60 protein-coding genes and 6 pseudogenes (1 of these 66 running past the window's edge) are annotated in these 57,671 nt (G+C 44.5%); 20 read left to right on the forward strand and 46 right to left on the reverse strand.

The window, feature by feature from the left end; translation table 11 throughout:
* Positions 1–626 precede the first annotated feature (626 nt).
* A complete protein-coding gene (locus tag JCM19037_RS05405; protein WP_042398688.1) occupies positions 627–878 on the forward strand; it encodes a hypothetical protein in 252 nt (83 codons plus the stop codon).
* 2,361 nt (positions 879–3,239) lie between these two features.
* Here JCM19037_RS05405 and JCM19037_RS05420 read toward each other — a convergent pair.
* Positions 3,240–5,321 carry a hypothetical protein gene (locus JCM19037_RS05420; protein ID WP_042398698.1) on the reverse strand — a complete coding sequence of 694 codons (2,082 nt, stop codon included), beginning with the start codon at positions 5,319–5,321 and terminating at the stop codon, positions 3,240–3,242.
* A 228-nt stretch (positions 5,322–5,549) separates the two neighbouring features.
* Here JCM19037_RS05420 and JCM19037_RS05425 point away from each other — a divergent pair, with 228 nt between their 5' ends.
* On the forward strand, positions 5,550–6,425 hold the full coding sequence (locus JCM19037_RS05425; RefSeq protein ID WP_042398700.1) for a tyrosine-type recombinase/integrase: 876 nt from the start codon (positions 5,550–5,552) through the stop codon (positions 6,423–6,425).
* 247 nt (positions 6,426–6,672) lie between these two features.
* Here the strand turns inward: JCM19037_RS05425 and JCM19037_RS05430 are convergent, their stop codons facing one another.
* From JCM19037_RS05430 to JCM19037_RS05435, 3 genes are read right to left on the reverse strand one after another with little or no spacing between them, the layout of a single operon-like run.
* Positions 6,673–7,956, reverse strand: a complete 1,284-nt coding sequence (locus JCM19037_RS05430) for an ABC transporter substrate-binding protein (RefSeq protein ID WP_052363577.1) — start codon at positions 7,954–7,956, stop codon at positions 6,673–6,675.
* A complete protein-coding gene (locus tag JCM19037_RS22150; RefSeq protein WP_052363578.1) occupies positions 7,902–8,288 on the reverse strand; it encodes a hypothetical protein in 387 nt (128 codons plus the stop codon). The genes JCM19037_RS05430 and JCM19037_RS22150 overlap by 55 nt, the downstream gene beginning before the upstream one ends.
* 16 nt (positions 8,289–8,304) lie before the next feature.
* Positions 8,305–9,282, reverse strand: a complete 978-nt coding sequence (locus JCM19037_RS05435) for a Xaa-Pro peptidase family protein (RefSeq protein WP_238544556.1) — start codon at positions 9,280–9,282, stop codon at positions 8,305–8,307.
* 345 nt (positions 9,283–9,627) lie between these two features.
* Between JCM19037_RS05435 and JCM19037_RS05440 the strand changes: the two genes are divergently transcribed.
* The 7 genes and pseudogenes from JCM19037_RS05440 to JCM19037_RS05475 all read left to right on the forward strand — a co-directional run bounded on the left by JCM19037_RS05440 (position 9,628) and on the right by JCM19037_RS05475 (position 16,894).
* Complete coding sequence (locus tag JCM19037_RS05440) at positions 9,628–10,500, forward strand: LysR family transcriptional regulator (protein WP_052363579.1); 873 nt, start codon at positions 9,628–9,630, stop codon at positions 10,498–10,500.
* Between the two features lie 911 nt (positions 10,501–11,411).
* Positions 11,412–12,190 (forward strand): annotated as a pseudogene (locus JCM19037_RS05445) (ABC transporter ATP-binding protein).
* Positions 12,187–14,106 (forward strand): ABC transporter permease, encoded by a 1,920-nt coding sequence (locus JCM19037_RS05450; RefSeq protein WP_042398702.1) that lies wholly within the window; start codon positions 12,187–12,189, stop codon positions 14,104–14,106. Before JCM19037_RS05445 ends, JCM19037_RS05450 begins: the two are co-directional and overlap by 4 nt.
* A gap of 14 nt (positions 14,107–14,120) precedes the next feature.
* Complete coding sequence (locus JCM19037_RS05455) at positions 14,121–14,456, forward strand: YxeA family protein (protein WP_042398704.1); 336 nt, start codon at positions 14,121–14,123, stop codon at positions 14,454–14,456.
* 628 nt (positions 14,457–15,084) lie between these two features.
* The gene (locus JCM19037_RS05465) at positions 15,085–15,378 is read left to right on the forward strand and encodes a hypothetical protein (protein WP_052363596.1); all 294 of its coding nucleotides are present in this window, start codon (positions 15,085–15,087) and stop codon (positions 15,376–15,378) included.
* 239 nt (positions 15,379–15,617) lie between these two features.
* Positions 15,618–16,328, forward strand: coding sequence for an MBL fold metallo-hydrolase (locus JCM19037_RS05470; RefSeq protein WP_042398710.1), 711 nt, complete (start codon positions 15,618–15,620; stop codon positions 16,326–16,328).
* A complete protein-coding gene (locus tag JCM19037_RS05475; protein ID WP_042398712.1) occupies positions 16,325–16,894 on the forward strand; it encodes a TetR/AcrR family transcriptional regulator in 570 nt (189 codons plus the stop codon). Before JCM19037_RS05470 ends, JCM19037_RS05475 begins: the two co-directional genes overlap by 4 nt.
* Positions 16,895–17,306: 412 nt before the next feature.
* Here the strand turns inward: JCM19037_RS05475 and JCM19037_RS26750 are convergent, their stop codons facing one another.
* From JCM19037_RS26750 to JCM19037_RS05500, 5 genes are all read right to left on the reverse strand, one after another.
* Positions 17,307–17,639, reverse strand: coding sequence for a hypothetical protein (locus tag JCM19037_RS26750; protein ID WP_238544557.1), 333 nt, complete (start codon positions 17,637–17,639; stop codon positions 17,307–17,309).
* Positions 17,640–17,966: 327 nt separating this feature from the next.
* Positions 17,967–19,454, reverse strand: coding sequence for a metallophosphoesterase family protein (locus JCM19037_RS05485; RefSeq protein WP_042398715.1), 1,488 nt, complete (start codon positions 19,452–19,454; stop codon positions 17,967–17,969).
* On the reverse strand, positions 19,451–19,699 hold the full coding sequence (locus tag JCM19037_RS05490; protein WP_042398716.1) for a hypothetical protein: 249 nt from the start codon (positions 19,697–19,699) through the stop codon (positions 19,451–19,453). Before JCM19037_RS05490 ends, JCM19037_RS05485 begins: the two co-directional genes overlap by 4 nt.
* Complete coding sequence (locus JCM19037_RS05495; protein ID WP_193744666.1) at positions 19,672–20,484, reverse strand: Ig-like domain-containing protein; 813 nt, start codon at positions 20,482–20,484, stop codon at positions 19,672–19,674. The genes JCM19037_RS05490 and JCM19037_RS05495 overlap by 28 nt, the downstream gene beginning before the upstream one ends.
* A gap of 128 nt (positions 20,485–20,612) precedes the next feature.
* On the reverse strand, positions 20,613–20,879 hold the full coding sequence (locus JCM19037_RS05500; RefSeq protein WP_152548956.1) for a hypothetical protein: 267 nt from the start codon (positions 20,877–20,879) through the stop codon (positions 20,613–20,615).
* Between the two features lie 487 nt (positions 20,880–21,366).
* Here JCM19037_RS05500 and JCM19037_RS05505 point away from each other — a divergent pair, with 487 nt between their 5' ends.
* The 3 genes from JCM19037_RS05505 to JCM19037_RS05515 all read left to right on the forward strand — a co-directional run bounded on the left by JCM19037_RS05505 (position 21,367) and on the right by JCM19037_RS05515 (position 24,329).
* Positions 21,367–22,182, forward strand: coding sequence for a hypothetical protein (locus tag JCM19037_RS05505; protein WP_042398725.1), 816 nt, complete (start codon positions 21,367–21,369; stop codon positions 22,180–22,182).
* 485 nt (positions 22,183–22,667) lie between these two features.
* Positions 22,668–23,012, forward strand: coding sequence for a cytochrome b5 domain-containing protein (locus tag JCM19037_RS05510; RefSeq protein WP_081829084.1), 345 nt, complete (start codon positions 22,668–22,670; stop codon positions 23,010–23,012).
* 174 nt (positions 23,013–23,186) lie between these two features.
* Entirely contained in the window at positions 23,187–24,329 is a 1,143-nt protein-coding gene (locus JCM19037_RS05515) for a S8 family peptidase (protein WP_042398727.1), read from the forward strand.
* Between the two features lie 970 nt (positions 24,330–25,299).
* On the opposite strand, the pseudogene JCM19037_RS05520 reads toward JCM19037_RS05515, so the two are convergent.
* From JCM19037_RS05520 to JCM19037_RS05570, 18 genes and pseudogenes are all read right to left on the reverse strand, one after another.
* A pseudogene (locus JCM19037_RS05520) lies at positions 25,300–26,038 on the reverse strand (amino acid ABC transporter ATP-binding protein).
* 25 nt (positions 26,039–26,063) lie between these two features.
* Positions 26,064–26,758 (reverse strand): annotated as a pseudogene (locus JCM19037_RS05525) (amino acid ABC transporter permease).
* An 88-nt stretch (positions 26,759–26,846) separates the two neighbouring features.
* Positions 26,847–27,122 carry a transporter substrate-binding domain-containing protein gene (locus JCM19037_RS28235; RefSeq protein WP_255357850.1) on the reverse strand — a complete coding sequence of 92 codons (276 nt, stop codon included), beginning with the start codon at positions 27,120–27,122 and terminating at the stop codon, positions 26,847–26,849.
* Between the two features lie 8 nt (positions 27,123–27,130).
* Positions 27,131–27,421 carry a transporter substrate-binding domain-containing protein gene (locus JCM19037_RS28240; protein WP_255357851.1) on the reverse strand — a complete coding sequence of 97 codons (291 nt, stop codon included), beginning with the start codon at positions 27,419–27,421 and terminating at the stop codon, positions 27,131–27,133.
* An 81-nt stretch (positions 27,422–27,502) separates the two neighbouring features.
* A complete protein-coding gene (locus JCM19037_RS26755; protein ID WP_238544558.1) occupies positions 27,503–27,691 on the reverse strand; it encodes a hypothetical protein in 189 nt (62 codons plus the stop codon).
* A gap of 182 nt (positions 27,692–27,873) precedes the next feature.
* On the reverse strand, positions 27,874–28,326 hold the full coding sequence (locus tag JCM19037_RS26760; RefSeq protein ID WP_238544570.1) for a hypothetical protein: 453 nt from the start codon (positions 28,324–28,326) through the stop codon (positions 27,874–27,876).
* 14 nt (positions 28,327–28,340) lie between these two features.
* Positions 28,341–28,793 carry a hypothetical protein gene (locus JCM19037_RS26765; protein ID WP_238544559.1) on the reverse strand — a complete coding sequence of 151 codons (453 nt, stop codon included), beginning with the start codon at positions 28,791–28,793 and terminating at the stop codon, positions 28,341–28,343.
* A 63-nt stretch (positions 28,794–28,856) separates the two neighbouring features.
* The gene (locus JCM19037_RS28245) at positions 28,857–29,363 is read right to left on the reverse strand and encodes a CoA transferase (RefSeq protein WP_255357852.1); all 507 of its coding nucleotides are present in this window, start codon (positions 29,361–29,363) and stop codon (positions 28,857–28,859) included.
* Positions 29,305–30,059: pseudogene (locus JCM19037_RS28250) on the reverse strand (CaiB/BaiF CoA transferase family protein). The gene JCM19037_RS28245 and the pseudogene JCM19037_RS28250 overlap by 59 nt, the downstream one beginning before the upstream one ends.
* Positions 30,056–31,411 (reverse strand): tripartite tricarboxylate transporter permease, encoded by a 1,356-nt coding sequence (locus tag JCM19037_RS05545; protein ID WP_052363580.1) that lies wholly within the window; start codon positions 31,409–31,411, stop codon positions 30,056–30,058. The pseudogene JCM19037_RS28250 and the gene JCM19037_RS05545 overlap by 4 nt, the downstream one beginning before the upstream one ends.
* 20 nt (positions 31,412–31,431) lie before the next feature.
* Positions 31,432–31,572 carry a hypothetical protein gene (locus JCM19037_RS25530; RefSeq protein ID WP_193744322.1) on the reverse strand — a complete coding sequence of 47 codons (141 nt, stop codon included), beginning with the start codon at positions 31,570–31,572 and terminating at the stop codon, positions 31,432–31,434.
* A gap of 15 nt (positions 31,573–31,587) precedes the next feature.
* Positions 31,588–32,046 carry a tripartite tricarboxylate transporter TctB family protein gene (locus tag JCM19037_RS05550; RefSeq protein WP_042398731.1) on the reverse strand — a complete coding sequence of 153 codons (459 nt, stop codon included), beginning with the start codon at positions 32,044–32,046 and terminating at the stop codon, positions 31,588–31,590.
* A 284-nt stretch (positions 32,047–32,330) separates the two neighbouring features.
* Positions 32,331–33,557, reverse strand: coding sequence for a tripartite tricarboxylate transporter substrate-binding protein (locus JCM19037_RS28980; RefSeq protein WP_081829085.1), 1,227 nt, complete (start codon positions 33,555–33,557; stop codon positions 32,331–32,333).
* Positions 33,554–33,886, reverse strand: coding sequence for an aconitase family protein (locus JCM19037_RS28255; protein WP_255357855.1), 333 nt, complete (start codon positions 33,884–33,886; stop codon positions 33,554–33,556). The genes JCM19037_RS28980 and JCM19037_RS28255 overlap by 4 nt, the downstream gene beginning before the upstream one ends.
* The gene (locus JCM19037_RS05560; RefSeq protein WP_255357856.1) at positions 33,778–34,575 is read right to left on the reverse strand and encodes an aconitase family protein; all 798 of its coding nucleotides are present in this window, start codon (positions 34,573–34,575) and stop codon (positions 33,778–33,780) included. The genes JCM19037_RS28255 and JCM19037_RS05560 overlap by 109 nt, the downstream gene beginning before the upstream one ends.
* Positions 34,576–34,579: 4 nt before the next feature.
* The gene (locus JCM19037_RS26785) at positions 34,580–34,792 is read right to left on the reverse strand and encodes a hypothetical protein (protein WP_238544560.1); all 213 of its coding nucleotides are present in this window, start codon (positions 34,790–34,792) and stop codon (positions 34,580–34,582) included.
* Entirely contained in the window at positions 34,785–35,561 is a 777-nt protein-coding gene (locus JCM19037_RS05565) for an IclR family transcriptional regulator (RefSeq protein ID WP_042398733.1), read from the reverse strand. The genes JCM19037_RS26785 and JCM19037_RS05565 overlap by 8 nt, the downstream gene beginning before the upstream one ends.
* Before the next feature lie 149 nt (positions 35,562–35,710).
* Entirely contained in the window at positions 35,711–36,142 is a 432-nt protein-coding gene (locus tag JCM19037_RS05570; RefSeq protein ID WP_042398736.1) for an FxLYD domain-containing protein, read from the reverse strand.
* A 424-nt stretch (positions 36,143–36,566) separates the two neighbouring features.
* On the opposite strand from JCM19037_RS05570, the gene JCM19037_RS05575 reads away from it, so the two are divergent.
* Entirely contained in the window at positions 36,567–37,937 is a 1,371-nt protein-coding gene (locus tag JCM19037_RS05575) for a hypothetical protein (RefSeq protein ID WP_042398738.1), read from the forward strand.
* Between the two features lie 162 nt (positions 37,938–38,099).
* Positions 38,100–38,429, forward strand: a complete 330-nt coding sequence (locus tag JCM19037_RS05580; protein WP_042398741.1) for a hypothetical protein — start codon at positions 38,100–38,102, stop codon at positions 38,427–38,429.
* A 998-nt stretch (positions 38,430–39,427) separates the two neighbouring features.
* Here the strand turns inward: JCM19037_RS05580 and JCM19037_RS05590 are convergent.
* From JCM19037_RS05590 to JCM19037_RS05605, 4 genes and pseudogenes are all read right to left on the reverse strand, one after another.
* Positions 39,428–41,167 carry a DUF6020 family protein gene (locus JCM19037_RS05590; protein WP_042398746.1) on the reverse strand — a complete coding sequence of 580 codons (1,740 nt, stop codon included), beginning with the start codon at positions 41,165–41,167 and terminating at the stop codon, positions 39,428–39,430.
* A pseudogene (locus tag JCM19037_RS05595) lies at positions 41,164–42,100 on the reverse strand (glycosyltransferase family 2 protein). The gene JCM19037_RS05590 and the pseudogene JCM19037_RS05595 overlap by 4 nt, the downstream one beginning before the upstream one ends.
* A gap of 84 nt (positions 42,101–42,184) precedes the next feature.
* Positions 42,185–42,520 (reverse strand): EamA family transporter, encoded by a 336-nt coding sequence (locus JCM19037_RS05600; RefSeq protein WP_042398936.1) that lies wholly within the window; start codon positions 42,518–42,520, stop codon positions 42,185–42,187.
* Positions 42,507–42,866, reverse strand: coding sequence for a membrane protein (locus JCM19037_RS05605; RefSeq protein WP_042398748.1), 360 nt, complete (start codon positions 42,864–42,866; stop codon positions 42,507–42,509). Before JCM19037_RS05605 ends, JCM19037_RS05600 begins: the two co-directional genes overlap by 14 nt.
* Positions 42,867–43,034: 168 nt before the next feature.
* Between JCM19037_RS05605 and JCM19037_RS28260 the strand changes: the two genes are divergently transcribed.
* From JCM19037_RS28260 to JCM19037_RS05625, 4 genes and pseudogenes are all read left to right on the forward strand, one after another.
* Positions 43,035–43,862: a CotH kinase family protein gene (locus JCM19037_RS28260; protein WP_042398751.1), complete on the forward strand. Its 828-nt coding sequence runs from the start codon at positions 43,035–43,037 to the stop codon at positions 43,860–43,862.
* Between the two features lie 70 nt (positions 43,863–43,932).
* Positions 43,933–44,805 (forward strand): annotated as a pseudogene (locus JCM19037_RS28265) (CotH kinase family protein); the annotation flags it as partial.
* An 834-nt stretch (positions 44,806–45,639) separates the two neighbouring features.
* Complete coding sequence (locus JCM19037_RS05620) at positions 45,640–46,248, forward strand: YncE family protein (protein WP_042398757.1); 609 nt, start codon at positions 45,640–45,642, stop codon at positions 46,246–46,248.
* A gap of 25 nt (positions 46,249–46,273) precedes the next feature.
* Complete coding sequence (locus JCM19037_RS05625; RefSeq protein ID WP_042398758.1) at positions 46,274–46,495, forward strand: YncE family protein; 222 nt, start codon at positions 46,274–46,276, stop codon at positions 46,493–46,495.
* 37 nt (positions 46,496–46,532) lie between these two features.
* On the opposite strand, the gene JCM19037_RS05630 is transcribed toward JCM19037_RS05625, so the two are convergent.
* The 6 genes from JCM19037_RS05630 to JCM19037_RS05640 form a co-directional block, all read right to left on the reverse strand.
* Complete coding sequence (locus JCM19037_RS05630; RefSeq protein ID WP_193744667.1) at positions 46,533–47,039, reverse strand: sigma-70 family RNA polymerase sigma factor; 507 nt, start codon at positions 47,037–47,039, stop codon at positions 46,533–46,535.
* Between the two features lie 185 nt (positions 47,040–47,224).
* Positions 47,225–47,752, reverse strand: a complete 528-nt coding sequence (locus JCM19037_RS05635) for an SDR family NAD(P)-dependent oxidoreductase (RefSeq protein ID WP_238544561.1) — start codon at positions 47,750–47,752, stop codon at positions 47,225–47,227.
* A gap of 8 nt (positions 47,753–47,760) precedes the next feature.
* The gene (locus JCM19037_RS26795; protein WP_238544562.1) at positions 47,761–47,958 is read right to left on the reverse strand and encodes a hypothetical protein; all 198 of its coding nucleotides are present in this window, start codon (positions 47,956–47,958) and stop codon (positions 47,761–47,763) included.
* A gap of 663 nt (positions 47,959–48,621) precedes the next feature.
* Positions 48,622–48,765, reverse strand: coding sequence for a hypothetical protein (locus tag JCM19037_RS25535; RefSeq protein WP_193744668.1), 144 nt, complete (start codon positions 48,763–48,765; stop codon positions 48,622–48,624).
* Between the two features lie 451 nt (positions 48,766–49,216).
* Positions 49,217–49,366, reverse strand: a complete 150-nt coding sequence (locus tag JCM19037_RS25540) for a hypothetical protein (RefSeq protein WP_193744669.1) — start codon at positions 49,364–49,366, stop codon at positions 49,217–49,219.
* A gap of 2 nt (positions 49,367–49,368) precedes the next feature.
* Positions 49,369–50,460, reverse strand: a complete 1,092-nt coding sequence (locus tag JCM19037_RS05640) for a hypothetical protein (protein WP_042398762.1) — start codon at positions 50,458–50,460, stop codon at positions 49,369–49,371.
* Between the two features lie 319 nt (positions 50,461–50,779).
* On the opposite strand from JCM19037_RS05640, the gene JCM19037_RS05645 reads away from it, so the two are divergent.
* A complete protein-coding gene (locus tag JCM19037_RS05645; protein WP_042398766.1) occupies positions 50,780–51,229 on the forward strand; it encodes a hypothetical protein in 450 nt (149 codons plus the stop codon).
* A 60-nt stretch (positions 51,230–51,289) separates the two neighbouring features.
* On the opposite strand, the gene JCM19037_RS05650 is transcribed toward JCM19037_RS05645, so the two are convergent.
* From JCM19037_RS05650 to JCM19037_RS28275, 4 genes are read right to left on the reverse strand one after another with little or no spacing between them, the layout of a single operon-like run.
* Entirely contained in the window at positions 51,290–52,558 is a 1,269-nt protein-coding gene (locus JCM19037_RS05650; RefSeq protein WP_042398768.1) for an SLC13 family permease, read from the reverse strand.
* A 12-nt stretch (positions 52,559–52,570) separates the two neighbouring features.
* Positions 52,571–52,999, reverse strand: coding sequence for a hypothetical protein (locus tag JCM19037_RS26800; protein ID WP_238544563.1), 429 nt, complete (start codon positions 52,997–52,999; stop codon positions 52,571–52,573).
* The gene (locus JCM19037_RS28270; RefSeq protein ID WP_255357860.1) at positions 52,908–53,252 is read right to left on the reverse strand and encodes a lyase family protein; all 345 of its coding nucleotides are present in this window, start codon (positions 53,250–53,252) and stop codon (positions 52,908–52,910) included. The genes JCM19037_RS26800 and JCM19037_RS28270 overlap by 92 nt, the downstream gene beginning before the upstream one ends.
* Positions 53,253–53,299: 47 nt before the next feature.
* Entirely contained in the window at positions 53,300–53,926 is a 627-nt protein-coding gene (locus JCM19037_RS28275; protein WP_255357857.1) for a lyase family protein, read from the reverse strand.
* Between the two features lie 216 nt (positions 53,927–54,142).
* Here JCM19037_RS28275 and JCM19037_RS05660 point away from each other — a divergent pair, with 216 nt between their 5' ends.
* Complete coding sequence (locus tag JCM19037_RS05660) at positions 54,143–55,138, forward strand: LacI family DNA-binding transcriptional regulator (RefSeq protein WP_081829088.1); 996 nt, start codon at positions 54,143–54,145, stop codon at positions 55,136–55,138.
* 542 nt (positions 55,139–55,680) lie between these two features.
* Here the strand turns inward: JCM19037_RS05660 and JCM19037_RS05665 are convergent.
* From JCM19037_RS05665 to JCM19037_RS05675, 5 genes are all read right to left on the reverse strand, one after another.
* On the reverse strand, positions 55,681–56,379 hold the full coding sequence (locus JCM19037_RS05665) for a hypothetical protein (RefSeq protein ID WP_042398771.1): 699 nt from the start codon (positions 56,377–56,379) through the stop codon (positions 55,681–55,683).
* A gap of 78 nt (positions 56,380–56,457) precedes the next feature.
* Positions 56,458–56,688, reverse strand: coding sequence for a hypothetical protein (locus JCM19037_RS05670; RefSeq protein WP_042398772.1), 231 nt, complete (start codon positions 56,686–56,688; stop codon positions 56,458–56,460).
* Complete coding sequence (locus JCM19037_RS24935; RefSeq protein WP_152548959.1) at positions 56,685–57,059, reverse strand: hypothetical protein; 375 nt, start codon at positions 57,057–57,059, stop codon at positions 56,685–56,687. Before JCM19037_RS24935 ends, JCM19037_RS05670 begins: the two co-directional genes overlap by 4 nt.
* Positions 57,060–57,386: 327 nt before the next feature.
* Positions 57,387–57,515 (reverse strand): hypothetical protein, encoded by a 129-nt coding sequence (locus JCM19037_RS28280; protein WP_255357858.1) that lies wholly within the window; start codon positions 57,513–57,515, stop codon positions 57,387–57,389.
* 3 nt (positions 57,516–57,518) lie between these two features.
* A protein-coding gene (locus tag JCM19037_RS05675; protein WP_238544564.1) for a hypothetical protein crosses the window boundary here: on the reverse strand, positions 57,519–57,671 show its 3' portion. It continues 927 nt past the right edge of the window; the window shows 153 of its 1,080 coding nt (coding positions 928–1,080); its start codon lies beyond the right edge, outside the window; the stop codon is at positions 57,519–57,521.

Genomic DNA, 57,671 nt, shown 5'->3' on the forward strand with positions numbered 1-57,671 from the left:
GACGGTGATAACGGCGACGGTGATAACGGCGACGGTGATAACGGTGACGGTGATAACAGCGAAAACCCTACTTTATAATAATCGAAACGTTCTCTGCTAAGCTCTGAAACTACGAGTGAACCAGCTAGAAAAAACCCCGCCTCCCGAGAGGTGGGGTTCTTTCTAGCTGTTATGTGGAAATTGGTTGGTGAAAGTCCGAAGAGTGGTTCAGCAAGTCCAACATAACCACGTGCTTAATCTCCTGCGTCGAGTTACACGCATTTCCGTGGAAGGGGCGAAGTCAGGTGAAGTCGTAGCGCCAATGGGCGAGCGGAGCTTCTTAAAAGGTTCCTAGGATGACGAATCTGTGTAGATGGGGCTAGAGGGAGCAGGTGCTTTGGAAAATATCGCATGCTAGGGTTTCGGCATCTGCCTCCTTACGATGGGTTGCAGTCGTAATGGCTGTAGTCGACGTCTCTCTTGCTCGATAAATTTACTAGTTATTAGATTAAGACAAGAATAGAGCACAAGAACAACTTCAAAATGAATTCGAGGATGCATTTGCAAGAGCACAACCAGTCGTACTTAATATTGCTGGTGTAGATACCTCAATATTAGATGTAACCTTTGAAAATGGGCATTTTTTTATGTCAGTATTAGAGCCTAACATATCACTTGTGCAAAGTGGTACAGGGTTAATGGCATCATTAGCCGACAGTGGCGCTTCACATGTAGGTGTTTATAGTGTAGAAACTGAGCAAATCCAAGTTACTAACAAGATTAGAGAAATCTATCAAGAGGCGCTCGATTTGACTAATCCAGCTGATTTAGCTGCAAAAACCTTACAAGACATGGTAGGGGGAAACAGTTCAATTAGAACTAACAATAACAGAAGATGATGTTTCTTTCACAAAGTCGTATAGTTTTGTTTTCAGTGTACCAGCACAAAACTAATTAATTTTAGCTTAATTGTAATTGATTAAAAACCATATTAAATTTTAAACTTATACTTCTTGTTAGGAAAGTTAATTCAAACCTAATAAGAAGTATAGAGCAAAACCCCCTTGTAGAATTTTCAACGATCTACAAGGGGGTTTCTACTAATGCAGAGTGCTTTAAACAGTTGATACTAATTTAAGATAAACTTATTAGCGAAATCAGTTTGGTTTTTCTTGAAATTCACTTCATTGATTAAGGCATATCGTTTAGGCTCTAAACATACTTCAGGGATACGTAGTATGTACTCAAAACGATCCTTTAGTTCTTCCGTGTGTTCAACACAGGCGCCCATTAATTGTATTAAATCATCGCCATTATACTCCTCATTGAGAAACTTATTTTTCAATGATGACATTACAGGTAATTGATCTGTGTTATGAGGAAGGTTATTGGCATAATACGATCCCATCCGATCGTTCACAGGGCTTGAAATACGCCATGTTCTTTAAATAAACTTCTAGTAATCTCTAATACATTGGTCAAATCTTCTATTGAAATGTATTTAATGTATCTTCTTGTAATAATTAGCAATGATTGAAAATCTTGAATTTCAGCCTCATTATTATATAGCTGTTTAATTATTATACCAAATTTTGCTTTTGCATCTAGTGTTTTGTTAATGATTTTAAACCTCCTTAGCAATATTACTATTATTATCGACATTTAAATAATAATGTTTATACTGTCGCTTAAACTTGTATGTGACAAGTAGAAATATTTTCAATTGAGTGTTTATTCATGTCTTAATTGCCAATAACAATTTCATATAATTTGAAGTAAAAAAACTACCCCCATATGCCAATTACGCTTTGGGGGTAGTTTTTAAAATCATATTAGAATATACAAGTTTGTACAGTTAATCAATCTTTATTATTGGTTAACAACACCATTTACTTCTTGAAGAATTGTACGAAAGCCTGCTGAATAATCGGCTGTAAGCTCGTAATCTAATTCAGCCTCGTTAGCCAATAAACCATCAATTAGAGCTTGGATGTCTGCTAAGTGAACATCAATTGTACGACCATCATTTGAAATAACAAAGTCGTCACTAATGTCATCTACTTCATTCACAAAGTTACTCAGCACTTCACTGGCAAGTGGAGTAGATTCACCTGAAGTTGCAGCGACTGCATTTTGAGTAGCAGTTCTAAATGCAACTGCATTATCAAATTGCACTTTTAGTTCTTCTACAGTAGTCTCAGATGTAACGTTTCTTTCAATATCGCTGAACACAGAAGCTAATCTATTATCTGCAATTTCTTGATATGCTTCAGTATTAAAGTCAATACCAGTCAAGTTATTTAGCGTAGTCATGTTTTCTGCATTGGGTGTCTCTAAGAATGCAGCTAATTGACTAGCACCAGTGATATAATTAAAGGTTGCATTAACAGGTGCTACATCGGAAGCAGCAGAATCTGCATCAGTTACTGAAACGCTAACTGTGTATTCACCAGCAACTACTTCGTCTGATAACGTTACAGTTGCCTCATAGCTAAGATCTTCAAAATCAAATTCAACTTCTGCTGTGTAGTCTTCTGCTTCTAGCTCAGCAATTGTAACATTCACGTCCGAACTGTTTAGAATTCGCCCGAAGTTTCCTTCGAACTCCAAGGAGGACCCTTCTAAAACAGTACCAAGGTTACCTTCAGTACTAGAGATTGTTAAGTTACTATTTAATCCATCATTTACCCCTTGAACTGCTTGTCGAATTGCAGAAAGATTTACATTACCGCTTAGGGTGTTATATGCAGTTAAATATGCGTTAACATCTTCTGGGTAAACATTTACTGGAGTTGAGCTAAATGCCAGTAGACCTCTTAATGCAGTATCGAAATCAGAAGTGTTGTCTCTTGCCGCAGCATCAGCTACTGCGTTTAGACCTTCTTCAATAGTCTCAAACTCATCCTGAGGTGCATCAGTTTCGTCTTGATCTCCATCATCGGAATCACTATCTTCACCTTCATTGATTACGATCAATTCAACAAAGTTGCTTCCAGCGACTGTTCTAACTACATCTACAACATCACCATCATCAAGGTTATCTAATGTAGAGAATGTTGTTGTTGATGGAGACCCGCTTCCACGATTGTCTAAGATGTACCCATTGGTATCAAGTCTGAATACACGTTCAGTTACACCATCTAAAGTGAATGATCTGTTAGTAATTGATTGCACTTCAATTTCTGCGCCTTCAAAAAGTACATTTGCATCAGTAAGTGGATTGATTGCAGTGACGATGTCATTAACATTTGTTTCTAAACCTACGATTTGGCCTCTGTCAAATCCACCTTCTGGGTTTGCAACATCCTCTGCCTCAAATGTAACAAATTCACCGCCGACGAAAGCACGAACACGAGTAACCTCAGAGCGATCAGGCTTAACCAAACACGATCAATTACTGCGTTATCTAGCTCTTCTCCGTCTTCTACGTCAGTAGCGCTAGTGTGTACAGCTAGATAGTCTGCAACACCTGCATTATTATTACTGTGATAAACATCTGCGGCGCTAATTGTGTCGAAATCTTCAATTTCACTCCAGCTATAAACATCAACTACTCCGTTATCATCATACAAGAACACTGGTGTGTTGTTATATACACGGATGTTGGTAGGATCTTCAAATGTCCCTACATTAAGGAAGTTTTGACCTACATCAGCAAGTGAAATTGATTCTTCACCAGTTCCAGATTGGAAAAGATCGTCGTTAAGGACATTGAAGCCAACAATGTTATCATCTGAGTCGGTATTAATTTCAATAACAGTATCTTCTGAGAGATAATCATCTGTTGAAACTGTGATGTTGTCGAGGTCTCCAGAGCGCTCAATGACAAATGTTGCAGTTCCAGCTGTTGCATCAACGTCAGTAAGACTGAATCCAGTTACACCATTACGATCTTTTCTGTACTCAGTACCATTAATACCAACTGTAGTAAGCTGATCTACTCTTAAAGCAACAGTGTTGTCTTCTTCGTTAGTTCCAGTGTAGCTTAATTCTAGAATTTGACGAGAACCTTGAGTAAATGCATTTGCATCCGCAGTAAGGAATGCACCATCTTCACCAACAATTAGGTCGCCTAAGTCACCAAGTACAAATGTAATTTCACCTTCTCGGTTAAGATAAAGTGAAACGGGCTCTCCTGACTCCTCAAACTGCTCAAACACAGTTGCATCTTCAACAACTTGAACATCACCGTTTTCATCGATGTAACGAGTTGATCCAAAATCAATGTTGTATTCTGTACCATCAACAACAATGGACTCTGCAAAGATTCTATTAATCTCACCAACGACAATATCATTGTATACTTCAGCGTATTCTGCATCAGTATTGTAATAGAGGTTGTCGCCGCGAGAAACCCCACTTAAACCAATTGTTTGTCCACTTTCTACAATTGTGTAGTCCGAAAGGTCTTCTTCTAAACCAAATCCAGTAACTACACCTTCATCAGTTACTTCTTCCACCAAGATTGAAGTACTCCAGTCATAAGCATCGTAGAATGCAACTTCCCCACTACTGTTAAGCACAAACTTTGCATAATCAGCAGTGCGATCTTCATTTTCTTCTCCGCGATTCGTAACTAGTGAAGTACCAAGATCTCCTTGGTAACGGAATGTATATCCAGATTCGAGATCATACCACTCACCATTGAGTTCAATCTCTACAGGTGTATCTCCGTCAAATTCAACATCAGTTACTGCGCCATACAATACGTCCTCTTCTGTCTCAAAGAAGTCAACGATGTCTCTGTCACTGTTGAATGCGACAGTTCCAGCAGTACCAAGAATTGTTTCGAAGTCTGTACCTTCTTGAGCATTCACGGTCCAAGTTTCAAGGTCGCCATCTTCATCTCGGGTACCGAAAATAACTGTGCCATTACTTGCATCAGAATCAACCGCACGTACATTTTCTAGGAACGCAGGTCGCTCATAGATGTACGTTGCTGGCGCGAAACCTGGGATAGTAAGCGTGAACTCATATGGAGTGAGGGCTTCAAGATAAGCACCGTCTTGGCTCTCCACGAATTGTACTGTTGCAACATTGCCGTTAACTTCAATGTCTTCGACTCCTTGGCGTACACGTGTGTTCGCGTTACGTACAACAAGGTTGTTTGGTGCGATTTCGTCTACTTCTGCGTTGAAGACAACTTCAACGACTTGACCTTGGTTATCAAGCGTTTCAACAGATACAATACCGAAGTCAACAACGTATTCAACACCGTTCACTGTCCATGTACCTGCATGTACAAGAGAAAGTGGAGTTTCGAATTCGAATACAGCTTCAGTTGCGCCTGCTTCGATGTCTTGAGCAACAACTGGAACGTTTGTGCCGTTCGGGTTTGTCACAACAACAGTTGCATCAACAAGGTCTTCAGTAACACCGTCAAGTTGTACTGCAATTCCTTCAGTTGTGATTTCTGTGACTTCTGTTACATCAACCGGAGTTATTCGTCTTTATTTCGAGAATATGTTACATTTTTATGGTAAATATTGAACAGTGTTCATGTGAGACTTTTATCATGATTGGCTTTTACTAGAGAGAGATTATTTACACGTTGGAGAGGAGAATGTGAGATGAGTGAATCCAAGGAATTCAGAAAAGCAATGCTTTTATTTGAAAGATATATGGACAGTCGAGATCGAAGTGATCGAACGATTATCGGGTATCGACGAGATCTCACAATGGTTGAAAATTATTTAAAGAATCGGTACGGTTCACGAATCTATGTTCATGACGTGACGACGAACGATATCGAAGATTATTTGTTGATGCTTAAGGTAGAGAAACAATATAAAGCGAGCAGTCGTAATCGTCATATCGGAGCGTTGAAGTCGTTTTATAAATTTTGCCAGCGGGAAGGTTGGGCGAGCGCCAGTCCTCTGGAACAAATCGAAAAGATTCGCGGTCCACAAAAGGAACGGGAAATTTTGGAGTTTAGTGAAGTGAACACGTTCATTACCGCCATTGACCACCCGCTCATTCGCGTCGTTGCCCAATGCCTCTACTACACGGGCCTTCGAATCTCTGAATGTTTAGGGTTACGCTATGAGGATGTGAACCTTGAGAGAAGGCGGATATGGGTGTCGGCAGGGAAGGGGAACAAAAGCCGAAGTGTACCAATTAATGAGCGGTTGCTGTTTATTTTGGCAGACTATCTAGATGTGCAAACGGATAGTGGCTCGTCCGAGTATTTCTTTGCAACAAAGAAGTCAGGGCAGCTCTCAAACGTTTATGTGAACCGGATACTTGATCGAACCCGCGTGAAACTAGGATGGAGAAAGCGGGTAAGTGCCCACACATTTCGGCACTCGTTTGCCTCGCACCTCGTGCGTAAAGGAGTGAACATCGCCGATATTCAGAAAATATTAGGTCATTCGGATTTAAAAACAACGAGCGTATACTTGCACACCGACCAAGATTCCTTACTAGCGTCCGTCGACTTGTTATAAACAGGCGTCGCCTTGAAAGGGACGAACGCTAGTGTTGTAGCAGCAGGTGTTCCTAAGATATTCTACGAAGATGTCACCTATTTGCGGTGAATGTTAATCGTTCAGCGTGTTGAGCTATCGTACAGAAAAGCTATGGGTGCTGTATTTTGAAAATCAAATGATTAGAAGCGTGTACCGCTGACGAATGGCTAAAATGCCTAAAATGCTTGTAGTTGAGTAGCCCACTACAAGGCATTTCTTTTTTGCATCAATAGCCTTCGCCGTTGCTGTTCTCTTCCAAATAGGCTTCACGGAATGAATGGTGTTCGGATGCAAATTGCTGAAACCCTTGAACATCTGCATGGACACCTAATAGATAATTCGGATTGACATAATCAATACGCGGGACGTCTTCTGCTAAGATTGTCTGAACGTCTTGGTACAGTTCTTCGCGACGAGCGTCGTCACTTTCCTGTCGTGCTTCAATAAGCATTTCGTCAACGTCTTCATTCTCGTAAAACATGCGGTTCCCCGGCCCTCCGAAATTCGCAGAATGGAACTGGCGATAAAGGGCGTCATTTGGGTCTCCGAGATTGTTCGACCAGCCGAGCATGTACATATCATGCTGACCTTCAGCGGTTTCACTTAGTAGCGTTCCCCACTCAAGCTGTTGCAAAGACACATCAATGTTTAGTGTCTCCTTGAGCCGATCTTGAATATACTCTCCTGCTTGCAAAGCAAGCGCGTCACTTTCTTCAACCCATAGCGTCGTTGAAAAGCCACCGTCGACGTCTGTTTCAGACAACAATGCCTGTGCTTCATCTACATTATAAGCTGGGTAAGCGGCATTCGGGTTATAGCCGAAGATGAATTCGTTAATGGCGGCTGTCGCTTTGCTTCCGTAGTCGCCGTAAAGTCCTTCGACAAGCGAGTCCGTATCAATCGCCGCTGCAATCGCCTGACGGACGGTCGGATCATCAAACGGTTCAGATTGAACGTTAAACCCAAAATAGTTGGAACGCATGCTCTCAGTTGCCAGTAGGTTTGCGTGTGCCATGGACTCAACCAAGCTACTGTTTACAGGCTCAATATCATCGGCAATATGAACCTCACCCGTATCAAGCATGGCAATGCGCGTCGATTGCTCAGGGACAATCTGATACGTTAAGTGATCAAGGTGGGCCTGTTCCCCCCAATAGTCATCATGTTTAGTAAATTCAATGCGGTTTCCTTGTTCCCAAGAATCAAAGACGAATGGGCCGGTACCGACAGGATGAAGATCGAGATTGTGATTGCCTGCTGCATCATCTTCCATTGCTTTTGGACTAATCATGCCGCCTCCAAAGTGCGATAAATTATTCGGCAACGATAAAAATGGCTCTTCCGTCACGATGTGCACGACGTGGTCGTCGATCACCTCGACCTGTTCAATCATATTGAATTGCGAAGCCATTGGAGAGGCAACTTCTGGGTCTAACACACGGTCAAAGTTGGCTTTTACCGCTTCTGCATTAAACGTTTCACCGTCATGGAAGGTGACGTCTTGTTCCAATATAACTCCCACGTATGATCGTCCAATTGTTCGTAACTTTCAGCTAGAAGGGGTTGCAAATCCATGTTTTCATCAGGAGCAACTAAAGTCTCGTACACATTTAATTTAACCGTTCCGGATGTACGGTCACTTGCACCATGGGCATCAAGATCGGTAATGTCCGCTGGAATGGCCATGGTTAATTCCCCACCCGCAGTGGGCTCGCTAGCAGAATCAGCATTGGCATCGGCTTCTGATTCAGTATCTTGATTCGGTGTTTCTTCTAAATCAGTTGAACAACCAGCAATGATGAACAAAGCGCTGAGTAAAAATACAAATCGTATGTGACGCATTAAACCCATCCCCTTTTTAAGTAATAATGAGCGATTCCAAGTCACGCGGATAATACGTTAACATGTCCATTCCCTCGTCTGTAATTAGAATGGTATCTGAATGCCTAAAGCCACCGAGACCTTGAACGAATAACCCAGGTTCTACGGAGAACACCATTCCTGCCTCAAGAACGGTGGCGTCTCCAGTATCAAAGAACGGGGCCTCGTGAGTGTGAACAAGGCCGAGAGCGTGCCCAGTGTGATGCAGCGACAAGTGGGAAATTCCTTCCTCTTTAAAATAATTTTGGACAGCGATGTCCACAGCTGACGCCTTGACCCCTGGCTTAATGGCATCAAACGCGATTTCTTGTGCGGTTTTCATGTGGTTGAAGTAGCGCTCCTGTTCTTTGCTCACTTCTTCAACGAACATCGTTCGCTCAAGTTCACTAATGTAGCCCCACACATGGGCTGCGGCTTGGGAAATGACATTATAGCCACGTTTTAATACTAAATTTTGATTTTGTGAGTGTGGAAAAGCGGAATGGGGTCCGATCTGACCACGATAGAAAGCATGAGCTGGACTTCCGTTTGGTAAATATCCTTTCCCGAGCGTTTCAATCATCGCCAATGTCGCTTCCGCTGTTGCCTGTGTTTCAATTTCAACTTCTGTTTTGCCCGCGTTTGAATATTTGACGAGAAGTGAATGGGCGAGGTTCGCCCAGCGGCACGATTCTTTGATCAATTCAACTTCATTTTTAGATTTCACACTTCTCAATTCTTCCACAAGACCATAGACCGATGTATAATGATTATCGAGCAATTCACTCAGCTTCGGCCCCCTATATCCTTTAGGGGAGCTGTAGCCGTCGCCATCAATCCCAATGGTTAATTGAGTCATACCTATCGAATGAAGATAATCTTTAAAATGTTCCATCGGGTGTTTAAGCCCGGGGTACTCAGGATAATCGTGAACGTGATCAACAAGGGCATACGTCTCTGCATGATGTTTTTCCATTAAAGGAACGAAGAGGTGAGAGCTGCCTTTTGATCAAAAACTAAGGCAATGGGCCGTTCTGAGGGCCGAAAGTGAAACGCGGTCAAGTAAAAAATATCGATGGATGCGTACAAAATGGCTCCGTCAATGGTACGATCTTGCAATCGCTGTTTAAATATACGTTGCCTCTCTTTAATTTCAGTCTGGGGGATTTTCAGTAGCATGATGAACACCCTCTCATTTTTTCTAAATAGTATTTCATTTAGCATAACAAAGGTGAAGGCGCTTTCATCATACTTATGAGTCGGTGTATAATACGCAATAAGTATTAAACAAATATTTAAATTACGAGGGAGAGATTTATGCGTGGAGCTTAGACATTTACGCTATTTTATTGCGGTCGCCGAAGAACTTCACTTCGGTAATGCCGCCAAAAAATTAAAAATTTCCCAACCTCCACTTAGCGCGCAAATCAAAGAGCTTGAAGAAGAATTAGGTGTTCAGCTATTCGAACGGACAAAGCGGACAGTCGCTCTCACTGAAGCGGGGAAATACTATTACGAAATGTCACGTAAAACATTACAGCGAATTGATAAAGATCGGGATACTGTACAAGTTATCGCCCGTGGTGAACAAGGAAAAGTTGCCATCGGTTTTGGAGGATCGGTCGTCTATGAAATCTTACCGAAAGTATTGAAACAAATTAAGAAGAGTTTCCCGAAACTTGAGCTACACGTCTCGCAGCAGACGACAAATCAGCAAATGGCATCACTAAAAACGGGGGAGATCGACATCGCTCTGCTCGTCCCGCCAGTTGATGATGAAGATATTCATACATTCCCTTTTTACAGGGAGGCCCTGATTGTCTGCTTGCCGAAGACTCACCCTCTCGCTAAGGTTCCGGAACCATTGACGATGGAACAGCTGCATAAAGAACCATTAATCGTCAGCCCCCGTTCAGCAGGGGAAGGCTATTTCGATGCGATAAATGCCCTCTTTATTAAGTCACATACGACAATGAACATTTCTCAATATTCAACAGAACAACAGACCATGGTATCCCTCGTCGCTGCTGAATTCGGCATTTCCTTCGTTCCAGAGTCAACCCGACTCATCAAACATGAAAACGTTGTCTATCGACAAATTGATGTTCTCCATCATAAAGAAACGGTCCTTGCCTGGAGTAAAGCAACGCAAGTGCGGTCGTTCACCGGATTGTGGAGTTGCTGCAAAAGATGAAATCGGAGAGGTAACGGACACGCTCTACACGATCCTCACCCTATTGGCCTCTCTTTTTGACAAATGGATAAAAAAAGCAAAACAAGCTGCCCAAGCAAGAAACTGCTTACGGCTCACGTGTAGTTGGATCGATAGAGAAAATAGAGAACCATCAATTCATTAATTTGTTCAGCCATATCCTTTGTATAAACGCAGCGAAGAGACACCTTCCTTCACATTTTCAATTCTCGGTGGTCAGCAACAGGGATACTCTGCCAGTCTATTTTAAACATAGTAGCGTATGTTGTGAAAAACTGAAATTTTTAAATAGCAATCATCCCAACAAGATTTTCACTATGCGCTGTAGGAAAGATTATTGAACTACTCCACACCACGAAGATGATAATGGCATGTTCAACTAGATCATCTAAATGATTTCACGAGTGAAAACCTATGCTGCGTCATTCAGCAACACCTAAGTACAGGCCAACAAAATGAACGATCTTATTCTTATCCGCCTCCATCAAATAACTTCGTCGACGAAACGATTAGAGATGACAGGTATGGCTACCCCGTTTGTTCAATAAAGGTTTACTGGAGAATGGAGGGGTGTGGCACTCAGCGACAGAATCGGCTTATCTGGAAAAGAAATAAGAAGGTAGCTACATCTTAGACTTTAGGTTACTTTAGCCGTTGGCTAAGGCATCTCTGTTTTAATGATGCTCTCAAGATATAATTCATTTAACGGATTTGACGATCATTCCAATATTCCGTGCAGGAGGAAGTAGTCAGGATATGAAAGCCTGACTGCTTTTTATTTGGCAAAGTGACAAAAATATCACATTGCCTCCCAAATTATCACCTAAAGCGTACGACCCATAGCCATATAACAATTACACTATATATAGAACAACTTGATTGGAGTGTATGGAATGAAAAGTCAAAAGACACCAAAGACCGTTTTAAATGCTGAGGGAGTAAGTAAGTCTTATGGCCAAAAGGGAAATGCACAAGAGGTATTGCAAGGAATTAATCTTCGAGTGATAGAGGGAGAGTTTGTTGGAATTATGGGCCTTCAGGCTCAGGCAAGACTACTCTTCTTAATACATTGGCTACGATTGACCGTGCCACAGACGGACAAATATTTATAAACGAGCACGAGATTTCGAAAATGAAAGATCGCCAACTTTCAAGCATTCGCCGTCAACATCTCGGATTTATTTTTCAGGATTACAATTTGCTTGATACGTTAACGGTAAAAGAAAATATCTTGCTACCTGTTTCTTTAACAAAAAAAAGCAAAAATCAAGCTGAAACGGAGTTTCATGCCATTTCAGGGATTTTAGGTATTACGGAATTAGCGAATAAGTACCCTTCTGAAATTTCAGGTGGACAAAAGCAACGCACCTCTGCAGCAAGAGCGTTAATTCACTCGCCTTCCCTTGTTTTTGCTGATGAGCCCACAGGTGCCCTTGATTCAAAAGCAGCCTCCAATTTATTGGAGAATTTAGATGAAATTAATCAAACACGACAAGTCACGATTGTCATGGTAACTCATGACCCATTGGCCTCTAGCTATTGCAACCGTGTTGTCTTTTTAAAAGACGGAAGAATTTTTTCTGAATTGTACCGAGGAGAGAAAACGAGAGAATCCCTCTTTAAGGACATTCTGGATATGCAAGCTGTTCTTGGAGGAGGCACGCAGAAATGAACACACAGAAACTAGTGATGCGGAGCATGCGAAAAAACATCAAAATGTATTATCTCTATTTTTTCGCGATGATCTTCAGCATAAGTTTGTATTTTATCTTTTCTACCCTACAAAATGACGAAATGATTGTTACTATGGGTGAAGCTAGCGTGAACTTCTCCATGGCCTTTCAAGTTGCTGGATTATTACTTATTCTCATTACCATTGTGTTTACGATGTACGCGACGAGCATCTTTATTCGAAGACGCAGTCAAGAAATCGGATTGTACCAGTTAATTGGCTTGTCAAAGGCTTGGGTCGCTAGGGTACTGATCTTGGAACACACAATTCTTGGTCTAGGCGCTTTACTCATCGGGTTGCTAGTCGGCGCTTTGCTCTCGCGACTCTTTCTTTTACTATTTATGAACCTGATCGGCATTGAAACTACGATTGGCTTAAGCTTCTCCAGTCAGGCGCTTATCCAAACCATTGCTGTTTTTTCCTGCTTAATTGCGGTTACATCCATACAAATCGTATGGACGACTTATCGGAGTACACTACTGCAATTGTTTCAAGCAAATCATCAAAATGATGAATTTGCCAAACGTCCAAGCATTGTTTCAAGCATTTTAGGGGTAGCAGGAATAAGCCTCATCGGGTTTGGCTATTACGTGTCTACCTTGATTGTAGACAATGCAGATCAGTTACTGTTTCTCATGTTACTCGTTCTCACAAGTACCATTCTTGGAACCTATGTCGTCTTCCATACGACAATAAGTTGGATATTATATATTTATCGAAAAAAGCAAAATGGAAACCTCGGTCTGTATAATAGCCTGTCGATCGCACCATTAATGCACAGAATGAAGGGACACGCCAATTCACTAACCTTAATCACGGTATTGTCTGCGATGACCATCACAATGATTTCCCTTTCTTATTCCTTGTATTATTCAACCGAAAATGATACGAGGTTGGCGATGCCTTTTGATTTTGCGGTGGAAAATATGCCGGAGGAAGCTGCTGCGATATCAAGTAGGTTAGAAGAGGAGCAGATTAAGTTTGATCATTATCAACTAGATGCCATACGATTTGATGGCGCATGGGTGGAGCAGGATCCAAATGAAGATAATCGTCAAAGAACGTTTATGCTTTTCTCAGCAGAGCAGGTGGCACAGGCTGGATTAGATGTTGAGTTTCCCCAAGATGGAAACGCCATACATCATAATAATCGAGCCATTATCGAAGGGATGCAGTTTTCATCTCCAAAAGATGTGCAGTACACATCAAACGATGAAACAAATCGCCTAACTGTCTCCGAGTATCGGTTAGATAACGTGATGAATTACAGGTTCTTTGGCAATCAATTGCTTGTTACTGAAGAAACATTTGAAGAGATAAGAGATAGCATTCAAGACGATGAACACAAAGAATTTTTGAGTTTTGATACATTTCAGTTATCAGAAACTGAAAAATCAGAAATCGCCTCCGAGATCTTTCTAATCAGTGTAAATAGTGATTTTATCATTGACTATTATACCTCATATGAACAATCGGTCCAAAACTTCGGACTTCTCGTTTTCATCGCCGGATTTTTAGGCTTGGTGTTTCTCCTTTCAACAGGAAGCATATTGTATTTTAAACAAATGACGGAAGCTGAACAAGAAAAAACCCATTATCGAACACTACGACAACTTGGATTCCATGTAAACGATTTGATGAAAGGCATCGTTCGTAAACAGCTCTTTGTTTTTTTGATTCCTCTAGGAGTTGGGTTATTGCACGCTACTTTTGCTCTTAATGTGGGCTCTGTTCTTATTGCCGCAAGCATGCTCACCCCAATCATCATTAGTATGGTAGTGTATATTGTCATCTATTTGCTGTTTATGATGATTACCATTCGCTATTACAAAAGAATCGTCACAAATGCTTTATAGAAAGGAAGAAAATGATGAAAAAGAAGATCATAATTTCTTGTCTCGCTGTCATCGTCACTATAGTTACGATTGCTAGCTTATACCTGCTATTTCGTGAAACAATTGATCGTTTTAATCCATTGATGGAGCAGGAATATGTATATGTTGAGGTTCAAGAAGAACCTGAAGATGATGACGGAAGATATAGATATAGGGAGCAAGGTGTCACTGAAAACGGAGAGACGAAACGAGTAGTATTCACCACCAGCACTACACTCGATCAAGGTACATTCGTAAGAGTACTCGCCAAAGGGTCTTATACAGAAGAATACGAACTTATAGAGGAAGGAAATATGCCACGGAATGAATAAACTAGCTAATGTTACGGTGTTCAAATACAGCGCCCTGTGATAGGCAAAAGAATACCTTTTCACACGGAGCAGCATCAACAAGTTTGTGTAACTCAGTAATGCTATTACTCAAGTCTAGAGGGGAAGAATTTCCCCTTTTCTTCATTTTCATATCGCGGATTAGGTGGTCTGGGTGGCTGTTCATGGTTCTCGCTTATTGAATGATATTTATTGTATACCCCTTTGATCGATTGAATGAGGGAAACTGAAGGAATGTCAGAGAAGGTTGAAGGACTTTCGGATACTTCTGTAAATGCCTAAAGAATTGATTAGCTTCTGCTCTTGCTTTATGCATCGCTTTTTAATCTTTAGCCGTTTTTTAGAATATCCTCGTATATTTAAGATTAATTTTATAATTATTGGATCGTGTAATTTTTGCTGTGTTTTTCTGACACCTGATAAAAAATGGAACTTTCATGCCGAAGTGTGTAGTTAAGGGTACTAAAACATGTGTCGTTTCAGGAGGCAGGTCCTAAATCTCTGCAACCCATTAGCCCTTTCGGCTTGTATTGCAAAAATTACTCATTTTTGACGCTCTAACACATAGCCTTCTTACATGGCCTTATAGCCGAAAGGAGATGGGTTTGTGATGAGCGAAGAAAATAAGCACGACCATCCAAAAAAGAAGGATAATTTCGTTAAGAATACGTCTCGGGAAGTGACGGACGCATTTGGGAATACGGTCGATTCGGCGGGACGCATCGTCAAATCGGTTTCTGGTGAAGGCGGTCTCGTCGGAAAAGCAACCGACACGTCGGGGCGAATTCTAAAAGGCACGGCAGGCAAAGCGAACCAAATGATTGGCAAATCGTCAGAAGCTCCCGGTAATCTGTACAGAAAAGCAAGAGGGACTCGTAAGAAAAATGAGGATGATAAGGAGTAACCTGGCGGTGATGGCGATAAGGATTCTTTCCTTATCGCCATCAATGCTTTTATCCTCGACGTAACATTCATGTGGGAATTTGATGGACAAGCCGCAGTTGTAAGGTGACAGAATAGGCCGATCCGTCAAAATCCTGTTTTTCCTAGCGAGCAGTGAACAGAATTAAAGCAATACTTGCATAAACTAATGGTATTAGTTTATGCTGTAACTAATACCATTAGTTTAAGGGGGTGCTTTTTATGAAGGTATCTACATGGGGTCATATTTATCAACTTGCGTTTATGCCAAATATCTTTCCTGTGAATTGTTATTTGATTGAGGAAGAAGCATGCTTAACATTAATTGACACGGCACTTCCGACTAGCCATAAAAAAATTAAAGAGGCGGCAAGGAAGATAGGTAAGCCGATTACACACATCGTGTTAACCCATGCCCATAGTGATCATGTCGGTTCGCTCGATGCACTTAAGGAAAGGATAACGAAGGTTGAAGTGAGCATATCCGAAAGAGATGAACAGTTGTTAAGAGGAAATAGAGAGTTACAAGTTGGGGAACCAAATTTTAAAATTCGTGGGGGAGTCCCTAAAAACATCCGAACAAAACCAGATCGAACGTTACGAGAAGGAGATCGAATCGGTTCGCTGGAGGTTTTGGCAACACCGGGGCATACTCCAGGTTCAATTAGTCTGATTGATACACGAACAGATGCTGTGATTGTTGGTGATGCTTTACAAGTGCGTGGGGGTTTTTCTGTATCGGGAACGTTAAGATGGACCTTTCCAGCACCTGCATTGGCAACATGGAACAAAAAAGAAGCCATTCAAAGTGCGAAAAAAATCCAGACGATTCACCCAAGTATGATAGCAGCAGGTCATGGGAAAATGGTCGATTCACCTGCGAAGTTGCTTGATCAGTCGATCGAGGATGCGATAAGAAGGACGTATAAATGACACCAAGAAGAGGATTAACGAGCAAGGATATTGTCAATTCCGCAGCCAAAATTGCAAATCAAAATGGACTAAGTTATGTTTCCATCAGTGTGGTCGCTCAAGATTTGGATATAAAACCGCCGTCTCTTTATAATCATATTCGTGGATTAGACGAATTGCATGAGTTGCTAGCGATTCACAGTTGTCTGCTTCTTTATCAAAAACTTCAATTAGCCACTCACAACCAAAGCAATCGTGAAGCGTTAACATCTTTTAGTTATGCATACATTGATTTCGCAAGAGCTTACCCTGGGCAATATGAAGCCGCTACGCATTCTTATGACGAGCACCATGTGCAACTGAAAGAACTGCAAGATCAAATAATCAATCTTGTGCGCACTCCGCTCTATGAGCTCGGGTTTGAAGAAGAATATACGGTTCACTTGGTCAGAATGTTACGAAGCCTATTACACGGCTTTGTTATGCTAGAATCAGCGCAGGGATTTAAGATGGATTACCAAATAAACGATTCTTTAGATGTAATGATTGAAACGTTTTTAATAGGAATTCAACTGGCCAAACAGTAATTGTCCATAGGAAATACCGGGACGTTTTCGGCGTTCCGGTAGCTTTCACATCGTCATGAGCGTCATCGTTAAGTTTTCGTCTTACGGTTCGTTCACCTGCTCGTCGTCATTAGAGCACTTCGGTATACTTATACGAGACGCCCGGGTAGACTGTCGACTTTTCGAAACACACTCTATTGATTGCTTTATCTCCCAAGACGTTGCGATGGTCATTACACATTCACAAGCAAAACCCTACGCGAAGAAAAACCGAATTAACCCGAATAAAGCGAAACAAAATAGCACGAACCCAGACGAAATCCCAGTAATGGCGCTGTTGCGTACGTTCATTTTCTTGGAAATAGTAGGGGACATTGCGGAAATCACGATGAGCAGTATGGCCAATAGATATAAACTCGAATCGTTAAAGACGTTAACGAGGAAGATAAAATGAATGCCTACGATGAAACAGATCCACGGAGCCGTAATCGCCTTTATTGGCTCGAATGAGCAGAAAAGCGACGATTCCACCAATAATGAATTCGGCATAAAACACGATCAGATAGGTAGTCAACGAACCGACTTCGGACAATGCCGTCGCTTCGTTCCAATTCATAACGCTTAGATAAATACCGAGTAAACTGACGAGCAGCGCAATGCCTGACGCAATGCCGATGTATTTGCGCCAGTGTTCCCCTCGGACCTTTCTGTGCCCACCCAAACCAAGCAAAGCTGAACATACCGAATACCGCTGTGAACATCGCATAATCTCATATATACTCCATTTTTCACCCCGTTTTCGGAATCGTATCCATTCAAAACCCTTTATTAAAAATTATTATGCACCATACCTTCTCATGAGGAGAGTAATTCTTATTTTTGGCTTGTCCGGAAGGCAAACGAGGAAGCGCAGCCAAAGGTGGCCGAGCGAATAGAAATATTCCAACGATGCGTCGGGACACTGCTAGTGTCCCGACGGCATCGTTTTCTTAAGCTTTCTTCTTACTTCTCAATTACATACTCATCGACGTCTCCCCGTGAATGTTCATCGCTTCTAAGCGAATGTGATCGTTAGTAATGGCAAAGGAGACGATTACCTGCTCATTGTCATCATAGAGCACATCGGTATACTCGTACGAGACACCGGGATAGAACTTCGGTCCTGCCGACCCACCGATGACATAGATGGTTCCCCCATCATCGGCAACGTTGCGTCTACCATTGGATAGGTACGCATGTACGAATGGTCATGCCCCATGAGCACGAGGTCAACTCCCCCTTGCTCAAGAACCGGTGCAAAAATGTCAGCGGTTCGCTCTCCGCTCGTGAGCGGATTGCTTGAATAAGCCGGACGGTGGAACATCGCGATAGTCCATGTCGCATCGCTTGCTTGGAGCTGTTCTTCCAACCAATCCGCTTGGGCCCGCATCTCTTCTACCTCTGCCTCGCTATTTAGCAAAAAGAATTCGGCATCCCCATACGTGAAGGAAGAAACCTCGCCTTCTTGCCCCGCTGGTCCGTTGTGCGCGTAAGGAAGCAGCTGTTTGAACGTATTGTAGCCATCTCCATACACATCATGATTGCCTAATACCGCCATGAGCGGTCGCTCCCGAGCTAACCCGCCGACAGCGTCCAAGAAATAGTTCCACTCCGTTAAAGAATCCCCGTTCTCAACCAAATCCCCGGAGTGCATGAGAAAACGATGTTCGTCTGTGGCCACACTGTCGATTAATGATGTGAGCAGTTCAAATTGCTCCGGAGTTTGCGCTTGTGAATCGGCCGCGAATAAAAAGCTAAAGTCGTCGTCACTCGCCGTTTGAAATGTCGATGTCTCGCTCCAATTCTCATCTGTACGCACACGATACGTGTACGATTGTCCTGGCTTGAGATCCTCCACGGTCGCCTGAAACACTTGCACTTCCCCGTCCTCGTGGTAATACAACGCAGAATCTGCCGGGATTGTAATCCCTTCGACTTCCAGTGCACCGCTGTCTACAAGGGGAGACGCTTGCCACGTAACGGTTTGCGACGTGGTCGGATCAGCGCTCCACGTGAGCGTCACATGCTCTGGGTTGTTGCTGCCGAGCGCGCTCACAATGCTGCCATCCCAACGCGCGCTCACGTCCCCATCAGGAGAAACCGCCTGCAAACGCACATCTCCTCCGAGCGCAGTCAGCCGTTCGGTCTGCACCTTTCCGTCCTGATCTGTGACAGGTAGCGACGCCCAGTCCACTTCCCGAATGGCATCAGTACGCACGTATCGTTCAGTTTCCGTATCATCAATCACGCGCGCATAGCGTTCCTCTTCGTCTAGAAGTTGAAACTGCGTGCCTTTTCGAACCGGTAACCAGCGGCGGGTAAACTCGCCGTCTTCTTTCGTGAACGCCCACGTGTTTGTAATCGCCTCCACCCGTGGCGGGTCGGTTCCTACATCGAATCGCACCCCCTCGACCGGTTTGCCGTCCCGGTCAGTCACCGTCAACTCTGTCGGCGTCCCGATTGATTGGCCGTCAATTTCAAGTGTGAGCGGAGGATTCGCCGGAGCTTCGAAGACATCATAAAAGAAAACAGCATCGTTCACCTGGCTTCGGTAAGTTCTATCACAACATCCTCGCTCACATATCGGTCAACGTCAAACGTCAATACGGCGTGATCGTCCATTGTGAGGGTAACGGAATCTTCGTCCGCATCATACGTTCCATCCGCTACGTGCACGCGGTCGAGGGTGACTTGGTCGGAGTCAAACTGCAACACCGCCCGCGCGTCTTGGATGTCTTCGGCATTGACGAGGTCGACGTTTAAATCAAACGTCTGATTGGGGCGCACTTCCTCAGGCCCTTGCAATGCAAATGCAGCTGATCTGCCCGAACCTCAAAGCGCCAGCTCGTGTGCATGAGATTCCCAGCCTGGTCGCGAACCTGTATCTCGACTTCATGAAACCCATTGGCGAGCGGCTTCTCAGGTGTGAACTTTACCGTCTCTTGTTCGTAAACAAAACCGACTTCTTTTCCATCTAACTGTACGTCAATCGTTTCTGGATCAATTCCTGATTCTTCATCACGTAAGGTAATTTCGATTTCCGGTTGGTTCGTTTGCACGGTTTCGCCAGCGGCTGGCGTTTTCTGTTTGATTTCAGGGTTGGTTACGTCCTCGTCGAAGTCCCGATACACCGCACGGATGTCGTCAATGTACAGCGTGCCTGCTCCTTTCGTTTCTTCCCGCGTGGCCATATAGCGGACGGGCATGTCCAAAACATATGGCGCTTCGAAGTCTTCGGATATCGGGGCCTCGACATACTGCCAGCCTTCCCAAGTCACGCCCTCAGGCGCTTCGGGTGTGAAGTCGATATTGAACGTTTGGCCGTTTGCGTCTTTTAGCTGGGATCGGAGCCAATGCCCGGCCGCATCGCCATACACCCACATGCCGATTCGTTCAGGGTCGCCAGGGATGTCAATCCCGCCGTCGACAGCTGCATATACCCCTGACGTGCCGGCAAACCCGGTGAAGTCATAGTCGATTTTCAGTGCGTAGTTTCCAAAGCGCGCCTGCTCGTTGGAACGTTCTAACTGTACGTCGTGATGGTTCACACCCGTGGCGCGCCAGCCGTCCATCTCTGTTTCGAAGTCTTCAATGACGACATAGGCGGGATCCTCCGCGCTGGAAAAACCGGCAAATAAGCAGAGTGTCAGGATCAGGAACAACGGTTTGCAGAAACGTTTCAAATGAACCTCTCCTTTCATTATAGGGCGATTGCATTGAGAACGGTTACTACGAGGAACAGAACAGCGAGTAGGGCATAAATGACCACTCTAATGTAATTTTTTCGTAGGAGATTCTTAAATGATTTTATAGAGAAAATTGCGAATATAAAGATCGGAACTATTATCGCCATTGTGTTCGTGTACGATTCGATATTTGCAGCCTGTGCGAGCACACTTGAACCGAGGAGCAGCGCGAGAACAACCCATAGAAGGGCTTCAATCCTTGCGAGCGTTCGTGTAGACAATGTATCACCTGCCATAATTATATATTTCTATAGGGCTGGGGTTGCTAGGCGCCTTTGAAATCACATGCTTCAACTCAGCTAACCAGCTAAACACACGGCTTTTGCTGACTAGACACCCTCTCTGCCTATTTATGTGACACTTCAATCTAAAGCGTGTCATTTTAAGGTGCAAACTGCCCCATAAATTTTTATTTGTGACACTTCGCGAAGCTTATGTGACAATTTGCGTTAATCATGGTGCGTTTTACGAAGTGAAATGTCTCAAAAACGAACATTTGTGACACTTTGCGTATTTCTATAAAATCTTGCGCCTGCTGTTGGAGTACCGAAAAATCTAAGGTTTACGATTTGCAGGTTGCAATGAGCTATCATCTGCACGCCTAGTCATCTAGGTCTAGCGTAGCAAAGAATTCCCCGTCTGTGTATAGGTAAAAGTGGTGCTGAGTCATTAAAATAGGGTATAAAGGTAGAAAAGGAGGAAGCCTAATTGATTAATCAGCCGGTCAAGCCACACCGCTCGTCACCGATGAAGGAGGCGAGCGCCAGTTTCTCGAAAGTCGATTCCACCATCTTTGTTGCCATCGCCACTGTGTTAGGCTATCTCGTTGCATATGGGTTCCAATTGGGTCAGTTCAATTATTACGGAATTAATACGGTGCTCATGGGCCAAATTTATTTGACCGACATTATTATATCCGCGACAGCCGTACTCGTATGTGTGGCGATCGCGCTATTTGTGCAGGCTGGATTGGAGCGGTTGTACAAGCGCGTTTCCCGCTTCTGGTCTGCCATCTTCCGCATCATCCTTCCCATTACCATCGTGTTTTTATTAACCGCATTCCTGTTTCGCATGATGTTGTTTGTGTACTTGTTAGTTTTCTTTATTCTGCTCTATTTTTTCCTAGCACTCGTCTCTTCAAAAAAAGACTCCTATCGCGAGCGCATCATCGATTTCTTTTCAGCTGAAGGACTCCGTATCAAAAACTACTTGCCTGAAAACGTCCGCAAGTATTGGGTCCAGAAAAAAATGGGCACCGTCATGTTCCTCATATTTATCTTACCGTACCTTGCCTATATGGTCGGAATGTACACCGCGTTCTCCGCAACCAACTACTTAACCTTTGAAGAGGGTGGGTCCGAGTATGTCGTATTGACGAGCACGAGCGATATCCTCATCGTCGCGCCACTAGACGACGAGCACCAACTCGGATCAGACGTCGTCATCATCTCCTTGAACGGCGTCGGGCACGAATCGTATACGTTCGTTCCGCAGAAATTTGAGGGCGGGTTGTTGACCGAGTAGGGGCGGTGTGGGGCGGCATCGGGCATGGTCTATGGGCGGATTGCGCGGATCGGGGCGGGGGCAAGGGTCTTAGACTTTAGAGATGACTCACCGAACGGGTCACGCCATGCTTATGTGGGCATTTCACCAAACTCCAACCACAAATCTGTCCAAATCCATCATAAACGCGTTTATGATGGGATTTCCAGGTTCTATGATGGATTTGTCACAGGAAGCAGCCATGTTTCCGCATGAATCCCATCATAGAAAGTTTTATGGGGGAATTTGCAAATAAAAGCGCCTCCCGACAACGGGAAAGGCGCTTTTCTCATTCATTGAATCTGTTGCGTTTTTGGCACGAATAATTGAGGTCTTCTAAAAATATGAACACCATGTGTTTAAAAACTGACAAAACGATGACATGCCTTTCTAGGACTATATGCAGATGTTATATTAGCATCATGAAGTGATCTTAAATATTTATTTTATATAAGGAGTGAATTTCTGTGAATAAATTATTATTGCCGATTATTGGTAGCTCAGTATTGCTACTTGCTGCTTGTGGTGGAGATGAAGCTCCCGAAGAAGAAGCTGCGACTGAAGAAGGAGAGCAAGTATTCACATTGGAAGAACTTGCTGAGTATGACGGACAAGATGGAAACGATGCGTATGTAGCAGTAGACGGCGTCGTTTACGATGTTACAGGTGTTGGCGCTTGGGAAGGCGGCGAGCACGCCCCTGCTGGCGGACTTGAAGCTGGCGGAGACCACACTGAAGAAATCGAAGCTTCTCCTCACGGCACTTCAGTATTAGAAGACTTGCCAACTGTCGGTATACTTGAAGAAGAATAAGCTATGAAATCTGACCCTTTGGATCATATGATTCAAAGGGTTTTATATGCGCGTAGTAGACCCCAACCCCTTTGTCGAAAAAAGCTGTCGAGAAGTATTTGCGGATTGTATATGTAATACATGGTATAGTCTGAATGTGCAGAAAATTACACCTTCTAAAAAGGGGAGAACAAAATGAAGAAGCCATTCAGGTTCTTATCAGGTACGGCAGTGATTGCGGCAACGCTATTGTTAGGTGTCTCTACGACGGATGCGAGTGAAGCGGAAAAAGAAGCCTTTTTGATTGGGTTTGAAGAGATGACGATTATGGCGGATTTTATTGAGGAGAATGAAGAGGCAGAAGGCGCGCTTTTAGCAACGGTTGCGGATGAGGAAATTGCCATTGACGTGCTATATGAGTTCGAACAAATTCCTGTGTTATCGGTGGAAATGACAAAAGAAGATGTGAGCGAATTAAAAGGCGAAGAGAGCATTTCATACATTGAAGAAGACATTGAAGTTTCCATCTCACAAACGATTCCATGGGGCATTGACCGGGTTCAAGCAACAGCTGCACATAATCGCGGGATTACAGGGAATGGGGTGCGAGTAGCTGTGCTAGATACGGGGATCTCCAATCACCCGGATCTAAACATTCAAGGTGGGACAAGCTTTGTGCCTGGTGAACCAGGTATAGCAGATGGTAATGGCCACGGTACGCACGTTGCTGGTACGATTGCAGCGCTTGATAACAACGTTGGTGTCTTAGGCGTCGCGCCAGACGTTGATTTGTTTGCAGTAAAGGTACTCGGTAGAAGTGGATCCGGAAGCATTAGTGGCATTGCTCAAGGGTTGCAATGGTCAAGCAACAACAACATGGACGTTGCGAACATGAGCCTTGGCAGCCCTTCGCCGAGCCCGACGCTCGAGCGAGCGGTCAACCAAGCAACAAATAGCGGCGTATTAGTCGTTGCCGCTTCTGGGAATTCAGGGGCAAGCTCAATTGGCTACCCAGCAAGGTACCAAAATGCAATGGCTGTAGGTGCCACCGATCAAAATAACAACCGTGCCAGCTTCTCACAATTCGGTACCGGTCTCGACATTATGGCACCAGGTGTAGGCGTGCAAAGTACGTATCCTGGGAATGGCTACCGCAGCCTAAGTGGCACATCAATGGCAGCTCCACACGTTGCTGGTGTGGCAGCGCTCGTCATGAGCAACAACCCGTCTTGGTCTCCTGCCCAAGTACGAAGTCACTTAAACCAAACCGCAACACCAATTGGTGCGTCAAACCAATACGGAAACGGTTTGGTGAACGCGAACGCTGCGACGCAGTAAGGGAAATGCTCGGTACTAAAGCACGACGATGTCTTAGCGGCTCGTTATAAGCTGTATTAAAGAAATTCTATAGTTCTTGAGAGTATAACTGCATCAACCATTTTCTAGTCACTTGGCGTTTATGTGAATAAAATAGAGCTGAACGTTCATAGAATTGCCGAGTATCTGGTATGTGGTGGTGTTCTGTAGAGATCTAGATCGCCCAGTATTTGAATAAACCCAGCATTTTAACGCGATCTATATGGAATGAACTTAACATTTTCTTGATTTGCACTGATGGGTGTTGGGTTGGAGGGGTAGCGCGGTGCTATTTTGCGCAGTTTGTTCCAACTTGAGCGCAGATTCGATGCCCATAACCGAGCAACCTGTCGGCTCCAGTGGGACCGAAGCCATATCGAACTCGGTTCGCGCGGTTCGCGCCGACGTCTTGCTAGGTTTTTGGCTTGGAAATGCAAAGGATGGTTCTCTGAACCGTTGCCGCAGGGGGTGGCGGTGCATGCGGGGAAGACGAACGACCGTTCTGCGCGCTAGTTTCCCCCCATCTGCGCGCAAGTTTGCGCTTTTGACCGATTTTAGCGTGGATTTCACCAAACTTGCGCGCAGTTTATTCCAACTTGCGCGCAGATTCCAGGCTGAAGCGCCAACGACACGACAGCCCCGCCGGCGCCGAAACGGAACCGCACTCGGTTCGGCGCGTTCGCGCCGACAGCATGTGGGTACTTCGGGGCGGGGATGTACACATGACCAGGTGATCTGTTACCGAATACACCGCTTTTCCTGCAATTTTCTCCAACTTGAGAACAAGTTCGGCCCCAACTCGAACACAGTTTCCACTTTACCAAGCTTACCATTGGTTCTTGAAGGATTTATTTAGTTCAACTTATCTAAATTGCTACTACCTAGAAACCCCCAATTGCGCGTATGCGCGCTATTGGGGGTTTTCATGACCTTGACTACCGGCGGCGCGTCGTTATTCTTCCTCAAGGAGGGATAAAAATGATTTTGTCCGCTCTTCTTGGGGATTGGTAATGACTTGATCCCCGTTACCTTCTTCGACGATGTATCCTTCGTCCATGAAAATGATCTTGTCTGCGACTCTTTTGGCGAAGTTCATTTCATGGGTGACGATCACCATCGTTTGTCCTTCGTTTGCTAACCCTTCAATCACTTTCAGCACACCTCTTACCAATTGCGGGTCGAGCGCAGAGGTAGGCTCGTCGAAGAGCATCACTTCCGGCTCCATTACTAATGCTCTAGCAATGGCGACACGCTGTTGTTGGCCGCCCGATAGCATCAGGGTATTTATGTTTGTGCTCAATCATGCCTACTTTTTCGAGCATCGCTTCGCTTTTCTCAATGAGCGTTTGTTTAGAATTTCGCTTCAAAGCGACCGGAGCGGTATATAAATTCTCCAATACGGTTTTGTGAGGAAACAGGTGAAAGCCTTGAAACACCATTCCTGAGTACTGGCGAATCTTTTTGATGTCTGCTTTTTTAATATCAGTGCCGAATGTTAACGCCGATGTCCCGATCGAGATTGAGCCGGCATCCGGAGTTTCTAATAAGTTTAAACACCGTAGCAAGGTGGTTTTGCCAGACCCCGATGGGCCAATTAGCGCAATCACTTCGCCTTTGTTCACTTGAAAGTCAATGGACTTCAATACTTCCGTTGGGCCAAATGACTTCTTTAGTGCCTGTACCTCAATCATGTGCAGAAACCTCCATGCCTCTTTTTTAGCTTAAATAGCGGTTATATCTCTTTTCCAAACGATCTTGGAAATACCCTATGATGATGCATACAGCCCAATAGATGAGGGCTGCGGTAATGTACATTGTCATGCTGTCATATGTTCTTCCTGAGATGAGCCGGGCGCTATACAACAATTCTTGTACTGTAATGACGGATGCTAGGGAGGTTCCTTTCACCACATCCATAAAGATGCTAAATGTCGGTGGCAATGCAATTCGCGTCGCTTTGGGGATAATGATTTTCGTCATCGTTTGGACGTAGTTCATTTGTAAAGATGCTGCCGCTTCCCATTGCCCTTTCGGCACAGACATGATGGAGGAACGAACGACTTCTGCGCTGTAGGCGGCGAAGTTCAAGCTGACCCCGACGATTCCGGCAACGATGGCGCTTGTGAATTCAATACCAATGACCGGAAACCCATAATAGAGAATGAAAATAAAGACGAGTAGTGGCGTTCCGCGCATAAAAGAGATGTATACCCGAGCCGGTAAGCGAAGAAACCAAAACTTTGACATGCGGCGACGCCGAGCAGAATGCCGAGGACTAACGAGAAGAACATGCTGAAAGAAGCGATAATAACCGTGATCTTTAAACCTTCCATAAGGAAAGGTAAGGAGTCGACGGCTAGCTCGAAGTCATACAAATACTCCCATTGTATATTTGAAAACCACTCAAACATTTTTTCTCTCCTGACTTTATTGATGTAAGGAAATTCGTGAGCAATAAGGTAATGTGTCATCCGTCATGCTCACGACGCGTTTATCCTTCTAACTAACGATGTCCGCATCATCATTTGGTTGTGAGACATCCTCTCCGAGAAATTCATTTGAAAGTTCAGCGACATAGCCTTCTTCAATCAGTTCGTCGATGACGACACTTAACTCATCGCGAAGCGCTTCGTTCCCTTTAAGCAAGGCAATGGCGCTTTCTGTTGCGTGGTAACGTACATCTTCAGCTAATACAAGATTGTCGTCACCAAACTCTTCGAGGGTTTGGCCGAGCACGAGGTAATCATTTAAATACGCGCTTTGATTTCCGTTCAATACGTCTCTTAAAATGGCTTCGGTTCCGCATCATAAGCCGTACCATCTGCGCCAATATTATCGGCAAAGATGGCGTAGTTGCTCGTTAGAGAGCCGAGAGCGACCTCCACACCTTCCAAGTCATGAGCAGAAGTAAAGTGGTCCACGTCTTCCGCCCGTACAATCGCTGAACCATACGAATATTTGTGCGGTTCTACAAAGTCAAACGTCTCCAACCTTTCTTCAGTAATTGCAAAATCGTGTGCAGCCACATCAATTTGCCCATTTCTTAAAGCAGGTAGAATGCCATCAAAGTCCATCGTGCTAAATTCAATGTCTAAGTTCAGACGATTTGCTACTTCTCTGACTAATTCACTTCAAAACCGGTTAATTCGTTATTTTCATCCATGTATGTGATTGGCGCGTATGTCCTGATGTACCGACACTAGTGTTCCTGAATCTTGAACATCTGTCCAAGACGTGTCGCCGTCCCCAGCTTCGCTACCCGTATCTTGTTCGTTTTCCCCACCGCATGCAGCTAGCATTACCGTGGCCATTCCTAGGTAAAATAATAATCCGCTCTTCTTCATCCTCATCCACCCACTTATTTTATAATGCATATCAGTTTACTTGGTTTAAAGTAGCACCTTATCAGAAAATTGTCAATGGTTCAGGTGGGGGTATCCATAAAATAAAAAGAACCACTCTCTAAAGAATGGTTCCCGTAGATACGGAGGGCTGTTGCTCACTTAAAACAGTCTGGCAGGGTGATTTAGATGGTTCTTTGCTTTCCAGGAGCCCGATGCAAGTCTTGAGCTTTTCCTGCTTTGAGAAGAAAGCTATCGACGTGGGTGGGGAATTGTTTTTCGAGATAACGAGCAGCGTCTAACACCTGGTCAAGGTCGACACCGGTTTGGATCCCCATCTCTTCAAAGCCGTGCACGAGGTCTTCGGTCGCAATGTTTCCACTGGCGTTTGGTGCGTACGGACAACCTCCGATTCCACCCGTTGAACTGTCGAAATCGATGATGCCTTCTTCCAATGCGGTTAGGGCATTTGCAAACGCCATGCCGCGGGTGTTATGAAGGTGAATTGAGAAAGTGAAGCTCGGGAACGAGTGAGTTAAATGCCTGATAATTTTACGAACGTTTTTCGGATTTCCCATACCGGTAGTGTCTGCTAAGGAAATACTCGTAATGCCAAGCTCTTCATATTTCTGGCAAATCGCTGCATGTCTTTCTACGGGTAACTCCCCTTCGTACGGACAGCCGAAGCAACAGCGATACTGCCAGTCATTTTGATGTCCAGTTTATGAGCCTCATCAGCGACCGCTCGATATCGTTCTAACGCAGCAAACGTATCGGCATTCGCATTGTATAAGCTGTGCGAATCACTACCGGATAGCATAAGTTTTAATTTCTTAATGCCAAGCTGATGGGCGCGCTCTAATCCTTTCAAGTTCGGGACGAGGGCTCGTAATGTCGCAGGTTGACTTCTGTCAATCTCACGAATCACTTCATCCGCATCTTGCAATTGTGGGACAGCTTTTGGGCTAACAAATGAGGTCACTTCAATTTCATGGAATTCACACCGGGTTAGACGATTGATAATGTCAACTTTTGTCTGTTTGTCAAACATGGGCATGCTTTGAAATCCATCTCTTGGACAGACTTCATGGATATTTACTTTCATAGAGAGGTCTCCTCCTTCTTCGCGTTAAGATGCTTGCTAAAAACCATTAATAGGATGAAAATTTCAGATGACACCTTGATTTTTGAGTTGTTGAATTCGGTGTTCATCTAGACCGATCATGCTCGAGAGTATCTCCTCATTATGCGCCCCTAGATCGGGACCTACGTTTGTTACGCTACCAGGTGTTGCAGAGAATTTCGGCACGACACCAGGCATTTTAATAGCGCCGAGTCGTGGATGCTTCATCTCAATAATGTTATTACGCTCGTTAAAATGCGGATCATTAAAGATGTCTTCAATGCTGTTTATGGCACTGATCGGTACACCGTGATGATCTAAGTGAACGAGTAGTTCATCACGATCCCAACTCTTCACCCAATCGGCAACGATCCCGTTCGTTTCTTCAAACCGCTGGAGTCGGACGGCGTTTGTGTAATACCGATCATCCTTTAACATATCTTCTCGGTTCATTGCTGCGGCTAAACGAGCAAACGTTGGATCAGACTGGTGACTAGCACAAGCCAGTGCCCATCTTTCGTTTGAAAAGTTCCTGCTGGGCTGGAATGCCACTCAAGCCAGGGGAACGTTCTTTAACAATTCCATTTTGGTCGTAATCGGCAACGAGGAATTCCATCATACGAAACATCGATTCATAAAGGCCGAGATCAACGGTTTGACCTTGTCCACCTTCGGTATCCCGATGAAACAAAGCCGCGCACGAGGCAAATGCGACGTATACTCCGGTAATATAATCGAGTAGAGAGAAGGAAGGACTGATTGGCGGTCGATCTGAGAAGCCTTGCAAATACGTATAGCCACTAAACGCGGTAGCAGGTGTTCCGAAGCCTGCTTTTGGAGCATAAGGACCGGTCTGACCATAACCGCTTACCCGGATCATAATAATGTTCTCGTTGCATTTCTTTAATTGCTCGTAGCCAAGGTTCCACTTCTCTAGAGTGTTCGGCCGAAAATTCTCTATTACAATATCTGATTGACGAACGAGTTTGCGTAAAATCTCTTGTCCCTCTTCGTGATGAAGATCTAGCGTCAAAGACTTTTTATTTCGTGCAAGACCTGGCCAACGAAGCGGTTCTCCGTCTTTAAAAGGCCCATACTTCGAAGAGTGTCTCCCTTGTTTGGGATTTCGACTTTAATGACTTCAGCCCCAAAATCAGAGAGAAGCGTTGCCCCGTAAGGGGCGGCAATCATTGTGGATAAATCGAGAATGCGGATACCAGCGAGAGGTCCAGATTGTAGGTGTGTCATGATACTCCTCCTTCGTTACGTTTCTGCTTTCTTTTCGCCCATCGTTTCTGAACCCAAGGCAAGGTAAATAAGATAATGGTAATGATGAACATCGTCGTAAAAATGGGCCTCTCTAATAGAGATAAGTACTGTCCTTCATAGATTAGTAACGTTCTCGTCATCTCGCCATCAATGGTGGCTCCGAGAATGAGTCCGAGCAAAACAGCAATTAACGGGTAGTCTAGTTTACGCATCACAAGAGCGAGTACGGCGAAGCCGAGTGTCAATACGACATCTAAATAAATGCCGCGCACGGAAAATGCGCCTAATAGCGAAAAGATCGCGACGATGGGGATGATCAGCCTTGCAGGTGCTAACACGAGTTTGCTAAAATACCAGACGAAGATAAAACCGATAAACAACAGTAGAAAAGCTTGAATCATGTTGCCGATGATGACTGCGTAGGTCATATCCATATGATCACGAATGAGGTAAGGTCCAGGTGTGAGTCCGTGAATCATAAATGCAGCCATAAGAACGGCGGTGGCACTCCCACCAGGGATGCCGAACGTGAGCATCGTTGCCATGCCACCACCCTCCGAAGAACTGTTGGCGGTTTCTGCTGCAATTAGTCCACTATCCTCGCCTTTGCCGAAGTTTTCTTTGTTTTTTGAGAAGGTTTGCGCTTGTGAATAGCTGACGAGTGAGGCGACGGTGGCGCCAGCAGCTGGCAGTACTCCAATGAAAATTCCAATAATAATGGAACGAAGCGTATTGATTTTCTGTTTAATGACAAGCATGCAACCCTTCACAAAGTCTTTGAAACTCCGTTGAATATGAGTCGTATTGTCCCCAACGATAAACTTCTGTTGTACAAGGTAGAACAGTTCAGAGATCGCGAGTAAGCCCATCAATGCCGGTACGATTTGGATGCCTTCGTACAATTCAATCTGTCCAAATGTACCTCGCTCTCTGCCATATGCAGTCGCACCAATAGAACCGAGCAATAATCCTAAAAATCCAGCAATGAGCGACTTGGACAAATTGCCTTTAATCATGCTAATGATCGAAAGAGCAAAGACAGCGAGCATAAGCATTTCAGGCGCCTGAAAGAGTAGAACGAAATTGCCCATTGATTGTATGATAAAAAATACAACGAGATAACTTGCTAAGCACCCAATGACTGATGACATTAATCCAACGCCTAGCGCCTCATTTTGTCGTCCTTGTTTCGTCATTGGGTAACCATCGAGCGTAGTCGCAACCGCGCCTGGTGACCCGGGAATGTTAAGCATGACCGCAGTGATTCCTCCTGCGTACACGGACCCAGTAAACATACCAGAGAGAAACATGATCGCATCAAGCGGTTGCATTGTGTACGTTAAAGGAAGTGTCAGGCAATGCCGAGTGCTCCTGACACCCCAGGTACCGCCCCGAGAATGACGCCAACGACCAACCCTAAAATGATGAACAATAATACTTGCCAACTAAAGACGATTTGCAAACCATCCATTAAAGCGGGCACATCAATCAAGTGACCACCTCCTCGTTAGATCAATAATCCAGTAGGGATATTGACTTGTAAGAAAAAGACAAAGATAAAGTAGATAAGGGATATAACGACAACCGGAAGAATTGTCATTTCCCACCATTTGCGGCTTTTTAGGTAGTAGTTAATGCCGATGAAAAAGAGCACCGTTGACGTGAAGAAGCCAAGAATTGGAATGAAGATGACATACAAGATGAACGATAACAAGAGCATTGCTTGTTTGTTTTTAAGCCAAGTTAAGATGTCTTGTAGAAAAGATGTTTCATCGTTTCGTAATCGAATAATTTTATAGATGGACCAGCTTCCTCGTATTCCAAGTAGAATGAATAACCCTCCTGATATCACTTCAACAAGTATTCGCTCTTCAGGTTCAGGTAACGCCTGTACATCGAGATAGTAGTACACTGTAAAAGCACCAATTGCGAACAAAAATAGTAAGTTTTTAATTTCTGTAGCCATATGGTTTCACCTACTCAAATAAGTCACGATATTCAGAGATAAGTTGATACGTTTCATCGAGAAGTTGGTTAGTTTCCTCTTCATCCACCCACGTAAAAAACATGTCTTGAGATTCTCCCAATCGTTAAATTCATCACTTTGGGCCGCGTTTTGAACGGCTTCAGCCAAAATATCGTACCGTTCAGGGTGTTCTTCTCGGAAGCTTGACTTTACTTGAGCAAACCGGCGATTTGAAATTACGGGCATCTCATTGGTGCTTCCCATATCTGCAAGTTCTTCGTTGATTAATGGGATATCTGGGCGTTGTTCATAGGCTCATCGGCGAACACGGCAAGTGCACGTAAATCGTCACCGCCCCCGGCAATCGTTCCTTCAATATCAGAGGCCATGAAATCAACTTCACCACCGAGAAGAGCAGTTCGGATTTCTGCCCCTCCATCATAAGGAATGTCTCTCGCATCGAGACCCAATTCATTCATTAGAATTTTAATGGATGTGTCTGACCATGACGAAGAAATCATTGAGTAACTTAACGTGTTTGGATTTTGTTCAATGTCTATAATTAAGTCTTCAAGCGTTTCATAATCAGAATCAGCGGGCACCCAAATCGCAATCGGTGACTCATGAATAATCCCCATATAATCAAAATCATCGAAGTCGTATGCGGCACCTCTGAGGATCGTTGCTTCAAAATGTGGGTGAGAGTTGTAAATAAAATGAGTGCCATCATCAGGATCTTGTTGGAAGTGACTTGTCGCCCCGATCGCACTTGCACCACCTTCGCGATTGTCCACAAGAATTCTTACGCCTAAATCATCTTCCATTGCTGAAGCGAGAGCTCTTGCTTGGCGATCAGCAGTGCCACCGGTTGGAAAGGGGACTACCATCGTAATTTCTTCTTCTGGCCAATTCTCATTGGTTTGTGCATCAGAACCAGCGTCTTCATTACATGCAGCCATAAGCAGTAGGGCGGGTAACATGAGCATCATTTTTTTCATTATTGTAATGCCTCCTCTACACGTGATAAGTTTTATGTTTTTTAGATACTCCCCTAAACCGCCTTCTTGAAATATTTGAATCATAATACTTGGCATCACCGTTCCGGTGTAAATGTCATCGGTTGAAAGATTCTTTACCGTTCCTTCAGCAAGGTTCACTTCAACCTGGTCATCTTTCTGAATGGTATGGTTGGGCACTTCAATTACGGGCATACCGACATTCACAGCATTGCGAAAAAAGATCCGTGCGAAGGAACGAGCAATGATAACGGAAATACCTTTAGACTTAATCGCAAGGGGTGCTTGTTCTCTTGAAGAGCCACAACCAAAATTCTCACCTACGACGAGGATGTCGCCTGCCTTTGCTCGTTTTGTAAATTCAGGATCTAAATCTTCCAGTACATGTGCTGCGAACGTTTGAAAATCAAGCGTCTTCGTGTACTTCCCTGGAATGATCCGGTCGGTATCAATGTTGTTCACCTCATATACGTGTGTATCGCCGGTATAAATCATTGGACGGTCAACTCCTTCTGCTCATTAACAATTTCACCATGAATCATCGTTTGTGCGACGACCGCAGGAGAACTCAAATAGACGTTCGCTTTTGGGTTACCCATTCTTCCTGGGAAATTCCGATTTGACGTGGAGATGACGTTCTCTCCATTACCGGGCACACCCATATGCGTTCCGACACAAGGGCCACACCCTGAAGTGAGGAACGTGGCGCCGGCATTCATAAGAATTTGCGCGGTTCCGTCATCCAGTGCATCTTGGAACACTTTGCGTGAAGCTGGGGCAATGAGCAACCTCGTTCCTGCTTTAATGTGCTGCCCTCTAAGCACGCGTGCAGCTGCTTGCAAGTCTTCAAGCTTGCCATTCGTGCAACTACCGATAAACCTTGATGGATGGGTGTGCCGACGAGTGTTTCAAGTGCCACTACTTGGTCTGGGGAGTGGGGGACGGCGATTTGTGGTTGGATACTGGATACATCGATCGTATGAACATCCGTATAAATCGCATCCTTATCAGGTTGGATGTGCTGAAATTCTTCAGACCATTCCAAATTTTCCGTATTTACAAGACCGGCTTTCGCTCCCATCTCGATGGACATGTTGGCAAGCGTCATTCTGCTAGAAAGGGACATGCCTCGGACGGCTGATCCGGTATATTCAATTGCCTTATATGTGGCGCCAGAAATGCCAAGCTTGCCGACAATGTGTAGAATAATATCCTTGCTTGTAATATCGGTCCGCATTTCTCCTTCAAGTTCAATTTTTATCGTCTCGGGCACCTTAACCCACGTTTGTCCAGTTAACCAAATACCAGCAAGGTCCGTCGATCCAACACCGGTTGCAAATGCGCCTAGCGCACCGTAAGTGACGGTATGAGAGTCAGCACCAAATACAATTTGACCTGGTTGTACATGGTGATTGTCGATCATTAGTTGATGACAAATGCCTTCACCAACATCGTAAAGCTTGATTTGTTGTTCATTCGCAAAATCGCGCATCGACTGGTGAAGATTAGCCACGCGCTCATTCGGAGCTGGGGAGCGTGGTCGATGACAAGCACAATACGGTCAGAATCGGCGACTGATCCCCCCCCATCTCCTTAAAGCTTTTTATGGCAAGCGGGGCGGTTGAATCGGTGGCCATTGTAGCGTCGACGTCTATAATCGTTAAATCGCCTGCTTGGACAGACTGCTTGCTATGATTCGATATAATTTTCTCAATAATTGTCTTAGGCATCGTATACCTCCATCTGCATAAATCCCATTTTTGTAGAGATTTCACTCGTCGCTTCTTTTACCTTTGCAATAATCTGTTGTTCCATCTCAGCACTAAGCCTGCCTTCGTGACCAGAAATCGTAAGTGCAGCAATCATTTGATTCGTTGAATCAAAGATGGGTGAAGAAACAGAATAGGCCCCGAGAACACGATCGTTTTTGCTTACGGCGACACGTTGAGCTTTAAAGTCAGTCAGTTGCTCATAATAACTGGCTCGATCAATTTCTTGGTTGTTCGTTCGTTCCCATTCTTGGATAACTTCCTCAGTAAATCCGCGATTGGCATAAGCGAGAAAAATCTTGCCGGATGCTCCTTTCACAAGCGAGTACTGCACACCTAATTTGACATAGTGGGTTAAATCTTGAGTTCCATCGACTTTATCAATGCAAACCCGGCGATTTCCTTGAAGAATATTCAAACTCACAGATTCACCAATATCAAACGAAAGCGTTTTCAATATTTTCATTGCAGCTTGCCTAACATCGAGGGATTCGGTAACGATTTGCGCAAATCGTACGAATGGAAACCCAAGTCGATAATCCCCTTGCTCTGTCTTCATAATGAGACCTCTAGATTGTAAAGAATTAAGTAATCGAAAAATGGTGGGGCGCTTTAAGCCCGTCTTCTCAATAAAATCTTTCATCGATAGAACCGGCTCGGACGTTGTGAAACAAAATAGCAGGTCCATCGCTCTGTCGACAGATTGAACAATTTCTTTGTCTTGTGCCATCATCAACCTCCTCATTGTCCATAATGCGGACATCAAGTCCGTATTGCGGAAGCTTTGTGTTATCTTAATGAAAGCGCTATCCGTTGTCAAGGAGATTTTCTAACAAACCAAAAAAGCGAGCAATTGCTCGCTTGTGACCTAGAAGAAATTTATTGCTCAAACACATACCCATACCCGCGTACATCGACGTCGGCGACCTCGCTCAAGCTATATGGATAGTAGTCAAGGTAGGCTTCGAACGGCTGAGTTTGTCCAGGCTTGAGTGTTTCAATATAGCTAAATGTGATACTCAAAAGTTCCCCGGCGTCATCGTACGTAGCAACAGCAACATCAACCATGTCGACAAACTCGTCTGTTTGATTTTCGGCTCGTCCAATTACGCCTTCCTCATTGATTTGCGTTTCAAGTATGTCTAGTTCATGGGCATCACCATTTGTACGGTCGGTGAGGGAGAGGGTGAGGGTGAGCTCATGACCTTCAATGTTGTCATCTTCTCGGAATGTTTGCGTGAATAGCCAATCGGTTTCACCTGGTTCTACCGTATGTGGACTTGTTGTTACATGTGCATTTACATCAACCATGCTGTCATCAGCATAGAGCCATGTTAGACTGCCATCGATGTTGACAGCTTCGTCGTAGTCATTTTGCGCTTTGACAAAAAATAGGCTACCAAAATCTTCCGTGTGCTCCCACTAATAAACTTGGTTTGACTACAGTAGAATCGTAAATTTGCTGAAAGAGAGGCTATCGGCAATTTTCTCTTCCATTACTTTTTCTGTACCTCCCTCGGTGGTTGCCTCTTGGCTGTTTTTGAGTGGCCCATAATTTTAAAGATGCCTTTCAATAAAAGCCATATCAGCTTAATTAGATTAGTTGGTGCCACATTACAATATTATTAATCATAAATTCTCCCAAAACTAAATATTGTAATATATTAAGAGTATTCTAAATAAAAGAAAGGGATGATTTGTTATTAAGAGTTATAGAAGTTTTTCGGTTTATGCTATGTCCTTAGTTACGCTATTGTCACTTTCGACAGGTACAGTAAGTGCTCAAGAGGAACACCTTGAGAATGTAAATTTTGTGAAATATGAGGGTGGTGAGCATAAGACTACATCCAATTATACGGCTAATTCATCACGCGATACGATTAATTTAGAGGTTAATAACGATGCGTTAGAACTGGGTTTAACTATTAGTGGTGTGGATGACTCTATCGAGATTGAAGCGAAGATGTTTCATTCAGAAATTGATGAGTTTAATGACGTAATAATTGGAGATGCTGTTACGGTCAAAGACGGTTATGAATTGTCGACGCTAAGGATTGAGAAGAATGCATCAAACTTTACTCTACTAGAACCAAACCTGCATATGGAAGGTGAAAGTGTATTAAGTATCGGTGTAAGAGATACTTCGAATGGAGATGTGTATTATACGCAGCAAATGCTTGAAGGTGACATGATCGACGAGATGAATACACAAACTAACTATAGTAATTCATCAGATTCAGAGATAGATAAATTGATCGCTTTAGAGTTAGACTACCTATTCTTTACAGAAACATCCGAAAATGATGTTGAGACAATTGAAAGCACAGAAGATATTTATGAAGAAGATGTCAATGTATCAAAACTAAGTGAGTCTTCGACAAAAATGAATAGTGAATACGATTTCCTCGATTATCGAGTGGATCCTGAAAGAATGAAGGGTGAAGTTCTTGAGAGGTGGGTAAATGTAGACTCGGGTAGATCTCATGAAGCACCATATAGGTATACTTACATTGCTTTCAATGTAGCAGGTACCGAAAATACCATCACATACTTAGTGTTTCGGGACATGATTTATAATTTTGACTATGATGCTGAAGATTTTATTTATAGTGTGGTTATTCGTTATAATGATGCAATAGCATATAATGCTTATGATAACGAACTACTTTTATGGGAATTTTTGGAGAATGAACTTGTAATAGACGATCCAACTTTGAGTCTCCAGCCAAATGAAACGGACTCTTTTATCTGGGGAAGATACACGTCTGGCATTACAACTGGATCCAGACTTGAAAATTATGCAAGGGTGGCATTATCCTATGTACCTTTAGGTAGCAGGTTAGCGTCTCATTACGATTATTTAACAGATCCAGCACAAACGGTCACAGGTAATTTGTTTACGTGGTACGATACAATTGAAGGGCAATTAGCTGCTTATGATGGTTTAAATAGTCGAGTGACTATTGATGCAGATGGCGAAACTTTACAATATCCTGGTGATTACTTGTTATTAAGGGTTTACACCAAGGGGATTGGTACCTCTATGCAAACGGTAGATCTGAGAACATGTCGCGTAACAATTTTTGGGATTAAGGTTGGTCGTTAATATAGAGGTGATGACAATATTCGAAGAATTATTTTAGGAGCAATTGTCATAATAAGCTTCATCATATTTTTCATTATTAATAATGATGAACGTAACGAAGTAATATTTGAAGAGGTCGATATCTCTGTTTTGCAGATTCAGGAGATAAATAATGAGTTAATAGTGACAGTAAGAATTGAAAACGATTCAAAATTTACCCTTGCAGATAATCATTTTTATTTAAGTAAGAGTGAAAATGATGATATCTATTATGAAGTTTCCGATAGTGGCCACTTCTATGAAAGTACCATTACAAGTGATGCACAAGAAGAGAATTTAGAAATAATAGAGAAAGATGAAATAAAAAAAGGAACTAGCTTTGTTCACCTACACTTCACCGAAGCAGAAAGAATACACGACCAAATGATGTTAATTTTACAAAGCAACAAACAAGTAGAAGACGGTGTGAGTAGACTATTTCCTTTTAGAGTTTATGCTAAGCTAACACCTTAAATAGATACATTTACGAATTGTTAAAACTAAATTGAGTAATTAAGATAGGGGTATACTAGGTATGATTACCTGAATCACTGCAGCTTCTTTTCTTTCCGGAGGCATCTGTAAAGCGCAAAGCGAAGCTTTGACATCAGCAAAACAACATTTTAAGGCATTGTTAAAACCCACAAATAGGGTCAGTTAACAATGTCATTTTTATCGTTCTAAAAGAATAGGATGAAATCAGGTGAAGATGGCTAATAAAATGGGAAGAGAAAGTGTAAAGAAACAGGGTAATACGTTTAATCTTTAGGCGGATGATGGAGAGGGTGTCTACGAACAAGAGGATGAGCATGGTGATGATTGAACTTTTTAACCAGTTTCGTGTCAATAGGTTCAAAGTGCGCGAAAGTTTAGCAGAAGTGTGTACTAAAGGGGTTGAAATGATTAAACTAGCGCGCAGAATGGCGGTGTGCATGGTCTTGCACCATCTCTCTAGCAGAAACCCCAAATTCCTATCGGCGTGAGCGCGCCGAACCCGGACCGGTTTCGTTCGGCCCCACCGGGTCGACAGGTTGCCAGTCGTTTGGCATCAATCTGCGCGCAAGTTGGAGGGAACTGCGCGCAAGTTTTGCGAAATGTGCACTAGAATCGTCAATAAGAGCAAACTTGCGCGCAGAACGTGTAAACTAGCGCGCAGAATGAGGTGTTAGGCTGTGCACGAGCCGCGCCGCTGTGGTCGACAGGTCATAGCACTTTAGCATGGTTTTGCCTTGAAACTGTTACCTAGTTAATACCATCTATGCTCTAGTTCGTTTCAATCTTCCGTTCAACGGAAACTCATGCCCAACATGAGAACAGACTCCTCAAACTCGGGAACAAATTGAGCCTGATACCTCGCTCCAAGTTTCAACATGCAGCCTCACCGAATCTTGAGGTGCTAGGCTGTGCACGTGACGCCCCGCCACCCGCTCCCATCACAGAAAAACCCCCGCACATTGCGTGCGGGGGTTCGATCATTCGCGACGGTAGTTTCCGAGCGAGAACAGAGCAACCACGAATAGAATAAAGTAGTTTCCGAGTAGATAGCGGAAGTCTTGAGCGGGTATGGCTGCAAGCATCGTCGCCCAATTGAGCAGCACCGGGGCGCTGACAACAAGTGCAGTCATGCCGTTCTTGATTACACCTGCTGCGGTAATGAGTATGAGCAGCAGGGCGAAGAGGGCAGGGCGCCAAAGGAGCTCAAGGGTGTACTCTTCGGTATATTCGAGATAACTCATCAGCTCGGTGTGTAGACGTTCGCTGACGGGGTTCATTTCTAAGCCGTGCGGGTTGTCTAACACGTCGGATGCATAAGCGGCGGTGTACGCCCGCTCGGGCTCGTGAATTTGCCAGACGACGGATGTTTGCAACAAGTAGCCATCGACGGCGAGGCCGAAGTTCCGCGCAACGACGCCGGACCAATTCTGAATATAGAGCGGGATTTCATCAGCGAGTTGTTCACGATCGAGCTGCGGATTGAACTTAATATGATCCGATAAAAATGGATGATAAGCTTCTTGCCATTCTTCAATTGGCATCAGGCTGTCAAGGTACTCCAGCTGCTCGTCGGTGAGATCGCCGTCGTTCGTCAGAATGTAGCCGATCTGTTGGTGCGGAATGCTCAATGACTCGATCGTTTGTGCGGCGTTCACGTCCATTGCATCAAATACCGGCCCGGTGATAATCATATACGTGGCAACGGTGATGACGATTGGTGTGACGATGCGGCGCCAGTACTGGAAGTAGAACACGCCGAGCACGATGAGTGAGACGACGGCAATCGGCAGTCCGTTATTGCGGAAAAAGGCGAGCAACAACATGGTGAGCGTCAGGATGGCGACGCTTCGCCAAGACCCGAGCCACTTCCCCTTTGACATGACGATGTTCATAAAGAACACGGTAAATAGCATGAGGAACACGCTATAGAGCACGTCTTTCCAAAATGTGACCACGTAGATGCCAGCGGCGGGCAACAAAATGAAGCCGAGTGTGGCAATGATGAGTGGTACGTAAGGCAAGCCGATGCGGCGTAATGAATACATCGCATAGCCGTATACGGCAGCGAGAACGAACACTTGGAACAAGGTGACGACCGCAGGGTTGTCCCAAAACGATGTCAGAATGATCGTGAGTGTCGTATAAATCATCGGATGCCAGTTGCTAAAGTCATAATCGAGCGATTGGCGCCAATGGTGGAATGAGTCTGGCGTCATTGGACCTGGGAAGAATCCAAGCCAATAGACGAGGCCCATTACGACAACGGGAATCGCGAACCAAAGGATCACGAGGCGAGACGGCTGTTCTCGTTGCCAACCGACCCGCCAATCGGTATTTATGATCGTAAACAAAATCGTCCAGACGAGCACGATATATGTAGCGATGGCTATGAGTGCGACTGGCCACACGCCGACGCTTCCTCCCACGTCCAAGTGCGCCATTTCTCCGGCGGTGCTGAAATAGAAAAGAAACGTCATGACCGCGATCACAATGACATGTAACGGTCGGAGCGCATCGGTCAAAAACCGTCGGCCCTCATGATACAAATGATGGAAGAATAATAAGTAGAGCACAACAAACACGAAAGAAAAGATCACAACCCGTGAAGGCTGACTTTCCCACGTAGCGTACACCGGCTCAAACAACGTGAGCACAGCACGTCCGCTCACGAGGCCAAGGACGACAGCGAGCGCAACATAAATCAATAAACGCTTCATCGGCGCTCACGCCTCAAATCACTTGCAATCCGGTTCAACTCAACCTCATACTGCTTCTTCTGACTCGACGCAACCGTGTCCAAAATGAGACCGCAAATGAGCGACAGCACACTGAGCAAAATAAGACCGACCGCGAGAATTGCCGATGGCACCTTCTCCACAAATTGCGTCTGCACAAACTCAACAATGACAGGAACTCCAGCAGCTAAACCGAGCACAAGAAAAAGAACACTCCAAATCGTGAAAAAAGAAAGCGGTTTGTATTCTTTGAACAATGTGAAGATCTTACGCAACACTTTGAACCCGTCCGAATACGTGTTCAGTTTCGATTCACTGCCTTCTGGCCTGTCTTGGTAGTCAATGGGTACTTCTTTCACATTCAGGCGCTTGTCCAACGCATGAATCGTCATTTCCGTTTCAATCTCAAAGCCTGGACTCATGACCGGCATCGTTTTTACGAATAACGGATCAAACGCCCGATAACCTGTCATAATGTCTTTCACGTCGCTCTTGTATAGGAAGTTAATCGTATTCTTTACGAGATTGTTACCTAAGTCATGGAAGGCGCGTTTGTTCTCGTCGGTGTATGTACCGTTCGATAACCGGTCACCGATGACCATGTTTGCGTTACCTTGTATAACGGGTTCGATGAGCTCGTGAACGAAAGTTGCTGGGTAGGTAAGGTCGCCATCAACGACGACGTAGCAATCGGCGTCGATGTCGCGAAACATGGAGCGGAGCACGAACTTTGCCTTGGCGGGTTTCGGTTCGTACGATCGCTCCATGTGCGCGGGCTACTTCTGATGTTTTGTCTTTTGAGTTGTTGTCGTATACGTAAATCGCTGCGTCAGGCAGTTCGCTTTGGAATTCGTCAATGACGGCACCGATCGTCTGTTCTTCGTTATAGCAGGGAATTAATATGGCTACGTGCATGGTGATACACCCCGTTCTTCTGTGACTAAATGCCTCTATTAGTATATCAAAACACGTCAACAAGCACACACAATAATTTACAAATTATAGGACTAATAGCCAAGCTCCGACAAGGATGAAGATGGCACCAACAAGTTTCCTGCCGGTAATGGCTTCTTTAAGGAACAAGTAGGAGATGATGAATGTCCATAAGTATGTAATGGATGTGAGCGGGAACACGACGGTAAGGGGGAGATACTGCAGCACGTAAATGTTGAGCAGTGCCCCGAACCCGTAAAACCCAGCGCCTATACTTAAGTTCATGATAAATGTTCGGTGCAATCCGATGCCCCGGCTCGTTGCCCGTTTAAAGAAGTAAGCCCCGATGGAGCCGAGCAGTGTGAATACGAGGATAAGGCCAATCCAACTAATGATCGCCACCCCCAATGAATACCGCGCCACACACGATTAGAATTGTGCCGGCAACATTTGCGATGGACAACGTTTCTTGCAAGAAGAATACGCCAAGAAATACAGCGACGACATAGCCGATGCTAAGCAGCGGATGCAATACGGACAATGCGCCAAATCGAAAGGCAATGATCATAAGAACGGCGCCAGCGCCGTACAACATAAACCCAGCGATGAGCTCCACGTTGATTTCTGCACCGGAAAGCTTCCATAGAAATTGTCCGATCGCTGTTGAGAATGAAGCAGCGATCATGAGAACGATGCCGAGCCAATTGTTTTGTAGGGAGCGCACGATGCGCTGGGGGATTTGATTCATCTACGTTCATCTCCTCATCTACACGATATTTTACGTGATCTAGCGGGAGAAGGGAAGATGGGAATTCGACAGTTTTTTCCATTATTTATACATTTTTATATGTAAAGGGTTGCATGATTCGTGTATAATGCGAAGAGGATAATTTGTACGAAGGATGGTGAATTCACCATGAAGAAAAGAGCCATGTGGCTAACGGCTTCTTCTGTCGTTTTACTTGCGGCTTGTACCTCAGGGGGTGTGAGTGAAAGTGAGGAGTTGCCGGAGGAAGAGGAAACTATAGAAGAGGTGCCAGAAGAGACGTTTACTGGACGCACTCAGGTTGAGGAGCACATTCTTGCCCAAGATATTCAACCGCTTTATATTCATATGGGTAATGAGGACGTCGAAGAGTTGTACGAGCGTGACCCTGACGATGATGACCGCCTGCCTGCATATGTGAAACTACACCCCGAAAGCAATGACTTGCTCCAGTTGGACGAAGGTCTTCGCTTTCGAGGAAATTCCACAAGGTATGTGGAAAAGAAATCATTTAACGTCCGTTTCGAAGACGATCAACCATTCTTATTTGGGAGCAATCGCCTCAATTTGAATGCGAACTACAGCGATTCGTCGATGATGCGCGATCAGTTGTCATTTGAGCTTTTCCATGATCTTGGTCTTCCAGCACCGCGCACGGAATATTTCAACCTGTTTATTAATGATAATTATGAAGGGTTGTATACACACGTCGAGCGGATTGATAGTGATTTGCTGGAAGCGAATGGTTTAAATGGCGACGGCACGCTCATTCGTGACCGCATTCGCGAACATGAAGATCATGAGTTAAACTCGACATTTGCGTACAATTTGCACAACGTAGAAGACCACGCGACATTTTTGGAGGACGTGTTTGATTACCGTGGCGACCCGAATTGGGACGCGGTTGCGGACTTGATTACGTGGTTCATGACACCCCGGCTGGTGCAGAGTTTGCGGCGAAGTTCTACGAAGAGATGAATGCCGATCAAGTCATTGATTGGTTAGCACTTCACTTTATCGTCGGTGATATGGATGCTTCGGGGATGACTATTGGTGGTATTTGGATGATGACGATCCGAACGCCACATGGACGTTCATTCCTTGGGACAAAGACTTGACGTTCGGTTCACACTCCCGTACAGAAGTCGGTACGCTGAACAACTATTATCGCTACGATTACGGGCTGACGTCTGGTTGGGACAACGTTCTCATTGAGAAGATGCTTGAGACGCCAGAAATTGTTGAGCACTTTGAACAACGCCTGCTCGAGCTAATGGACCATTTCGACGAGGCAGACATGAATGAGCGAATTGATCGTTATGAAGCGCGCTCGGCAGCGAGTGTGAAAACGAATCCTACAGAGCCAGGAGGTTTTGTGTTACACCCTCAGAATCACTTTACAGATATCAGTGATTACGAAGCACAAATTGAGGCTGTACGTGAGTTCATTCCGTTGCGATACGAAAATATCCAGTATCAACTAGGGTTACTAGATGATACGAGTACGAGAGACGTCGTTCGCACTGTTGAAGCAGATGAGAACGGGGATATTTATTTTACGAATGCAAACGGATTCGTCATCGGAAAGATTGATGTTGAACAGGTGCACAACCCTGGAGAAATTCGCCTTTCTATCGGAGATGCGAACGAAGAGATTGACGGAGTTCAGCGCGTATACACCATTGATCTCGGTGAAGCACAACTAGATGGAGAATTATCGCTTTACTACCAGAACACAAACAATGACCTCAACTGGTACAAAAACGAAGATGCCATCGGTGACCAGTGGGACCTACAAATCAAACAGCTCGACGGCTCAGACTGGACAGCAATTGAGACGGAAAACAATCCGTACACCAATCGCGTCACCACCCCACTAAACGTCGACCAACAAGCCACATTCATCATTGAACAACCATAAATATTTGACCGCCCCTTAACGGGGCGGTCTTTGTTGTGGTGCGAGTCGTGTCGGCGGGGGGCGTGGCCGTACAACCGACGCCAACATGCGCGTTGATTTAAGCCGCCGAACACCCGGCGACTTTTCGGCCCCATCTGGGCTTGGCTCACGCCAACGGGATATGGGGTTTCTGCTAGAGGACGAGCAAGGCCGAACTTGTCGCCAATCTGCGCTCTAGTTTAGACGTTCTGCGCGCAAGTTTGGTATTTAAAAAGACTTTCGTACGTATATTAGCTAAACTTGCTCGCAGTTTATGCCAACTTGAGCGCAGAATCAAGCCAAATAATCGGCGACCTGTCGACCCCAGTGGGTGGATACAAAACCCGTCTTGGTTCGGCGCGGTCCGCACCGACTGCATATAGTTACTTGGGGCGTGGCTCAATCTGTTACCAAGTTGGGGAATTCTGTACTCAAGTTGGAGCTCAGTTTCCGTTGAATGGAAAAATGAACCAAACTCAAGCGCAGATGGTTCAACAAGGTAACAGTTATTAGGAAGAACCATGCTTAAAAGCTAGAGACCTATCGGCCCCGGTGGGCCGAAACCGAACCGGTGTTGATTCGGCGCGATTCGCGCCGACAGAATTACTTTTACTAGGGTACCTCCCCACACTACTGTCAATTGTCGACATATGCTGTATGTAGTAGAAAGGAGTGTACTTGGGTGAGTATAGAAATTACGAATAATCTTATTAACGGTCCGGGGAACGTGCCCCGCCAACGCCGCCGACCGCCCCTACATCCCCGACGAGTCCAACACCACCGGTTCCGGCAGTTTGTGGAAGGGTGTTTGTCGGTGTGGGGTCAACATTAGTAGTAATTGATGCAGCGACTGGTAGTGTAATTGATGTGATTGAGTTGGGAGATGCGTCTAGTTCTTTCTATGTAACTGTCGATCCATTCAATGAGCGAGTCTTTGTATCCACGAGTTATGGTGGGGATTTGCTTGTGTTTGATGCTCGAACACTCGCCCCAATTGCCGACATTACTCTTGGTTACCAAGTGAATGAAGCGGTATACAGCCCGGTGAATAACTTATTATATGTCGCTTCAGAAGCAGGGGGATTCATTGATATTTTGAATGGCGACACGCTTGAACAAGTGTCAAGAATTACGAATTTGAATGGACCTGTGAGATTCGTTTATGATTCACGGACAGACTTTGTATACGCCACGAACTATAATGCTAATAACATTACCGTTATTGCAGGTTTAGAAGTTGTCCAGCAAGTTGTCGTTGGTCCAAGTCCAAGCCACATTGCTTTAAACTGTAACGGGGCTGATTTATGTTTCGGTGCGAAGTGGGCTGTCTGTCGCGGTTATCGATACTGCTACAAATATTGTAGTTGCCCAAATCCCGCAACCATTCGTGCCTTTTGGAGTTGCAGCGAATCCCCTTACAAATAGATTTTACGTCGTTCAAGGAAACAGTGTGGACGTTTACGATGGTACGACAAATCAGCTTATCGATACATTATCGACGGGTATCTATCCATGGGCAATTGCTCTAACGCCAACTTTAAACCGGGGGTTTGTTACCAATCGTACGAGCCAAACCGTGTCAATGATTGATCTGACAACGGATGAAGTGCTCGCTGACATCTCGGTAGACGGAACGCCGATAAACATCGCCGCACTAGAATTTATATGTTAAAAAAGAGGATGCCCATATCCGGGCATCCTCTTTCACTTTAAAGCTCGAAAGTCAACGTTCTCAACTTCTTTAATGCACGTTTTCGCCAATCTTTTACTGCATCGACCGTAACCTTGTGTTTTTCCGCGATCATCCTTGGTGGCAGGTCATTGACGCTGTGCTCTACAACCCAAATGCTTTCTTTGTCACTTAAGTGAGCAAGGATCTGTTGTAACCATTCATCATCATTCATTTCGTCGACGTGGCCCATTTCATCGTCATGCTCTCCAAACTCAGTTGGTTGATGTCGGTTCATGTAGGTTGATTCTTTTCGTAGATGCGTCAACATTTCATGTTTTACGCAAAGTTTGGCATACGCCGGAAAAGGTCCCCGTGCTGCGTCGTGTGTTTCGTATGCTTTCCATAAACCGATATACCCGACTTGCATAAACTCCTCGTGGTTTTGGTAGATCTGAAGTCGGTGCAACGTAGCTTTAATTAGTCTGGTGTAGTGCTCATAAACAACCTCGAAAGTGAACTGTTGACGGATCGATTCGTGTGACACTGAAAAACAACCTTCCAGTGACGGATCCGCCCCGATAGATTTCTCGAGATAAGACCATTATACCTTTATATATGAACAAAGTCTCTTTATTTATGTAAAAATAAGAATAATTAGTTAGTATTTCTAGTACTTATATCTGGCATAAAAAAAGCTGACCTGTCTTCAGGTCAGCCGAGCGGGAGTGATTACGCTGAAATTCCACCATCAACGGGGATTGTAACCCTTGTAATATAATCTGCACCATCGCTAAGTAAAAACAATACGCTATTTGCGATGTCTTCCATTTTTCCGAGTCTGCCCATCGGGATGGATGCGGCAATTTCGTCTTGTGTTTCAGGATCAATATTGCGGATCATCGGTGTGTCCACACTGCCGGGTGCTACGGCATTTATGTTAATGTTGGTTGCGGCATACTCGAGCGCGGCTGACTTTGTGAAACCGATCACGCCGTGTTTTGATGCGGAGTATGAACTCATGCCCTTTGTGCCATCTAAACCCGCTCCAGAAGCCGTACTTACAATTTTGCCTCGACCGGCCTTGACCATTTCAGCAAGTACATATTTCATGCCGTACATCGAGCCGAGCAGATTGATTTCAATCGTTTTTTGGATCTGCTCAATCGGCTGTTCGGCAAGATTGGCAGTGTCACCAACAATGCCAGCGTTGTTGAAAAACAAATCGATCTTTCCATACATCTCTATTGTTTTATCCACATAATTCTTCACATCATCAGCGGACGTAACATCCGCTCGTATGAAGTGGCTGTCCCGTTGTTGTTAATAATTTCTTCAACCGTTTCTTTGCCACCGTCTTCAACAATATCTACCGCTACGACACATACACCTTGCGCGGCAACCGTTCGCCCCATACCACTCGATGCACCTGTGACAATCGCTACTTTATTCGTAAAATCGCTCATCTATATAGGAGGAACTTAACATTTTCATGATTGCACCGTTTGTTGTTGCTTTCCAATGCAGGCGGATGCTTGCACTCCAGAGCACAAGTGCAACATCGGTGGCCAAAGTACGCCCACCGTGTTTTCTTGACAATCCGTAGCATAAGGGCGACATCGATGGCGAACTCCTGCCTTCTGGCTAGAGGTCACTAAAAAAAGAGAAATTAAAAATCATATAAAAGTGTTTGCCTTGATATAAATGGTGAAAATTCCATCATAGATCAGTCTATGATGGAATTTTCACCATTTAAGAACATTTTTCGTCAGGAATCCCCACATAGAAAGGCGATATTCCCACATAGACGCTTCTATGATGGGATTCTTAACGATCGTAACACGATAAATTGTTGATATCCCCACATAGATGTAACCAATACATCGAGTTAACGAGTCACTTATGAAGAGACACGTTAACTTTTCAGCGCCCGCCCGGGCTACGGTGTGTGGAAAGAAGTCCAAATGCCCCATATATTCATATTTGTGACATTTGAGAAAGAAAAATCATGATTTAAACGTGAATGCGCACATAAACAGTGTCAACTGTCACAAATCGTGCGATTTGTGACAGTTGCGTGCCGCAAGTGCCCGGTTTGAAGGCTGGATTGTCACATACGTAATCGACTGTCACATGCTTGTGGCAGGTGGTGAGCCTTGGTCACGACTTTTTACTCTTCGGCAAACGTTTTTCGGGTTGCCCCCCAACCCTTGCAGTGACGAACAACGATTGGCAACGAGATGAATTTCAACAGACAATATGAAAGCACTCACCCGCAAAGACCCCTCTCGGTCATCCGATTCAGTGAATTTCTTTAGTTCAACTCATCTAATCATTCTTTTTATATAGTAGTTAGTGACTATCTAACCTTATTTTCAGAAAATGAAACAATCGAATCGTAAACAGGGATCAAACAGTTAGAAATATAGAGGGAGTGTGGGTTGGTTTGCCTACTTGTGGATAGATTGGGTATATAGGTGATACGGTCCGTGAGTTTATCCACAAACAACCATAGCTACTTAAGAGGTGGCGACTCCAAACCGAATGTTCCACGGCATGCGGGTTATGCATAGGGTAATCGAATGGTCATCACTGAGTACACTTGGTATAGAGGTGTGTGCAAATGTCCATTGAATAGCCATGACCTTGCGTCTCGTTAAATGACATGTTAAAACCCCCTGGTGATAATCACCAGGGGTAGGGGGGACGTTTTGTTATTTAAAATTACAATTTGCCGTCAGCTTTTGATTGGATACCGATGCTATCGAACACTGTGACATCAGCTTGTGCGTCTGTTCCGAAGTCGCCACCGGATGCGCCAACGCCAATCGTTAATACTGCAGCGAGTGAAACCGTCAAAAATAGTTTCTTCATATTTATTCAACTCCAATTGAATTTTGTTTAATGCGGAGCTCATTCGCAATTTTTAAATAGTGTAAAGAGCACTGAAACTCACCATGATCTTCTAGGATTTTGGCAATTTGTTCAGCTGCCTCTGTCGCTTCAAAGTAAAGTTCGTGATCAATCAGCTGGGTAACCCCTTCCTCAATGAGTTCGAGGTTGTAAATATCGACATAAAGTCCACGTGTAATTTTGTTCAATGCTGTAAATTCGACCATACTGTATTGTTTAGCAGCAATTTCTGCGTCCCTCAGCATTGCTAACCCCTCAGGGTCTTGAAGTCGCATGAGAATATTAGCTAGGTTGGTTTTGGTTTTGATGCCGATTAATGTCTCTGATTGATTTCCAGTATAAAGAGAGTCAAAGAGCAATTGCTTTGCACTCTCAAGTTCATTGTGGCGTTCTTTATGAAGGCCATATGCTCTCAGTAACAAAGAACGAGTATATTCGTCTAAGCTGGTATTAGCTAGACTCGCATTAAATGTTTCCTCTGCCTTATCATAAAAGTTAAGCTCCGAGTATATGGCTGATTGTAGGAAATTACACGTATGCACTCGATCAGCATGTTGTGGACTTTGGGAAAATAGCTCTTTTGCTTGATTAAAATAGGAAGTAGCGTGCATATATTGGTTAATACGATAGAATCCTTGTCCAAGCAAATAGTAGAACTCGGCTTTCTCCAAGTCACTAACATTTACAAGAGAGAGCTCAGCTTCTTGAAAATGCCGAAGTGCCAACAAATAACGTTCCTTGTAGAATTCTTGTCTACCTTCCATATAATGATACAAATATTTAAGCACGTTATCCGTATCAGTAATGGATTCGTCAACGATTGCTTTGTCTTGGCCTAACGGTCGATGGAGAATCTCTTCTGTGAGAATCTTGTGACGAAAATCGACGAGTTGATAGTACGTTTGCACCTTCTTGTCGGGAATTACATGTCTGCGCAATTCCTCCGTGTACGTTTTCTTCTGTTTTGCCTCGGCAATGTCGTGCTGAACGATGGCGTTGTACCACTCGCCAATCGCTCCGACGAGCATGTCCGTGGATGCAGCTGTTTCGGTCATCAATAACCTCCCATCTAGCAATCCTCGATCTTGCTGTGTGTCGAGTATACAAAATTGTGTCGAAGAATGCTATATTATCTGATTAATAAAAATATTATTTCCAAAAAACTGACAAGAGTCGTCGTTGTTCGTCAAATTCTTACAGTGATCTTGCAAATATGTGAAAATTTAACATATGTCGTAAAAGTTATCAATTATAGAAAACAATAGAGTCTAGGTTATCATAGCAAAAAATTCACCGCTCGTCACTTAACGTGACTCGGTCTTCTAACAAGCCGTGCGTGCATACGTTTATGAGGGATATGAAAGGAGATGACGCATGAGAAAATGGACCGCTTTCTTATTCTTCATATTAATGGCCGGGTGTTCAGGTGGCGACGATGAAGTGAAAGGCGTGGCAGAGGCATATTACGAGCGAATGCTTGCGGAAGATTACGCGGGCGTGCATGACATGATCCACGACGATTTCCTCGAATTCATCGGCTTGGAAGACAAACAAGAATTCCAAGAATACTTCTCCGGCGGGGACATGTTCGCCACAGAATTCGACGTCGTTGATGTGATTCCGATGGAAGAAACCATCTTGAGGTCCGCGTATGAAACGTCGAACTTCTCAGCCGGCGTCGCCGAGCACGAAGACATTTATTTGGCGCGAGTGGAGTTGTTGTACGAAGAAGACGTCGGACTTTATCCAGGTGTCGACGATGTGCTGCTCGTAAATGAAGACGGGGAGTGGCAAGTGTTGGTTGTGTTTAGTATGTTTAATTGAGGTACAGAAGAAGACCCTCCGTACGAACGTTATCGTGCAGAGGGTTATGAACTATAGTACTTACTGGAATGGCCAAATTAATGGAACGATCGTGACGCAAATGATGAGTTGAATAATGAGAAACGGCAACCCACACTTGATGTAATCGAGGAATGTGTATTGACCAGGTCCAAAGATCATCGTGTTCGGGGGAGTTCCGATCGGTGAAGCGTACGCGGCAGAAGCGCCTACGCAAACGGTCATGAGAATTCCTTTCGGATCAACACCCATACTAGCTGCGATAACGAGGCCAATGGGAGCCATAAGGGCGGCGGCCGCGGTATTGGACATGACTGACGTTAATAGCGCTGTAACACAAAACAATAGCGCAGTAATAAGGTAAGGCCCTGCGCCTTCACCGGCCAGTGTGAGAACAAAGTCTGCGATCATCTGCGCTGCACCTGTATCAGCCAAGGCAGTCGCCATTGGCATCATGGCTGCGACGAGAATAATTGTAGAAAAATCTAGGGATCGATACGCCTGCTTTTCCGTCATCGTTCTAGTGATGATAATGATCATCGCCCCCATAATGGAAACGATGTGAAGCGGAATGCCGATTTGTGATTCGAATACCATAAAAAGTACCGCAGCAATGAGAACGGAAACGGCGATGATTTGTTTGGTGATACTTTCATTTTTAGGTTCTTCGAGCTCTTCAGCAGTCGAATCTTCTTTCATGCTCTGATGATCGGGAATTAGCCGATATCCGATCGTCATCATGTAAATGATGCCAATAATGGTAAGGGGAATGCCGATGTAAGCGAATTCAAAAAAGCCAAACACAGGCACATTTTCATTCTCCATAACACCTTGAACCGCTAGGTTACCGTTTGTTCCAACGAGTGTAATCATCCCACCGAGTGCAGTTGCATAGGCGAGAGGCATGAGAAGCTTCGATCTAGAAAAGCCGGCAGTAGCCGCAATGGCTATGACAATCGGCATCATAACGGCGGTAGTGCTTGTGTTCGACAGGAACGCTGACAAGCCAGCACCAATAATCATAATGGCTAAAAGCAATTGTTTTTCAGTTTTTGCGAATTTTGTAATGATGTTTCCCATTCTTCTAGCGATGCCTGTTTCGAACAGTGCAGCACCAATAATGAACATACCCGTTATGAGCAACACAACGTTGTTTGTAAATCCAGCAAATATCGTGTCAGCATCAATAACACCTGTGATGTACAACAACATGGTTGCTAGAAGAGCAGTCATTGCCACTGGAATGACGCCAGTTAAGAATAGAATTGCTGCCAGCAGCAAAATGAGTAATGTAATCATTGCGGCACTCATTTACATACCTCCTTAGATTGACCGGTGCGCCCAACGTTTGTGAACACGATCTACAAATGTTTTGCTCAATCCGATGTAGCTTTTCGGGTCTAACAAGTTTCGAATTTCCTGCTCTGAAATATGTTCAGTAATGCGCGAATCTTTAACGGCAATGTCTGCGAGTGGTTGATTTTCTTCGAATGCCTTCATCGAAACATCATAAATAAGGTCATGGGCAGTGTCGCGACCGACAAATTCTCCAAGAGATAACATGAGATTCTCTGAAACGATTAAGCCTTGCAGTTGATTAAGGTTGCGCTCCATGTTGTCTGGGTACACAATCCAGCGGTTTAATACGCCGGTCATCTGTTCAATGCCACCACTCGTCAACATGCAAATCTGTGGAATATACGACCATTCCGTCGTCCAAAACGTCATGTCTCGCTCGTGTTCTTGGATCATGCATCAAACTCAAACTTGCATTTCGTTGCACGAGTCTTGTAAGCCCGACGACGTATTCACAGATCATTGGATTACGTTTGTGAGGCATGGTGCTACTCCCGACTTGCCCCATTTTGAAACCTTCTTCAATTTCCCCGATTTCTGATTTCTGTAGATTGATAATTTCATTCGCGATTTTCCCTATCGTCCCTGAAATCATCGCAATAATACTTGAGAATTCAGCAAGGCCATCTCGTTGTACATGCCAAGTAATGGTAGGTTGTTCTAAATTTAAAGATTCACAAAATGCTTGTTGAACATCTAAACATCCTCGTGGATGGAAGCAAGCGTACCTGCTGCACCGCCCAGTGAACCAACGAGATACCGTTTTTTGCCGTCTTCTAGCCGATCAAGGTGTTTCCCAATCTCATCAGCCCAAATTGCGATTTTGTAACCTAACGTAATGGGTAATGCATGCTGACCATGAGTTCTTCCTGGCATGACAGTTGATTCATGCTCTTTTGCCAGCTTTAATAGTTGGTCTAACAGGCTACGAAGTTGCTTTTCTAATAAAATTTGTGCATCTTTCATTTGCAGGACTACGGCTGTGTCCATGATGTCTTGTGTAGTCGCCCCCCAGTGAATGTATCCACTCGCTTTGCCGCCAACCATTTTCGTGAAATGACGAATTTGTACGATGAGTGGATGTGTCGTATCAACAATTCCTTCTCGGATGGCTACCTTATCAAACTTAGAAACATCCGCATTCTTTTCAATTTCGTCAGCGGCTTCCTTTGGGATAATCCCAACTTCAGCTTCAGCTTTTGCTAGAGCAATCCAAGAATTTACCCACTTTTGTAATAATTGATCGTCTGAAAAGATTTCGCGCATCTCTTCAGACACGTAGATCCCTCTTAAAAGCTCTGAATCTAGCACACTAGATGTCATTATAACTCCTCCATATCATTATAGGAAAACGATTTCCTTTAAGGTAAAAAAATAATAAATATACGGTATATATTTTCAAGAAAACGTTTTCCTTTTGTTAGTATAAAATGTAAGATAACTGTTGTTGTTTGTCAATATGTTATTTGAGAGAGATATATTTTTCCACGTGTTATAATCTTTCTACATGACATACTGCATGAAGGAAGTGGCGTTGTATTGAGTACATTAAAGGACGTAGCTAGATTGGCGGGCGTGCACCCTTCGGTCGTATCGAGAGTGCTAAACAATGATGAACGTTTGCATATTAAAGAAGAAACGAGAACGAGGATTTTCGAATCGGTGAAAAAATTGAACTATCGCCCGAACAGCGCGGCGAGAAGTTTGAAAATGAATCAATCAAACATGATTGGCATGGCGATTCCTGACTTTCGTAACCCTGTATACTCGAGCATTATACATGGTGCTGAAGATGAGGCGATGGCGAAAGGGTATCATTTGCTCGTCTATAGTATGAAGCAAAAGGCACCGTTGTCCGCATCGTTATTAAAAGAACGCATTGATGGACTGTTAATTGCGACTTCAGATTTTCACGATGATGAGATTGCTCGGGTTGCTAACACTGACAAGCCGTTTGTCCTAGTCAATCGACTTATTGAACAATCCCAACAGTACGTTGTATTAGAGGATTACCTTGGAGGGGAAATGGCGACACGGCATTTGATTGACTTGAACCATGAACACATTGCTCATATTGCTGGACCACTTAATACAGGTACGGCGCTCCAACGGTACGATGGCTACAAACAGACAATTAAAGCAGCAGGCATTTCTTTTCGATCTCACTATGTACAAGAAAGTGATTATACAATGGAGGGTGGGTACGAGGCGATGGGGAAGCTATTATCCTTAAGAACCCCACCGTCAGCAGTTTTTGCATCAAACATTATGGTTGCTATGGGAGCAATGAAAGCGATCCGTGAACACGGAATGGACGTGCCTGGCGATATTTCTGTGATCGGAATTCATGATGTGTTTTTTGCATCAGGCTTATCACCCACACTTACAACCGTAAAGATGCCGCTATACGAAATGGGAGTGGAAGCAGTCAAAGAACTAATTAAAGCGATTCAAGACAAAAATTATAAAATGGGAGGAATTACTATCCCTGGCGCAACACTCATTAAACGAGAGAGTACGAGTGAGTGCCCATGATGCCGTTAAGGCACGGGCTAACCAGCGAAATCTTGCCCGGTTTGCAGTGGACAATTCAACTCTCCTCAGCAAAGAGCATCTGTATGCCCAAGAATTCCGGCAGATGTTTTTAGTATTTTGGTTTTTTTCCCTAAGATGGAGCCACTAGGTACGGAAGTTTCAAATATCTGGTTACGTCTGCGCTTAGATCGGGCCACTAAGGGTAATGAATCCTTTTTTAATACTATATCCCCATTTCATACTTGTTGACCACTCTGCATATCAAAAGCCAACGTGATGTCGGCATGAGGCATACTGTAAACCGATCCGTTTCGTTTCGGTGCCGACGGGTAGATAGCCTCTGACATTAAATTGGTCAATCACCCAAGGTGTAAGGATCCGTCAGATTTGGAGGTAACTTCCCCAAACAATGGAATGAGTTTAGCACGGTCTCCCTTCGCCTTATTCTTGTGCAACCAAAGAGGGCTGGGTGATGCAAGCAGGGGGTATCCCAAATATTTATCCCCTCAAATGATGAACTTTCCTGCATTACCCTCGAAAAATCACCCTTTTTTCTGCGACCGCCCGCGCTGCTTAAGCGTAAGTGTCTCCGCAATGGTCCACACCCGTGCGTCCTGGCCTTTGCCGATGCGCTCGTCCAACTCTTTGAGGCGGGAGATGCGGCTATGCGCGAGCATGAGTAACAGAACGGCGATGTAAGCGTAGGTCATGTGATAGATGCTAAAGGCGATCGCCTCGCTAAAGCCAAACCGTTGCAACGTGTCTGTCGCCAAGCGATCGGTCCGGTAACTGCCGCCTAAAACGAGCACGACACCGGGCGAGAAAGCGGCGAGGTAGACGAGCCAGAATTTACTTTGGACACGCAAATAAAAGTGTTCAAACAACGAGCGTCGTCCCCAATGAATGAGCACTAAGCTGATCATATATATAGCGAGGATGCCGGTAATCACGCCTAGTTGCTCGCTGAAATTTGCGATCGCCATTAAAAGAAGTAGGGCACATACGAAGTGCATGTTGGCGACGATAAATGTTGTTCGCCAGCGAACGAGCATGACTTTGTCTGTTACCGCCCCGTAAATCCCCCAAACGGCCAAAACGCTCAATAGGCCTAACCATACGTACGTGACTGCCTCGCCTGCGAATTCAGGCACGACAACGACACCAACGACAAAAGGCAAAACCGGGGCGAGGGCGCGATAGCTTTTGTGGCTGCCTGCTGTTTTTCCGATTGGGTACGCCACCGCTTCGGATTCACGACGAGAAAAGCGACGCCTGTAACGATCATCGCGCCGGCAACGAGCATGAAGACGAGTCGATCTTCAGGATCGGTTGTACCGATGATAAGTGCAAATCCACCAACGAGAAAGGGGAGCGATCCCCAGCGGAGCGGTGTAAAAACGTTTTCGGACGAATCCCGTCACGACCCCGATTCCGATGATCAAAAGAACGAAGCCGATTTCCGCAAACGTCACATCGCCGGCGGCGATAATGCCTAGCCCCCCGACAACTCCGAGCAAGATGATCAAACTGCCTATGACTTTTCTGATCATCCGGCAAGCCCTCCGATCATCATGAACAAGATGTACAAGAGGGCGGCGAAAAGAATGAATGAAAAGATCAGTTTGCGGCCGCGCGCCCGGGTGACGTGGAAATTAAACGTGTTCGTATACACGTCTGCGGTCAATCGGTGGGCTTCCTTGCAATACGGGCACGCCCAATCCGCTGTGTCCCGGTCTTCGAACCCGTCGATCAAGTTGCCGTGTGCGTGACAGTTTCCGCACATGGCGTGATGGAACGTATCATTGCACGTTGAGCAGCGGAGCCGGTGAACGTGGCGCTCGTTCACATCGTAGGGTGTGTCGAACGTTCCACGAGCGTTGCACGTCTGGCAAAAACTAGGAACCGAATATGTAGGTGGCATGGAAACACTCCAATAGTTTTGATTCTAGTAAACCATGATATCGGAGGGATTCCAATCTAGGAATCGCCTCAATACTAGCTTTTGTGATGATTGATCGGGCAAAGCCGCCCATCCTTACTATGGATTGTTACATAAGTTTTGCTAACTGTCAGAAATACAAACATATGGAGCGGTTGGCAGTCTAAAGTGATCTACCTGAGAAGCCGATTATTACATAAGTCCAACAATGCTGGCGGTCATAGCGCTCAGACAATCTCCTTCATTCAAAATATGTTAGTGGACACAAATAAGCCTCCGCCCAATCGTGTTAGAGCGGAGGTTTATCGCTTACCTTGCACCGTCAGATTTATCTAGTGGTTGGATCATATCAGCAGCAAGTGTACTAGTTTGAATATCGTTTGCAACGAAGAGGGCTACGGCTGCAAAGGCTACGACAGCAATAGATAGGCGTTTCATAATCTAATCATCTCCTATAATTTGGTGGTTAATGCGAAATGTGTTTGCTTTTTTCATATACTCATACGCAAACACAAAATTATTTTCTGTTACGAAATAATTAGACGTTTCTTCGCATATTTCTGTTGCTTCAAAAAACAGTTTATTTGACCGCAA

Source organism: Geomicrobium sp. JCM 19037, assembly GCF_000698105.1.
GTDB lineage: Bacteria > Bacillota > Bacilli > Bacillales > Marinococcaceae > Geomicrobium_A.

Excerpts from the sequence above, each read along its gene's own strand:
- JCM19037_RS05405 (WP_042398688.1), top strand. The coding sequence starts at position 627 with ATGTCAGTATTAGAGCCTAACATATCACTTGTGCAAAGTGGTACAGGG.
- JCM19037_RS05425 (WP_042398700.1), top strand. The coding sequence starts at position 5,550 with ATGAGTGAATCCAAGGAATTCAGAAAAGCAATGCTTTTATTTGAAAGA.
- JCM19037_RS22150 (WP_052363578.1), bottom strand. The coding sequence starts at position 8,288 with ATGCGTCACATACGATTTGTATTTTTACTCAGCGCTTTGTTCATCATT.
- JCM19037_RS05435 (WP_238544556.1), bottom strand. The coding sequence starts at position 9,282 with ATGGAAAAACATCATGCAGAGACGTATGCCCTTGTTGATCACGTTCAC.
- JCM19037_RS05450 (WP_042398702.1), top strand. The coding sequence starts at position 12,187 with ATGAACACACAGAAACTAGTGATGCGGAGCATGCGAAAAAACATCAAA.
- JCM19037_RS05455 (WP_042398704.1), top strand. The coding sequence starts at position 14,121 with ATGAAAAAGAAGATCATAATTTCTTGTCTCGCTGTCATCGTCACTATA.
- JCM19037_RS05465 (WP_052363596.1), top strand. The coding sequence starts at position 15,085 with ATGAGCGAAGAAAATAAGCACGACCATCCAAAAAAGAAGGATAATTTC.
- JCM19037_RS05470 (WP_042398710.1), top strand. The coding sequence starts at position 15,618 with ATGAAGGTATCTACATGGGGTCATATTTATCAACTTGCGTTTATGCCA.
- JCM19037_RS05475 (WP_042398712.1), top strand. The coding sequence starts at position 16,325 with ATGACACCAAGAAGAGGATTAACGAGCAAGGATATTGTCAATTCCGCA.
- JCM19037_RS26750 (WP_238544557.1), bottom strand. The coding sequence starts at position 17,639 with ATGCGATGTTCACAGCGGTATTCGGTATGTTCAGCTTTGCTTGGTTTG.
- JCM19037_RS05495 (WP_193744666.1), bottom strand. The coding sequence starts at position 20,484 with ATGGACGGCTGGCGCGCCACGGGTGTGAACCATCACGACGTACAGTTA.
- JCM19037_RS05515 (WP_042398727.1), top strand. The coding sequence starts at position 23,187 with ATGAAGAAGCCATTCAGGTTCTTATCAGGTACGGCAGTGATTGCGGCA.
- JCM19037_RS28240 (WP_255357851.1), bottom strand. The coding sequence starts at position 27,421 with ATGGACTTTGATGGCATTCTACCTGCTTTAAGAAATGGGCAAATTGAT.
- JCM19037_RS26755 (WP_238544558.1), bottom strand. The coding sequence starts at position 27,691 with ATGAAGAAGAGCGGATTATTATTTTACCTAGGAATGGCCACGGTAATG.
- JCM19037_RS26765 (WP_238544559.1), bottom strand. The coding sequence starts at position 28,793 with ATGAAAGTAAATATCCATGAAGTCTGTCCAAGAGATGGATTTCAAAGC.
- JCM19037_RS05545 (WP_052363580.1), bottom strand. The coding sequence starts at position 31,411 with ATGCAACCGCTTGATGCGATCATGTTTCTCTCTGGTATGTTTACTGGG.
- JCM19037_RS05550 (WP_042398731.1), bottom strand. The coding sequence starts at position 32,046 with ATGGCTACAGAAATTAAAAACTTACTATTTTTGTTCGCAATTGGTGCT.
- JCM19037_RS28980 (WP_081829085.1), bottom strand. The coding sequence starts at position 33,557 with ATGATTTATACCGGCGATACACACGTATATGAGGTGAACAACATTGAT.
- JCM19037_RS26785 (WP_238544560.1), bottom strand. The coding sequence starts at position 34,792 with ATGCCTAAGACAATTATTGAGAAAATTATATCGAATCATAGCAAGCAG.
- JCM19037_RS05565 (WP_042398733.1), bottom strand. The coding sequence starts at position 35,561 with ATGGCACAAGACAAAGAAATTGTTCAATCTGTCGACAGAGCGATGGAC.
- JCM19037_RS05570 (WP_042398736.1), bottom strand. The coding sequence starts at position 36,142 with ATGGTTGATGTAAATGCACATGTAACAACAAGTCCACATACGGTAGAA.
- JCM19037_RS05575 (WP_042398738.1), top strand. The coding sequence starts at position 36,567 with ATGTCCTTAGTTACGCTATTGTCACTTTCGACAGGTACAGTAAGTGCT.
- JCM19037_RS05590 (WP_042398746.1), bottom strand. The coding sequence starts at position 41,167 with ATGAAGCGTTTATTGATTTATGTTGCGCTCGCTGTCGTCCTTGGCCTC.
- JCM19037_RS05605 (WP_042398748.1), bottom strand. The coding sequence starts at position 42,866 with ATGAATCAAATCCCCCAGCGCATCGTGCGCTCCCTACAAAACAATTGG.
- JCM19037_RS28260 (WP_042398751.1), top strand. The coding sequence starts at position 43,035 with ATGAAGAAAAGAGCCATGTGGCTAACGGCTTCTTCTGTCGTTTTACTT.
- JCM19037_RS26795 (WP_238544562.1), bottom strand. The coding sequence starts at position 47,958 with ATGAGCGATTTTACGAATAAAGTAGCGATTGTCACAGGTGCATCGAGT.
- JCM19037_RS25540 (WP_193744669.1), bottom strand. The coding sequence starts at position 49,366 with ATGAAGAAACTATTTTTGACGGTTTCACTCGCTGCAGTATTAACGATT.
- JCM19037_RS05640 (WP_042398762.1), bottom strand. The coding sequence starts at position 50,460 with ATGACCGAAACAGCTGCATCCACGGACATGCTCGTCGGAGCGATTGGC.
- JCM19037_RS05645 (WP_042398766.1), top strand. The coding sequence starts at position 50,780 with ATGAGAAAATGGACCGCTTTCTTATTCTTCATATTAATGGCCGGGTGT.
- JCM19037_RS05650 (WP_042398768.1), bottom strand. The coding sequence starts at position 52,558 with ATGAGTGCCGCAATGATTACATTACTCATTTTGCTGCTGGCAGCAATT.
- JCM19037_RS26800 (WP_238544563.1), bottom strand. The coding sequence starts at position 52,999 with ATGATCCAAGAACACGAGCGAGACATGACGTTTTGGACGACGGAATGG.
- JCM19037_RS28275 (WP_255357857.1), bottom strand. The coding sequence starts at position 53,926 with ATGACATCTAGTGTGCTAGATTCAGAGCTTTTAAGAGGGATCTACGTG.
- JCM19037_RS05670 (WP_042398772.1), bottom strand. The coding sequence starts at position 56,688 with ATGATCAGAAAAGTCATAGGCAGTTTGATCATCTTGCTCGGAGTTGTC.
- JCM19037_RS24935 (WP_152548959.1), bottom strand. The coding sequence starts at position 57,059 with ATGCCACCTACATATTCGGTTCCTAGTTTTTGCCAGACGTGCAACGCT.
- JCM19037_RS28280 (WP_255357858.1), bottom strand. The coding sequence starts at position 57,515 with ATGAAACGCCTATCTATTGCTGTCGTAGCCTTTGCAGCCGTAGCCCTC.